Source organism: Rugosimonospora acidiphila, from assembly GCF_039543385.1.
Taxonomy (GTDB): domain Bacteria; phylum Actinomycetota; class Actinomycetes; order Mycobacteriales; family Micromonosporaceae; genus Rugosimonospora; species Rugosimonospora acidiphila.
In genome coordinates this window covers 1-55,961 of the sequence record NZ_BAABJQ010000017.1, presented here as the reverse complement: position 1 = coordinate 55,961, position 55,961 = coordinate 1, and the positions used below count along the sequence as shown (strand labels likewise).

The window sequence follows — 55,961 nt, the reverse complement described above, 5'->3', positions numbered from 1 at the left end:
GCTACTCCGGCCCCGAACCGATCAAGGGACACGGCCTGCACCGGTACGTCTTCCAACTGTTCGCCCTGCCCACCGCCGTCACCTCAGCGGAAGGCGACGCAACGCTGGACACAGCCAAGCCCAGGGCGGTGCTCGCCACTGTAAGCGGCCCGGCCCTGGCCCGCGGCCGCCTCGACGGACTCTACACACGCTGAAAGCGCACCGACGCGCAACAGCACCGCTAGAACCCCCGTTACGTCGGGTTCAAGCCCGACAGCCCGGGCCTTGGAGGCAATCATCTAGCCGTTTGACCGCGCGCGGCCGTCACGACATAGCCGCTGGCGCTGGCGCCCCACCTGGCCTCCTGGCCCGACTCCGGTCGAGCGTGAACTCGCGCTCGTCGCGCAGCGGGCGATCAGACCAGGCGGGACAGCAGTGCGGCGGCCTCGTCGGCGAGCGCGGCGTCGGGGGCACCCGGCCGGGAAAACGCCAGCTCGACGGTTGCCGACAGCAACCGCGCCCGGTCCTCGCGCGGACCCGTCCCGCCGGCCGTGCGCTCGGCGTAGATGAAGCCCTCGAACACGGACTGGAAGGCGTAGCTCAGCTCCGGCGGCGCCAGGTCCGCGCGCACCAGGCCCCGTGCGGCCAGAACGTCGATATAGGACGCCATCACCGCATCGTGCCGGGCGCCGTCGTGGCCGGGCTCGGAGCCGACCAGCTTGCCCCACATCTCCACGTCGCCGATCACCATGCCGTACAGCAGTGGGCGGCGCAGGATCGCCAGGAAGAACTCGGCGGCGAACCGGTGCAGCAGCGCGACGGTGGGGTCGGCGCGCAGGGCGGCCACCATATCGGCGACCGCGCCGCGTACCTCGCGGGCGAACACGGCGCCGAACAGCTCCTCGCGCGTCTTGAAATGCAGGTAGACGGTGCCCTTGCCGACACCGGCGGCGCCGGCGACGTCGTCGATGCTGACCCGGCGGTAGCCGTGCCGGACCAGCAGTTCGGCGGCGACATCGAGGATCTTCGTCTCGCGATCGGTGCGTGCTGTCACCCGGAGATATTAACACTTGACCAAATTTCAAATTTGGTCATACAGTCAAGACATGACCGCGAATACCGTACTCATCTCCGGCGCCGGCGTGGCCGGCCCGACCCTCGCCTACTGGCTCGCCCGCAACGGGTTCGCGCCGACGATCGTCGAGCGCGCCGCCGCCCAGCGCTCCAGCGGCAACCCCGTCGACGTACGCGGACCCGCGTTTCCCATCGCCGAGAGGATGGGCCTGCTCCCCGGGCTGCGCGCCGCCGCGACGGCGACCACCGGCCTCGCCTTGTTGGACGCCCGGGGGCGGCACAAGAGTCGCGTGAACCTGTCGGTCAACCGGACCAACGAGGTCGAGGTGCCCCGGGCCGACCTGGCCTCAATCATCGGCGATGCCCTGGCCGGCAGCGCCGAACTCATCTACGGCGACTCCATCTCGACCCTCACCCAGGACGGTGGCGGCGTCGACGTCACCTTCGAGCGCGGCGCACCGCGCCGGTTCGACCTGGTCATCGGCACCGACGGCCAGCATTCGACGGTCCGGAGGCTCGCCTGGGGACCGGAGACGGACTTCGTGGAGCACCGGGGGCTCTACGTGGCCACTCTGCCCGTCGAGCGCGAGCTCAATCCAACGACCGACGTGCTGCTCTACGGCACGCCCGGCCGCCTCGCCTCCCTCCATCCGGTGCACGGCGACGGCGGCATCGCGGCGTTCATCTGGCGCGGCGGGCCCGTACCCGGCTACGACCACCGGCGGGCCGACCAGCACAAGCGCATCGTCGAGCAGGCGTACGCGGGCGCCGGCTGGCTCGTGCCCGAGCTGCTCGAGCGCGTGCGCGACGCCCCGGACCTCTACTTCGATGCCGTCAGCCAGGTGCGCCTCGACACCTGGTCGCAGGGGCGCATAGGGCTGCTCGGCGACGCCGCGTCGTCGGTATCGCTGTTCGGCGAGGGGTCGAGCCTGGCGATGGCGGGGGCGTACACGCTCGCCCACACGCTGGCCGAACACCGCGACCGCCCCGAACAGGGGCTGAAGGCCTACGAGTACGAGCACCGCAAGCTTGTCGCGCCGAAGCAGAACGGATTCGGCGCGGCCGCGAGGCTGATGGTGCCGGCCACCCGGTTCGGGTTGGCCGTGCGAAACAACGGCGCCCGCCTGATGACGGGCTGGCAGCGGCTGAGGACCGGCGCGGCGCGACGCCGCCGGGGATAGGTGCTACTGCCGTGTCAGGCAGTGATCATGGCTCGTTGACTGCCAGCGTCTTGCCCTTGACCTGCGACAAGCTACCTGGGGAACAGGGTAACGGCTCCGCGTCGCCGGGTGCGAGGCATTCGTGGGTTGGGGTAGTGGGCCGACCTGTTTCCCGTGCGCGAACAGCTGGCGGTACGCGAAATGGGCCCCAGCGATCTCGTTCAAGGTCGACGCAGCGGAATTCCGCGCTAATCTCGGTCTGTTCCAATGGTTGTTCGGTACGGAGCGTTCGTGACAGACAGCGGCCGGCAGGCAGACAAGTCCGGTGACTGGTCGCTGATCGAGGCGCTCGGCCGGGACATCGAGATCAATCCTTCCGTGCTGATCAAGCCGATCGTCGACGAGGCACGCGCGGCCCACGCCGAGGCCTACGCCAGGACGTCCTGGGCCGAACACGAAGCCTCCGTCCGTCGGCAGTTCCGCTTGCTGCTGAAGCAGTTGGCGCAGCGGCACCCGCCGACCCTCGACGACCTCGATTGGGCGCGAGCGCTCGGGCGGACCCGGGCGCGGCAGGGACTTCCGCTCGAAGCGGTGCTCGGCGCCTTTCACCATGGTTATCGCGGATTCTGGGAACTGGTGGCGAGCCGCGCCGAATCCGGGGCGCTGTCTCGTGAGACGGTCGACCTGCTCATGGCGTCGTTGCAGATGACGAGCGCGGCGATCGCCAACGGCTACACCGATGTCGCCCGGGCTCGAGACGAACTCCAGATCGATCTTGGTCACCAACTCCTGGACGCGCTCTACGGTGGGCGAACGGTCGCCGAGGAGACCACAATGCTGGCGCGCGCGTTGGGCTTCGATAACGACGGGATGTTCCAGGCGGCCAGTTGCCTGGTTGCCCTGATGGCACCCGAGCTCATCGATCAGCTTCGTTGGCGCCTGCGCGACCACGGCGGCGCGCAGTGCGTGGTGGTTCGCGGTCCGATGCTGGTGGTCCTGTCCCAGGGCATTCCGGAGCGCCGCATCGTCCAGTTGCTGGACAGCGGCGATGGCCGACTGGCCGTCGGGCTCGGTCTCCCCCGATCCGGGCTGGGCGGTGCCACCGAGAGCCTGCTTGACGCCGAACGCGCCCTGGCCGTCGCGCAGCAATCGCCAGAGGGCGGGATCGTCAGCTTCCGCTCGTCGTGGTTGCTGGCCACGCTGTTGCCGCACGCCGAACGGCTCGGCCCGCTGCTCGACGCGGGGAAGGCGACCAACCAACCGCATCTGTACGAGGCGGTACGCGCGTACGCCGACCACGGCTTCTCCATCGCCGCGACCGCTGAGGCCCTTCACCTCCACCCCAACAGCGTCAAGTACCGACTCGACCGCTGGCAGCAGCTGACCGGTTGGGATCCGCGAACTCTCGAAGGCGCGCAGCGGTCCCTGCTGAGCATCGCGCTCGCCGAGCGGCAACCGCCGCCAGCGAGCGCGACGACCTGACCGGGTCAGGCGGGAACCGCCTCGATGACCGCGTAGGGGCTGTCATCCACCTGCGTCACGCGGGTGCGCCGCAGGCCGGCCTGCGCCAGCAGGGCGTCAAACTCGGCCAGGGTCCGTTCCCGGGCGCTGAGCATGGTCAGCATGGCGATGTCCATCAGTGGAGCGATGCCGCCAGCGTCCTCGTCCATGACGATTTCGACGATCGCGATCCGTCCGCCCGGGCGCATGGCCGCACGGCAGTTGCGCAGGATGCGCACACACTCTTCGTCCTGCCAGTCGTGCAGGATGTGTTTCAGCAGGAACAGGTCACCCTCCGGGACCTGCTCGAAGAAGTCGCCGGGCCGCACGGTGCACCGGTCGTCGAGGCCACGCGCCTTGGCCGCCGAGGTCGCGCCGGGCACGGCGTGCGGCAAGTCCAGGACGACGCCCTTGAGATGCGCGCGCCTGGCCAGCAACTCCAGCACGAAGGCGCCGTCGGCACCGCCCACATCCACGACGGTGTCGATGGTCGAGACGTCGAGCGAGCCGACGGCACCGAGGATGACCGGCGTCGACAGATTGGTCATCGCGGTGCCGAAGAGCGCCGCCTCGTCCGGGTGTTCGGCGAGGTAGTCGAAGATCGACATGCCGAGCACTTCGTGCGATTGTGTCCGGCCCGCGCGTACCGCCGCGGGCGTCTGCCCCCAAGTGAGCCAGTGCCCGGGCGCGGTCTGCGCGAGTGCGTAGCTTCTCAACGACAATGGGGAGTCCTTGTGCAGGAACGCGAGCAGAGGCGTGCCCGCGAAAGCGCCATTGGCGTGCGAGGCCAGGCCGAGGCTCGCACACGCTCGCATCAGCCGGTGCGTGGCGTCCGGGTCCGAGCCTTCGATGGTCGCGATGTCGGCTGCCGTCCGCGGACCGTCCGCGAGGTGCTCCGCCAGCGACAGGTCGGCGGCGGTGCGGACGATCTGTGATACCCAGAAGCCATGGACCATCTGGAGCAGCGATTCATAACCGTTTGCCATGTGAAGTCCCCCTGGTAGCTACATCAACTCGTAGTCGGCTGTGACTCGCCGCGATTCGACGCTATCCACCGATGACCAGCGGTTTTACGGCTGCGCCCTCGAAATTTGCGGGGTCGCTCTTGTGGGAATCCACGAAACTCCTGCGGCCAGGCAGATCGCCATGGGGGAACGCCTGAGCCTCCGCGGTAGCGTGGGTCACGGCGTCTGGCTGGCGGGTTTGTGCCGCGAACATGGCACACGCGACGTTTGCCGTACCGGCCGATCGGGAACCTCGGCCGCCACGCCGTCGCTGGTCTCCCCCCAGGACGCCCGAGGAGGGCGGTGAATCATGGACCAGTCCCAACCGAAGGTGCCCGATCGGAGCGAGCAGGTGGACCAGATCCCGACCGTTCTCATCCCGGGCCTGCTGTGCTCGCCCCTCCTGTATGCCGAGCAGCTTCCCGACCTGTGGCGGCTCGGACCGGTCACCCTGGCGAATCACTGCCACGCCGGTGACCTCACCGAATTGGCCCGGTCGATCCTGGCCGGGTCGCCGCCGCGCTTCACGCTCGTCGGGCTGTCGATGGGCGGCTATCTGGCCTTCGAAATCATGCGGCAGGCCGCGCACCGGGTGGACCGCCTCGCCCTGCTGGACACCACCGCCCGCGCCGACTCCCCCGAACGCCGAGCGCGCCGGCACGACCAGCTGCGACGGGTGGGCACCGGCCAGTTCCACGCGGTGGTCGACGAGCTGTACGACGGCTGGGTCCACCCCGCCCGGGTCGCCGACGCCCAGCTGCGGCAGCTGGTCCGCCAGATGGCGGATGAGACCGGTCCCGACGCGTTCGGCCGCCAACAGGCCGCCATCATGAACCGTCCCGACTCCCGCGACGGCCTGGCCGCCATCGACTGTCCCACCCTCGTTCTGGTCGGGGCGCAGGACACCGTCACCCCCGTCGAGCAGGCACGGGAGCTTGCCGACGCGATACCCGACGCCCGGTTGGCCGTGATCCCCGACTGCGGCCATCTGTCCACTTTGGAACGGCCGGCCGCGGCCACCCGGGCGCTGATCGACTGGCTTACCCCATGACGCCCCGCGGTCCAGGCACCGCGACGCCGCCAGAAAAACCGGTTGCCCCTTCGGCCCCACTACTGCACCGTGACGGGCGTGATCGATTCTGCTCACCTTCTCGCGGCCTATGACGAGCAACTACGCACCGACGCCGAGACGCCGAGCGCGATCTCGGTCACCAGACACGGACCGCTGCGACTCGTGACCTTCGCGGGTGGCCGTGGCTTCGTCACCTACCGCGACCTCGACGGGGCGGACGCCGGCACGATCCGGCGGCTCGTTGCGGAGGTGCTCGCCCACTACCGGGCCGACCCCGAAATCAACCGGGTGGAGTGGAAGACCCGCGGGCACGATCACGCGCCGGGGTTGCACGAGACGTTGCTGGACAACGGGTTCACCGCGGACGACACCGAGTCGATCATGGTCGGCGAGGCGCGGCTGCTGGCCGTCGACGTTCCGCTGCCCGAGGGTGTGACCCTGCGCCGGGTCACCGAGGAGCCAGACGTCCGCGCGATGGTCGCGATGCAGGACGAGGTCTTCGGCACCCCGGCCAGCGATGACATGGCGAACGCGATGCTGCGCCGCCTGGCTCTCGGCGACGGCATGGAGATGTGGGTGGCCGAGGCCGAGGGGCAGATCGTCAGCGCCGGCCGGCTGGAGCCGGTGAGCGGGACCAACTTCGCGGGAATCTGGGGCGGCGCCACGCGCGAACAGTGGCGCGGTCGTGGGATCTACCGCGCGTTGACGGCCGCGCGGGCCCGTTCGGCACTCCATAACGGCAAGACACTGATCAACAGCGACTCGACGGAGTACTCGCGCCCGATCCTCGAACGCTCCGGTCTGGTCAAGGTCTCCACGACGACGCCCTACATGTGGAAGCGGTGAGCGCCGGGTCGGCCTCGACCGCGACCGCGTTCGTCACCCGGTCCTCCACCAACCCAGCGCCTCGCCGTCGTCGTCGTAGACGTTCCCGTACTCCCACGGGCAGCCGCGCGCCGCGGTCCACCCGTTGACGGCATCCTCCACGGCCTCGAACCCGGCGGTGACCGGCACGGTGATCACGACGAATCGCCGGTGCGGCGGCAACTCGACCAGCCCGTCGAGCCGTTGGAACGCCGCGACGAGCACGGCGACCTCGTCGTCGGCCGGTGGTGGCGACGGGTACAGCAGGAGGCACAGGTTTCCCCCGCGGCGCAGTACCTCGAATTTCCCATCGTCGCCGACGCGGATCCGGTCCCCCGCGGCGCAACCCGCGGCCAGTCCGGGGGTGCCGAGAACGTCGTAGACGCCGGGCTCGACCGGCAGCGCCGGCACCGCCTCGTAGACCGGGCGCCCGCTGGAGGCATTGCCGGCGAGCAAACGGACGTGGGAAGGATCCTGCCCGGCAACGGTCATTCCCGGATTCTCCACCCGCCGTCACCGCCCCACGGGCGAGGCCCGGCGCTGAAGACGGCCGGCCCCGATCGGCGTCACTCGGTGCGCAGGACCCGGCGGAGTTGGGCGGCGTACGCGGCGGGGTGGGTGGTGTTGCCGTTGTGGCCACCCGGGAACTCGACGAGTTCGGTGTCGAGGAGGAGCGCCAACTCCTGGGCGCAGCGGTGGTCGAAGACGGAACGCGGGGTGGTACGCCCGGCGGCGGGCACGACGCGGATGCCGGTCGACCCGGCGTGGTCGCTGGCACCGGCGATACCGGCGGCGTCGTTGGCACCGGCGATGCCCGAGACCCGCACGGGATCCAGTGCGTCCCGCACGACGGCGGTGAAGTCGTGCCGGATGAACCGGTCGAAGTTGGCCACCCGCTGTGGCGTCATCGGCTGCGGCATCAGGTCCGGTTCGACCTCCTGATTGACCGGATCGATGCCGAGCACCTGTGCGATCTGCGCGAACGCGGCGGGTAGACCGCCCGCGCGATAGGTCTGCTGGATCGCGCGAAGTTCGGCCTCATGGTGGGCGCGTTCGGCCGGTGGCAGCAGCCACGGCGCGACGGGTTCGTGCGCGACGAGAGTGGCGATTCGACCGGGGTGCCGGACCGCCAGGTGCAGCCCGATGACGGCGCCGATGCTGCAACCGAGCATCGCGACCGGCTCGTCGGCGAGGTCGGCGACCAGCCGGTACACGTCGTCGGCGTGCTCGGGCAGCGTGGCCGGGCGCGCCGGGTCGTCGAGAGTACTGCGGGACAGCCCCCGGCGGTCGTAGGTCAACACCGTGAAGTCGGCGGCGAGGTGGTCGACCAGGTCGGTGCTGCGCTCGGCGTCGCCCTCGCCGCTCTGGCTGATCAGCAGCAGCGGCCCCGTGCCGCGCACCTCGTAGTAGAGCCTCGCGCCCGGCACCGGCAACACGCCGGCTCCGACGATCGGGGTAACCGTGGCTGTCGCGGTGCTGTTCATCGGGGTCCTCCACGCAATCGGCTCATCGGTCGCCGGGCCACCGTAACCCATCAGATTAGATGCATCAAGTGAGATGTATCTGAACTGATGTATCATCGCCGACGTGAACGGCATCGAACTGTTTCTGCTCGGGCGGACGCTGATGAAGATTGGCGAGGAGGCCATCCCGACCGACGGCGTCGGCCAGTACTCCACCAGCCACCGTTCGGTGCTCATCGTCGCCAGCGACATCCGCGCGCACCCCGACAGCGCGGTGGGCGAGATCGCCGAGCGGACCGGCTTCCCGCAGAGCAAGGTGTCCGCGTGCGTCGCGCGGCTGCGCGAGGCCGGCGCCGTCGACACCTCGACCGATCCCCAGGACCGACGCCGCCTGCTGGTACGGCCGGCATCGCAGGTCTCCGAGCGCGTCGCCCAGGTGCGCGCCGCCCCGATCGACAGCGCCCTCGGCGCGGCGCTGGGCAGCCGGGATCCTCAAGTCCTCACCGAGGTGCGGGCCGCGCTGGACGCCCTCGCCCGGCACCTGACCCCACAGGCGATCGCCCGCCTGCGCACCGCACCGGGAGACTTACCCGCAGCCGACTGAGCCGCCGCCGACCGAGCCGCCGCCGAGGTCCCGGGACCCGGCCGGACGAACCGGCGTCAGACGCGCGCGGGCTGGCCCTGCAGATGCTGGGCGAGGACCGCGCGGTGGGTCTTGCTGGCCTCGGCGTGCCGCCGCACGCCGGCCTCGGTGGGATTCACGTACACGCCACGGCGGTCGTCCTCGCACAGCGTCCGCTGCACCAGGCCACCCTTCTCCAGCCGGGCGACGGTGCGGGACAGTGCGCTCTGGCTGAGGTACATGTCGGCCGCGAGCTCCTGCATGCGGCGCTTCTCACAGTCGACGCCGATCAGGCGGTCGAGCGTCTCGTACTCGCTCATCGTCAGGCCGTGCGCGTCCTGCAGTTCCCGCTCAAGCTGGCTCGCGACCACGTTGTAGCTGCTCAACAGTGAGCGCCAGCGGTCGACCAGACCCGTGTCGGATCCCATGAGCCGCATCCTACACCTGCGTGGGCATCTAATGCAGCCACATTAGCTGCTTATGCAAATGATGCGTGGACAACCAATGCGCGTGCATCTAATGTGTTCGACGTGACCAGCACCGACACCATTCCGGTCTCCACGGTCCCCGCGACCGCGACCGCCACAGCCCTTCCCGACTCAGCGACGGAGCAGCGCTGGACCCCGCGCCTCTGGGGGGTTCTCGCGGTGCTCTGCACCGTTCTGTTCCTAGACGGGCTCGATGTCTCGATGGTCGGAGTGGCCCTGCCGTCCATCGGCACCGACCTGCACCTGTCCACCACCTCCCTGCAATGGATCGTCAACGGCTACGTCCTCGGATACGGCGGGCTGCTGCTGCTCGGCGGGCGCACCGCCGACCTGCTGGGCCGCCGCAACACCTTCCTGATCGCGCTCGCCGTCTTCGCCGCGGCCTCGCTGACCGGCGGCCTGATCAACAGCGGCTCGCTGCTGATCGCCACCCGGTTCGTCAAGGGCCTGGCCGCGGCGTTCACCGCACCGACCGCCCTGTCCATCCTGACCACCACCTTCCACGAGGGTCGGGCCCGCAACCGGGCACTGTCGGTGTTCTCGGTCTTCGGGGCCAGCGGCTACTCCAGCGGACTGATCCTCGGTGGGCTGCTCACCAGCCTGGGCTGGCGGTGGACCTTCCTGATCCCGGCGCCCGTGGCGGTGATCGCGCTGATCGCCGGCATCGCCCTGATCCGCAAGGACGGGCGGGCGACCGAGGGCGGGCACGATCTGGTCGGTGCCCTCACCCTCACCACCGGCATGCTGCTGGCCGTCTACACGGTGGTCTCGGCGCCCCAGCGCGGCTGGCTCGACCCGCTCACCCTGGGTTCGTTCGCGCTCGCGGCCGCCCTGCTGATCACCTTCGTACTGACCGAGCAGCGGGTCAGGCACCCGCTGATCCGGTTGGCGATCCTGAGGATCGGCTCGATCGTGCGGGCCAACCTGAGCATGGCGGCACTGTTCGGCTCGTACCTGAGCTTCCAGTTCATGATGACGCTGTACCTGCAGGACGTTCTGCACTGGTCGCCGCTGAAGATGGCCTTCGCCCTGCTGCCGGCCGGGCTCGTGGTCGCGTTCGGCTCACCGCTGACGGGCCGGCTCATCGACCGGTACGGGTCGCAGCGGCTCATCGTCGCCTCGATGCTCTCCCTCAGCCTGGGATACGTCTGGTTCCTGGCCACCGCGGGCAACACCCCGCACTACACGGTGACCATCCTGCCCACCATGGTGCTGCTGGGCGCCGGATTCGCCTTCGGGTTCAGCTCGGCCATGTCGCAGGCGACGGACGGCATCGCCGACTCGGAGCAGGGGCTGGCCTCCGGCCTGGTGCAGAGCTCGGGTCAGGTCGGCGCCGCGCTGGTACTGGCCGTGGTCACCGCACTGGTCGCCAGCGGCGCGTCGAGCGCCGGGACGGCCGACTTCCGCCAGTACAACCCAGGCGTCAACCTGGTCACCGCGGTGGCCGTGGTCGGCCTGCTGCTCAACCTGGTAGCACTGATCAAGCGACCCCGCGCGCGGCACGCCGGCTGAGCGGCTGGCGCGCGAACTCGACGGGGTGTTGACCGGTGCGCATGACGCCGGTCAGCACCCCGCTGGCGGTCGCGATACCGTCCCCGTTACGGCAGCACGACGAGCCGGCGCCCTCGTAGGTCGGTGCGCTGCCAGGCGGTTTCGATGTCGCGCAGTGGCACCGTCTCCACGTCGAAGGTGAGTTTGCCGGACCGCGCCCACGTCACGACCTGCCCGTACACCTCGCCCATGGTCTGGGGGTCAAGTCCCTTGGCCGCACCGCAGATCTCGACCCCGGAGGTGCGCAGGCTCTCCGCGGCAAGGGTGAGCGCGCCGCCGGCCGACTCACCGATCTGGATCACCCGGGTCCGCTTCGGGAACGCGAACGACTTCGGGACCAGCGCCCGCAGCAGAATCTCGGTGGGCCGGCCCCAGAGGTAGTCCAGCACCACGTCGTAGCCGTCCCCCCGGGCGTCGAGGTACGCCTGCGCCAGTGCCTCGTCTGAAACCGCGGTATTGATCACCGTATCGGCGCCGAGGGCGCGCACCTCACCCAACTGGTCGTCGTCGCGGCCGGTCGCGACGATCCGTCCGGCGCCCAGCAGCCGGGCCACCTTCACCGCCAGCCGCCCGGCGACCCCGGTCGCGCCCTGTACCAGCACCGTTTCGCCGGGCACGAAGCCACCGGCGGTCTTGATGGACATGCCGGTGATGGCCGTGCCCAGCACGGTCGCGATGGCCGGATCGATCACCTCCACGATCGGAGCGAACGAACCCTTCGCCACCACCGTCTTCTCGGCGAGCGCACCGTAGGGCGGGCGCGGGTTGCCGAACCCGACGACGGTGCCGTCGGGCAGTGTGCCGATGCCGTCGAAGGCGGGGATCGCCGGCAACTGGGCGACGTACCGCTGGCTCGCGTAGTGCGTGCCGGCCGCGACGGCCTTGTCGACGTTCTCGACGGCGACCGCCCGCACGTCGATGACCACCTCATCCTCGCCGGGCACGGGGTCCGGGAACTCCTCATAGCGCGGGATGCCGCCGATCTCGTGCAACACCGCCGCCTTCATCACAGCTCCCGACCGAAGAACGCCGCGATCCGCCGCTGCCAGGCCACCATCACCCGAGGGGGGCGGGCGGGCGAATGGTTGCGCGAGAGGCGAGGGGCGACGAGGCGGCGGCGCGCCCGGCCGTGGCGCGCCCGGCCCTGGTGCCCGGCCGAACGCTCGGCGTGCGCGGGAAGCCCGGAAATGCGATGCGTCGCGCGGTGCGCCAGGCCGCGGAGCGAGCGCTCGGCTGTCATCTCGATCTCCTTCTCTCTATCAGTGATAGAGAGAATCTATCACTGATAGAGTGGGAACGGAGGTGCCGAATTTGACGTTGGACCGACAGCGGATCGTCGCCGAGGCTGTCGCCCTGCTGGACGCCGAGGGCCTCGACGCCGTGACAACGCGCAAACTCGCCGCACGGCTGGGCGTGCGATCCCCGACCTTGTACTGGCACCTGCCCAACAAGGCGGCCCTGGTCACCGCCATCGCGGAGGCGATTCTCGGCGAGCAGTTCGACGAGCTGTCGCCGCCCGAGCCGGATGAACGCTGGCAGGACTGGCTGACCGGCCTCGCCGAGCGGCTGCGCCGGGCGCTGCTCGCTCACCCCGACGGGGCCCGGATCATCTCGGCCTCCCAGCTCTCCCTCAAGATGGCGGCCATCTCCGAACTGGCGATGAGCACCCTGGTGGCGCGCGGCGTCCCGCTGCGGCAGGCCCGCGTGATCGTGCTGACCGTCGAGCGCTTCACGGTCGGCCACGTCCTCGAAGAGCAGGCCCCCCGCCCGGACGCGGAGGCGTTGAGAGACTTCGACATGGCCACCTTCGCCGAGGGGCACCCGACCGTGGTCGCCGCGATCACCGAGTACTTCGAGCCCGGCCGCACCGTCGACGAGCTGTTTCGCGAGTGCCTGGAGGTGGTCATCGAGGGCGCCGTGGCCAAGGCCGGTCCGGCATCCTGACCGCTAGCCGGGATGGCGAACGTACGCGCGCCGCCGCCAGGGGATGATCTGGGCATGGAGCCGCCCGTCGCCGACCTCGACATCGATCCGGACCTGGTTGCGCGGCTGATCCGCTCCCAGCACCCCGACCTGGCCGGCCCGCTGACGCGTACCGCGCACGGCTGGGACAACGACATCTACCGGTTGGGCGACGACCTGTGCGTGCGGCTGCCCCGCCGGCACGTGGCCGCCGAACTCATCGCCAACGAGCAGCGATGGCTGCCGGAGTTGGCCGGCCGGCTCGGTACCCGCGTGCCCGTGCCGGTACGCGTCGGGCGGCCCGACCGCGACTACCCGTACCCCTGGAGCATCGTCCGCTGGTTCGACGGTCTGCCGGCCGGCCAGCTGCCGCCCGCCGGGCGGGCGGGCATCGCCGAGGATCTGGCGCGGTTCATGGCGGCCATGCACGTCCCGGCGCCCGACCACGCACCGCGCAACCCCGTGCGCGGCGTGCCGCTGGCCCACCGTACCCCGGCCGTGCGCGAGCGGCTGGCCAGCGGCCTGATCCCGCACGCCGCGCGGCTCCTGGCGATCTGGGACGAGCTGACCGAGGTACCCGCCTGGGCCGGGCCGCCGCTGTGGCTGCACGGCGATCCGCACCCGGCAAACCTGCTGGTCCGCCCCGACCCCGACCCCGGGCTCGACCCAGACGACGGCAGCGGCGGCGGCACGGCACGGCTGTGCGCGGTACTCGACTTCGGCGACCTGACCAGCGGCGACCCCGCCACCGACCTGGCCGCCGCCTGGCTGGTCTTCGATCCGCCCGGCCGCCGCGCGTTCCGCGCCCACGTCGACCGGCTCACCGGAACCGACGCCCCCACCTGGGCACGCGCCCGCGGCTGGGCGCTGGGCATGGGCACCGCGATGGCGGTCAACGCCGACTCGCACCCGCGCACGGCCGCCGCCGGCCGGCACGCGCTCGATCAGGTCCTGCTGGACTCCTGACTGCCCGGCCGTCAGCCTCTTCCGTCGGCCGCCGTCGAGGAGCTCACGACCGTCCTCTCAGGACGGTCAGGGCTTGGCGCGCTTGCGCGGCCGTACCGTCACCTCGACCGGGGTGCCCTCGAAGTCAAACTCCTCGCGCAGCTTGCGCTCCACAAACCGCACGTACCCGGCGTCCAGCGGCCCGGTGGAGAACAGCACGAACCTCGGCGGACTGGTACCCGCCTGGGTCGCGAACAGCACCTTCGGCGCCCGCCCCCCGCGGATCGGGTGCGGAGTCGCCTGTACCAGCGCGGTCAGCCACTGGTTGAACTGGCCGGTCGGTACCCGCTTCTCCCAGTTGGCCAGCGCCTGGTGCAGGGCGGGAGCCAGCCGCTCCACCGCGCGACCGGTCTTCGCCGACACGTTGACCCGCAGCGCCCACGGGATGCGGCGCAGTTCCCGCTCCACCTCCCGTTCCAGGAAGTACCGGCGGTCCTCGTCGACCAGGTCCCACTTGTTGAAGGCCAGCACCAGCGCCCGGCCGGACTCGGTGACCATCGACAGGATCCGCTGGTCCTGCTCGCTGATCGGTTCGCTCGCGTCCAGCAGCACGATGGCCACCTCGGCCGCGTCGATCGCCGCCTTGGTGCGCAGCGACGCGAAGTACTCGGTGCCGCTGGCCTGCCCGACCCGCTTGCGCAGCCCGGCCGTGTCCACCAGCTGCCAGGTCTCGCCGCCGATCTGCGCCAGGCTGTCCACCGGGTCCACCGTGGTACCGGCGACCGCGTCGACCACCGCCCGGTCCTCCTGGGAGAGCCGGTTGAGCAGGCTCGACTTGCCCACGTTCGGCCGGCCCACCAGCGCCACCCGGCGCGGGCCGCGCGGACGCGGCGCCTCGGCGGGCGCCGGCACCGGAAGGGCCTCCAGCACCGCGTCGAGCAGGTCGCCCGAGCCCCGGCCGTGCAGCGCCGAGACCGGGTACGGCTGGCCCAGGCCCAGCGACCACAGCGACATGGACTCGATTTCCTGGGCCGCGTTGTCGACCTTGTTGGCCACCAGCAGCACCGGCTTGGCGCTGCGCCGCAGCATCTTGACGGCGGCCTCGTCCACGTCCGTGGCGCCCACCCGGGCGTCCACCACGAACAGCACCGCGTCCGCCGTGGCCACCGCGGCCTCCGCCTGCGCGGCGATAGCGGCCGCGCGGTCGCGGGCGTCCGGCTCCCAGCCACCGGTGTCCACAATGGTGAACCGGCGGCCGGTCCACAGCGCGTCGTAGGCCACCCGGTCCCGGGTCACCCCGGGCACGTCCTCAACCACCGCCTGGCGGCGGCCGATGATCCTATTGACCAGGGTCGACTTGCCGACATTCGGCCGCCCGACCACGGCCACCACCGGCGCGGGTCCCTGCGGCTCGCCGTCCCCGAGGTCCGCCCGCTCGGCGTCAAGGTCGACGTCGTCGAGGAACTCGGGCACAGCTGCCTCGAATGAGTCAGCCACAGACACTCCCTACCAGGTCGAGAAGCCGGCCGACAACCTCGTCGATGCCCAGTTCGGTGGTGTCGAGCACCACCGCGTCCGACGCCTGGGCCAGCGGATCCGCGGCGCGGCTGGAGTCCAGCTTGTCCCGGCGGGCCATCGCCTCGGCGGTGGTCGACAGGTCGGTGTCGTGCTCGGCGCTGCGCCGCCGGGCCCGGGTGTGCGCGGCGGCGGTCAGGTACACCTTCAGGTTGGCGTCCGGGGCCACCACCGAACCGATGTCACGCCCCTCCACCACGATCCGGGCGGTGTCGGCGATGATCTCGCGCTGGCGGGCCACCAGCAGGGCCCGCACGGCCGGCACCGCGGAGACCGCGGACACCGCCCCGGTCACCGCTGGACCGCGGATCTCGCCGTCGACCGGGTCGCCGTTGAGCCGGATGTACGGCGCGTCCGGGTCGGTACCGCTGTCCAGCGTCACCTCACCGGCGATCTTGGCGACCGCCTCGGAGTCGGCCGGATCGGCCCCGGCGGTCAGCACGGCCAGGGTCACCGCCCGGTACATCGCCCCGGTGTCCAGGTAGCCCGCGTGTAGCTCGGCGGCGAGCCGGCGGGACACCGTCGATTTCCCAGAACCCGACGGACCGTCAACGGCCACCACACACGCGTCCACGCCACTACTCCCTACTTGTCGGCCACCCACACCAATCATGCCGGGTCGGCCAGATCCGGCACGCGGCACGGACCAACCCCTGAGGGAGGCTAGTCCCCTACCGCCTTGAACAGCGCGGCAACCTCGGTCTGGTTGAGCCGGCGGTGGCGGCCCGGCCGCAGGTCGCCCAGCTTGACCGGCCCGATCGCGGTGCGCACCAGCCGGGTCACCGGGTATCCGACCTCGTCCATCAACCGTCGCACGATGTGCTTGCGCCCCTCGTGCAACACCAGTTCCACGAGTACCCGGCCCGGCATCGAGTCGACCAGCCGGAAATCGTCGACCCGCGCCGGGCCGTCCTCGAGCTCGATCCCGGCGGCCAACTGCCGGCCCACGCCACGGCGCATCGGACCCGGCACCTCGACCAGGTACGTCTTGGACACCCCGTACGACGGGTGCATCAGCTTGTGCGCCAGCCCCCCGTCGTTGGTCAGCAGCAGCAGGCCCTCGCTGTCCGCATCGAGCCGTCCGACGTGGAAAATCCGCTCTGGGATGTTTTTCAGGAAGTCGGCGATCGCCTCGCGCCCGCGCTCGTCGGCCATCGTGGCGACCACTCCGCGCGGCTTGTTCATCGCCAGGTACACCAGGTTGGCGTCGACGACGATCCGCTCGCCGTCCACGTGGATCTCGGCGGTGGTCGGGTCGACCTTGTCGCCGAGCGTGGCCACCCGGCCGTCGACGGTCACCCGACCCGCGGCGATCAGCTCCTCGCTGGCTCGGCGGGAGCCGACACCGGCGGCGGCGAGGACCTTCTGGAGCCGGTCAGCGTTGGGCATCAGCGATCTCATCCACATCATCGGGCAGGAATGGGGCCAGGGGCGGCAGCTGATCCACCGAATCCAGCCCGAGCTTCTCAAGGAAGAGGCTGGTCGTGCGATAGAGGTGGGCACCGGTCTCCGGCTCGGTACCGCAATCCTCGATCAAGCCGCGAGTTACCAGGGTACGCATGACCCCATCACAGTTGACACCGCGGATGGCCGAAATCCGAGAACGGGTCACCGGCTGCTTGTACGCGACCACGGCGAGGGTCTCCAGGGCCGCCTGGGTCAGCCGTACCGACTGGCCGTCCAGCACGAACCGCTCCACGTAGGGGGCGTACCGGGTCCTCGTGTACAGCCGCCAGCCGCCGGCCGCCCGGCGCAGGTCGAAGCCGCGATCCTGCCGCTCGTACTCCCCGGCCAGCGTGGACAGTTCGGCGGTGATCCGCTCGACCGGCTGCTCCAGCACCTGGGCCAGCAGCGACTCCGCGACCGGCTCGTCGACCACCAGCAGGATGGCCTCGATCGCGGCGCGCAGCTCCGCGGCGGGCAGCTCCGCGAGGGGCGGCAACTCGTCGGCCGCGGCGGGGCCCGGAAGGACCGGCACGGGCGCGGCCGCGCCGGCGCTCAGCTCCGCGCCACCATCGCCGACCACGGACACCGGCTCGACCACGGACTCCGGCTCAGCCACGGACTCCGGCTCAGCCACGGACACCGGCTCGACCACGGACACCGGCTCCACGCCCGACTCCGGCTCCGGCTCCGCGACCGACTCCGGCTCGACCACGGACTCCGGCTCAGCCGGTGGGACGGCGGGCTCGGGAGCGTCGGTCGGCTCGGCGGGGGGCTCGGGGATGAGGGCGGGCTCGGTGACCGGCTCCGGCACCGGCTGGGCCGCCGGCCCCGGCTGCTCCACCGGATCCACGCTCGGCGAAGCCGTGCGCTCCGGCTCGCGCTCCGGCTCGGACACCGCGGCGGGCTCACGCTCCACAGCAGGATGCTCAGGCTCGGCAGCAGGGGGCTCGGGCTCGGCAGCAGCCGGCTCGGGCTCGAAAGCAGCCGGCTCAGGCTCGAAAGCAGCCGGCTCAGGCTCGAAAGCAGCCGGCTCAGGCTCGAAGGCAGGCTCCGACACCGCGCCGGGATCGGGCTCCGCGGCGGGATCGGGCTCCGCGGCGGACTCGGGCTCCGGCTCGCGCGCCCATGGCGGCACCCACGCCGCCGCCTGGCTGGCGAGCGAATCGTCCCCCCAGTTGTCACTCATCCCGTTTCTCCCCGTCCGACGGCTCCGGTCCGGACTCGGCTGCCGAGTCGGGGTCCGCGTCCGCCCGCTCCCGCTGCGGCGCCGGCTCGGTGGGGGCGCCCGCGTACTCGTCCACCTGCACCTCGACTGCCTCCGCGCCGTCCGCGGCGATCCAGCGTACGGTCAGCTCCCCGAGCGCCTCCACCTGGTCGAAGCCGATCAGCCCCTCCCGGTACATCTCCAGCAGCGCCAGGAACCGCGCCACCACCTCCAGGGTCGACTGGCAGTCCGCGCACAGCACCCGGAACGTCGCCATGCGCAGTTTGACCAATTTTTCGCGTAGCACCGCCAGGTGCTCCCGCACGCTGACCCGCACCATGTGCACGTGGGCGATGGAGACCTCGGGCGGCCGCTTCGGCGCCAGTGCGCGCGCCGCCAGTTGGGCCAGCCGGGTCGCCCCGATGCCCAGGATCAGGTCCGGTAGCGCCTCCGCGTACTGCGGCTCCAGCCCGACGGCCCGGGGCCAGCGCCGCGCGCCGGTCTCCGACAGCATCGCCAGGTGCGCCGCGGCCTCCTTGAACGCCTTGTACTGCAGCAGCCGCGCGAACAGCAGGTCGCGCGCCTCCAGCAGGGCCAGGTCTTCCTCGTCCTCGACCGCGGCGGCCGGCAGCAGCCGGGCCGCCTTCAGGTCCAGGAGGGTGGCGGCGACCACCAGGAACTCGCTCGCCTCGTCGAGGTCCCAATCGTCCCCCATCGCCCGGATATAGGCGATGAACTCGTCCGTGACCTTGTGCAGCGCCACCTCGGTGACGTCCAGCTTGTGCTTGCTGATCAGCTGCAGCAGCAGGTCGAACGGCCCGGTGAAGTTGGTGAGGGTGACCTGGAACCGACCCGAGGCTCCCGCCTCGACCGCCGAGTCCACGGTCGGGTCCGCCGCCGCCTCCGCGGCCAGTTCCGCCGGGGCGTCGGGGACGTCCACCGATGTGGCACCCTCAGGCGCGGCGTCCGGGGTGGCTTCGGGCAGGGTCACGACACGAACCCTACCCACGGGCGTCGATCAGCGATGGTTGGCGTGCGCGGCGATGACCTCACGGGCCAACTGCCGGTAGTTGCGGGCACCCGAGGAGGCCGGGTCCAGCGACGTGATCGGGGTACCGGCGACGGTCGACTCGGGGAACTTCACCGTCTTGGTAATCACCGTTTGGTACACCTTGTCCCCGAATGCCTCGACTACCCGCTGAAGCACCTGCCGGCAGTGCGTGGTCCGCGAGTCGTACATGGTGGCCAGGATGCCCTCGAGCTCCAGGTCGAAGTTGAGCCGCTCGCGCACCTTGTCGATCGTGTCCAGCAGCAGGGCCACGCCGCGCAGGCTGAAGAACTCGCACTCCAGCGGGATGAGCACCCCATGCGCGCAGGTCAGCGCGTTGATGGCGAGCAGGCCCAGGGACGGCTGGCAGTCGATCAGGATGAAGTCGTACTCCTTGAGCACCGGGCGCAGCAGCCGGGACAGGGCCATCTCCCGGGCCACCTCGGTGACCAGCTGAATCTCGGCGGCGGACAGGTCGATGTTGGCCGGCAGCAGGTGCAGCCCGTCAACGTCGGTCTTGATCCGGATGTCGTCGAGCGTGCAGTCGTCGTGCATCAGCAGGTTGTAGATGGACAGATCCAGGTTGTGGGGGTTGACCCCCAGCCCGACCGACAGCGCGCCCTGCGGGTCGAAGTCGACCAGCAGCACGCGTCGGCCGTACTCGGCCAGTGCCGCGCCGAGGTTGATGGTGGTCGTCGTCTTTCCGACGCCACCCTTCTGGTTGGCCATCGCGATGATGCGGGCGGGGCCGTGCTCGTCCAGCGGCAGCGGCTGCGGGATCGGCCGGCGCTGGGTGAACGCGGTCGGATCGGCCGGCCCGAGCTCAGCGCCGAGATCGAGTCCGGACTGCTCCGCACGCATCTGCGAGGTCCACGATTCGGCCTGGTGCTCGATGCCTGTCATCTCTTGTACGCCCTTCCCGACGACGGGTCGGCGCCGCCGCTCGCGGACTTCCACGGACTGTCCAGGAGTACGCGTCGTGGCCCGACTGTACGCCACGGAATGGGCGTAACCCCGCAGCCCAATCGGCGTGTTGCGAGGGGGGTGCGCGGCGGGCGCGCGACCTGCCGCGCGATGCCGCCTCCGGCACCCGTCGGGCCGCGTCGCTCCGCCTCGCTCACGCCGCCCAAACCCGTCCGAGGGCGGTCAGATCAGTCGCGGTCGCGCCGCGCCGTCAGGTCACGCCGAGGCCGCGCAGCGCCGCCACCACCGCCTCGGCCGGCTGGCCGCACGGATTTTTCGGAATGTGCGGCTGGTACGCCTCGTCGTCGCGATCGACCAACCAGAAGGTGGGCAGGGCTATCAAATAGGCGGGGCACACGCCGGTCGAGCGCGGGGCGTCGGGCTGGCGTAGCCCGGCGACCAGCGGGCCCAGGTCGCCGTGGGTGATGGTGACCGGGCGCGGCGAGGCGCTCGGCGCGGGCGCGCCGGAGGCCAGGTGCGGCGCGCCGATCGGGCACGACGCCACCTCGGCCCAGTCCTGGTCGGGCAGCGGCCCGCCGGTGATGGCCGGCGACGTGCCGCAGGTCAGCGAGGACACCGGCACGGCGGCGGTCACGCCGCCGCTGGGCAGCGTCGGGTCGGCCGGGCCGTTGGTCGAGCTGGTCTGGGCGCAGCCGGTCGCGAGGGCCACCGTCGCGACGGTCATCGCGGCGAGGGCCACCGCGATGCCGGCCGGGCGGGCACGGCGTGGGGTGGCGGGCGGACGATCCCGGACAGTGTTCATCGGCGAACTCCTTCTCGTGCGGCCTCGGGTAATTCGACGCGCGCCGCGCCACACCGGTTCCCCTGGCCCTGTTCTGTGCGCTTGGGTCCGTCCTCGCACCGGTCGCCAACCGGCCGGCTCGGTGATGTCGAGGCGCGCGGCTCGGCTCCGACCGCAGGCTGGAGGACGGTCCACGGCCAGGCGGGTAGGACGGTCCACGACCAATAGGAACGGAGTCGCAGCCCCATGAAGATCCGCGCGCGTACCAGCATCAGCGTCGACGGCTACGTGGCCACCCCGAGCGGCTGGCCCGCGCTGACCGCCGACCCGTCGTTCGTCTCCGGCGCGAGCCACGGCTTCCCGGAGTTCCTCGCGGACTGCGAGGCGGCGCTGATGGGCCGCACGACGTTCGTGCCGGCACTGACCAACGATCGGTGGCCCTGGCCGAACCTGGACGTGTTCGTTCTGAGCGGGAAGCGCCCGTCGGGCACCCCGGACCACGTGGTCGTCGACGCCGATCCGGCGCGGCTGCTGTACCGGATGCGGGCCGCCAACCGGGGCCGGGACGTGCACCTGGTCGGCGGGCCGCGCACGATCGAGACGTTCCGAGCCCTCGGCGCGCTGGACACCCTCGAAATCATCGTGCTTCCCGTCCTGCTCGGCGGCGGGATGCGGCTGACCGAGTCGTTGAGCACCGGGGCCGGCCTGGCGTTCGAGCGCGAACGCGCGCTGCCCGGCGGCTCCGTGGAGATCGTGTACCGGGTGGACGCGCGGGCGAGCGAGGTACCGGGGCGGGCGGACGGGTGGGTGCCGGCCTCCCAGCGCTGAACCCGCCCGCCCGCTCCAGGTCAGGCCGCCGGCCCGGTGAACTCCGTCATCCAGTGGCGGATCCACTCCGCATAGGAGTAGGCGGGCCGGCCGGTCACCTCCTCGACGGTCGGCAGGACCTCCGCGGTCGCGCCCTCCATCGAGGCCAGCAGGTCGAGCATGAACTCGGCCGCGGGCTCGGGCATCCGCTGCCGCAGCTGCGCGGCGAACTGCTCCCGGGGCTGCTCCTCGAAGCGCACCGGGCGGCCGATGACCTCGCCGATGGTGCGTACCCGGTCGAGCTGGGTCAGCGACTGCGGACCGGTCAGCTCGTACGCCCGGCCGGCGTGCCCGCCGTCCAGCAGCGCCCGCACCGCGACGGCGGCGATGTCCCGCGGATCGACCGGGGCACTGGCGGACCGGCCGTACACGCCCCGGACCACTCCCTCGTTGATGATCTGCCGCGTCCACGCCAGGTCGTTGGTCATGAACCCGCCGGGGCGCACGTGCGTCCACGGCAGGCCGGAGGCGGCGACCGCCTCCTCGAGCGCCCGGTGCTGATCGCCTATCCAGTTGGCGGTGGGGTAGCTGACCGCCGACGAGGACAGCAGCACCACGTGGGCGAGCTTGACGCGCCGGGCCGCGTCGAGGAACCCCTCGAGCCCGGCGAACACGGGGAACAGGAATGCCCGGTCGGTGCCCTCCAGCGCGGCGGGCAGCGTCTCGGGTCGGGTCAGGTCGCCGGGTACGACCTCGGCCGGCTCCGGCAGCGCGGCCCGGCTCGGGTCGCGGGCGATGACCCGTACCCGCTCACCGGCGTCCAGCAGTTGCCGGACGACCTCCCGACCCACGTTTCCGGTGCCGCCCGTTACCAGGATCATCGCTGTGGCATCCCTTCTGTCGCAGTGTCAGCGCAGCTTTTCGAAGAACGCCCGCACGTCGGAGGCGAGCAGGTCGGGTGCCTCCATCGCGGCGAAGTGCCCGCCCCGGTCGAACTCCGACCAATGCACGATCGAGTATGCCCGCTCGGCGAGGCTCCGCACGGCCAACGTGATGTCGTGCGGGAAGACGGCCACGCCCACCGGTACCGGGCAGGGCAACGGGCCGACCGCGCTCTCCCGGTGCAGCCGGGCCGCGGAGCCGCCGGTGCGGGTCAGCCAGTACAGGCTCGCGGTGGTCAGCAGCCGGTCGGCGGTGATCGGGGCGTCCGGGGCGGCCCACTCGTTGAACGCCTCGGTGAGCCAGGCCAGCTCCGCGACCGGTGAGTCGGTCAGCGCGTACGCCAGGGTCTGCGGCCGGGTCGATTGCAGCACCCGGAACGCGGGCTGGGCGCCCTGGTACGCCCGCAGTTGCGCCACCCGGTCACGGTCGTCGTCGGACAGCCCCTCCTCGTTCGCTGGCGGCGGCGTCGGCAGATAGTTGAGGTGCACGCCGACGACCCGGTCGGGGGCGAGGTTGCCCAGCGACCGGGAGATGGGCGAACCCCAGTCGCCGCCCTGGGCGCCGTACCGGTCGTAGCCGAGCCGGGACATCAGCTCGGCCCAGGCGCGGGCGACCCGGTGCACGTCCCAGCCGCGCTGGCCGGTCGGGCCGGACAGGGTGAAGCCCGGGATCGACGGGATCACCACGTGGAAGTCCCGCGACAGCGGTTCGATCACGTCGAGCAGTTCGACGAACGCGCCGGGCCAGCCATGGGTGAGGATCAGCGGCAGGGCGTGCGGGTCCGCGCTGCGCACGTGCAGGAAATGCACCCGCTGGCCGTCGATGTCGGTGGTGTACTGCGGGATCTCGTTGAGCGCCGCCTCCTGGCGCCGCCAGTCGTACCCGTCGCGCCAGTAGTCGGCCAGCTGGCGGACCCGGGACAGCGGTACCCCGTAGTCCCAGCCCGAGCCGGGCAGTTCGTCGGGCCAGCGGATGCCCGCCAGCCTGCGGTTCAGCTCGTCGAGGTCTTCCTGGGGGATCTCGATGCGGAACGGCTCGATCACGGCCTTCTCCAATCATTGGTACGACTAACGTTAGTCTCAATAACGTTAGTCACACCAATGATTCAGTTCACAGCGCCGGGCGCGCACCGCGCAGCCGGGCGATGTACCGGTCGGCCGAGCGGCGAATGGCGGCCGGCCCGTCCGCCACGACCACCCTCCCCCACCAGCCGCCATACACGCGGTCGAAGGCGAACCGCTCGATTCGACTCGCGATACCCTCCACGGTCGCCTCGTCCAGCGGGATCAGGTTCGGGTACGACCACATGAAGCTGACCCAGTCGCGGTCGGCCACCACGGTGATGGTGTCGCCGGTCAGCAGCGCGCCCCGACCCTGCGCGCCGGCCGGCCAGTGCAGCACGGCGGCCCCGTCGAAGTGCCCGCCGATGCGGGCGACCGTGACCCCCGGCACCGGGGACACCTCGTCGTCCCACAGCTCCACCCGCGGCGAGGGGCGCTGGACCCACTGGCGGTCCGCGGCCGGGATGAGGATCCGGGCGTCAAACGCGTCGGCCCACTCCACGCACACGCCGTAGAAGTGCGGATGGGACATGCAGATGGCGTCGACGCCGCCGAGCCGGTTCACCTCTTCCCGGGCCGCGTCGTCAATCAGCGACGTGCAGTCCCACAGCACGTTGCCGCCCGGAGTGCGCACCAGCAGGGCCCGCTGCCCGATCGCGTACGCGGGCGTCATGCCGATGCCGACCAGGTCCGGCTCCTCCTCGCGCAGCTCGTTGCTGTGCTCGCGGGCGATGTCGGCCATGGTGGTCCAGCGCTGCCCCTCCCAGCCGACGTACTGCCGCTCGTCGAGGCAGATCGGGCAGCCGGCCGGCGGCTCGGCGGAATCGGGCTGTTGCACACCACACGTGACGCAGACCCAGGCGGGCATGGGGCAGGCCTCCTCTTTCCGGTTCCGGCTCCTTACCCCACGAGTTTGGTCGTTGAAGAGGGTCGGAACTGTTCTCGAATGAGTGTGTACTGCGTATTCAAGGTTATGTTAGTGGTGTCATGGTCTTCGCGTGAGTTTGGCCGAGTGGGCGCGAGCGTGGGGGGCCGATCCTCACGAGGTGTCGCTGGTTTCGTGCGGGACGCTTCCCGTGCCCGTCGGCTCTGGGGTGGTAGCCGGCGGGTGCCGATGATGTGGGGTCGCCTGTCAGTCCGACCAGAGGCGGCGTTGCCGATGATAGCTACGCCGTGTTGCGGATGAATGCGTCTGCCCTGCCCGTGGCGCTTGCCCCCCCGGTCGCGGCGGCATGACATCGAGATGTGTAGCGGGACGGTTGCGTGTACATAACCAGGGCAAGACCGGAACACGACGCAGTTCCCGGCCCGGTGTGAGTGCGGGACGATGGTCACTGCCGGTAGCCGGTGTGGAGCGAGGATGCCGGCCGTCAGCAGCCACGACGCCAAGCCGGCTCGGGAATGCTGCAGTGGTGGAGCACAAATGATCACCGTCGGTGGATGAACGTGGAGAGGTGGTGCGGGACATCGTGGAGGTGCTGATCTGGTCCTGCGCTGGCGGGTACGGCTGCGGCTCGGCTCGTGACCGGCCGCGCAAGGCGTTGGTGGCCGCCGAGTATGGCTGACTTGCGGCCGATCGATGCGCCGTTCGTGGCGCTCGGCCCGTCTGGTGTTTCCATCCGCGACCGGCTTAAAGGATTGATTGGTGCGGATGAGGAGGTTCTGCGGCTGGTCGGTGAGCATCTCGGCCAGCTTGCCGCCAGGGATCTCAAGGACCGTTGCGCGGCCGGCCTGGACCATGACACGGACGCCTGGGCCGATCGGAAACGTGTCCTGACGGGGGAGTCGTCGTCGCGGTGGGCGGGGTCGATCACGAGGGCTATGCACGACCAGTGGGCGTTGTCGCGCCGCGCTCAGCTTGCTCACATCCAGGGCCTGGAAGCCGGTATCAGGACGATCGCGTATCGACTGTCGCTGCCGCTGGGCGAGAAGGGCAGCAAGCGGGCGCCGGGCGGTTACCGCACCGTCCAGGAGTGGTTCGCGAAGTCCCGGCGCTTGCAGGTGCTGCGGGATCGGCTTGAGCGTGAGCGCAGCGACTGGCAGGTGGGTCGGGTCCGGGTTGTGCGGGGCGGGAAGCGGCTGCTGCGCCACCGTCACCACCTCGAGGTCGCCGGGCTGACCGAGGCGGAGTGGCGGCGGCGGTGGGAGGCGCAGCGGCGGTTCCTGCAGGCCGACGGGGAGTCGGGTAAGCGGTACGGCAACGAGACGATCCGGGTCACCCCCGACGGTGAGGTGTCCGTGAAACTCCCGGCCCCGCTGGCACACCTGGCCAACGCCCAGCACGGCCGGTACGTACTCGCCGCGAAGGTATCGTTCCCCCACCGTCGCGACGCCTGGCGGCAGCGCATCACGGCGAACCGGGCGGTGGCGTACCGCATCCACGAGGACGTGGACCGGTGCCGCTGGTACCTGACCGCCTCGTGGACGATTCCTGCCGCCCAAACTGTGCCGCTTCGCGCCGCGAGGGTGAACGGGATCATCGGTGTGGATACCAACGCTGATCATTTCGCCGCGTGGCGCCTGGACGAGCACGGCAATCCGATGGGTGGGCCGCGCCGTTTCTTCTACGACCTGTCGGGCAACGCCGAGCACCGTGACGCACAGGTGCGCCACGCCCTGATCCGGCTGCTGCACTGGGCCAAGCGGCACGAGCGCAACCTCGCAATCGAAAACCTCAACTTCGAGGCGGACAAGACCCGGGAGAAACACGGCCGCCGCAAACGGTTCCGCAAGCTCATCTGCGGCATGCCGGTGGCCAAGCTGCGGTCCCGGCTGGTGGGCATGGCAGCCGAGTTGGGGATCACCGTCGTGGGCGTGGATCCCGCCTACACCTCGAAGTGGGGTGTTCAGCATTGGCAGCGCCCACTGACCAGCACCAACCGCAAGATCACCCGTCACGACGCGGCCAGCGTCGCGATTGGCAGACGCGCCCTCGGACACCGGATCCGGCGACGGACGACACCGCCCCCCGACGACCAGAGTGATCGTCGTGGGCATCGGATCGCCCAGGCCGAACCCGGTGCCCGGAGGCGTGAGGGAACCCGCCCCCGCATTCCCGGACCACGGACACGATCCGATGGAGCTGGACGCGGAGAGAACGCGGGGAACCAGTGTGCCCAACACCGTTCGGGGCACGCGGCTGAGCCTGCACAACCCATGCTCAGTCTTTAGGAACGGTTCAGGTCAAGTCCGGGTACCCGCGGTGGGTCGCCCACTCGTCGGACAGGATCGCCATCACGTGCGCGTCGACCCAGGCGCCGTCCCACCGCAGCGCGTGGCGCTTGACGCCCTCGTGGACGAAGCCCACCTTCTCGTACACGTGCCGGGCCCGGGGATTGAACGCGTAGACCTCCAGCTCGACGCGGTGCAGGCCGACCGTGTCGAACGCGTGTGCCAGCATCAGTCGGGCCGCCTCGGTGCCCAGCCCCCGACCGAAATACTGCGGGCCGATCAGCAGAATCCGGAACCCGCAGGAACCGCTGTCCGGGTCCAGTTCGTTGAGCACGGCCTCACCGGCGTACCGGTCGTCGCCCGGCTCCACGATCGCCAGGTCCAACCGGTCGTCGTGCTCGGCCAGGCCGCCGTACCAGCGCCGCAACTCCTCCACCTCGGGCACCCGGCGGGTACCGGTCAGGCGCAGCGTCTCCGGGTGCAGCGCGGCCACCTGGGGCGCGTCGTCGGCGCGTACCGGCCGCAGCCGCACCCGTTTACCGATCAGAGTCGGCTTGTCGGCTAGGGAGATCCTGGTCGGCATGGCAAGGATCATGCCCGGTGCCCGGCCATCCCGCTATCGGGTTGCTTGCCGACACGCCTAACGAGCCCCTCCCGTTGGGCGGACCCCCGGGCGGGATCGGCGAACCCGCACCCACCGCCGGGCCGGGCAAGAAAAATGGGGCGATGAGGCGCCTGCTGCGGTCCCGACCGACGTTGACCCAGGAGCGCCACCGGGCCACCGACTTCGAGATCTTCTTCGATCTCGTGTTCGTCTTCGCGCTGACCCGGATCATCGCGTTCATGTCGAGCCCGCTCACGTTCCTGGCCCTGGCCCAGGGGCTGCTGCTGCTGTTCCTGCTGTGGTATTCGTGGTCGCCGTACGTGTGGCTGGGCAACCAGGCCCGCGCCGACCGGGGCGTGGTCCGCGCCGGTACCGCCGTGGCCATGGCCGCCATCTTCGTGACCGCGTTGGTGATCCCGCACGCGTTTCGCCGCGGCGGTGGGGTCGTGGACGCGCCGCTGGCGCTGGCGATCTCCTACCTCGTGGTGCGGGCGCTGCAGCTGGGGCTCTACTACCTGGTCACCGCCGACGACCGGCGCCAGCGCACGACCCTGCTGCGCTTCTGTGTTCCCACGGCCATGACCGACGCGGTACTCGTGCTGGGCGCGCTACCCGGACCGATCCTGCAGACCGTGCTGTGGGGGGCGGCCTTCCTGATCGACGCCGTCGGTGGGCGGATCGCGACCAACGCCACCGGCTGGCTGCTGCGCAGCCCGAGCCACTTCGCCGAGCGGCACGGCCTGGTGCTGATCATCGCGCTCGGCGAGTCGCTGATCTCGGTCGGGGCCGGCGCCGGCACGGCCGCCACCCGAGGGTCGGTGCTGGTCGCGGCGCTGCTCGGCCTGAGCATCGCCTTCTGCCTGTGGTGGCTGTACTTCGAGCGGGTCGCGCCGGCCGCCGGGCAGGCCCTGGGCCGGGCGGCCGGCCTGCGCCGAGGCCAGCTCGCCGCCGACGCCTACACCCTGTCGCACTTCGGCGCGGTCAGCGGCGTCATCTTCATCGCGCTGGGCATCGAACAGGCGCTGGAACACGTCGCCCGGCGCGGGCACCCGGCCGGGGCGCCGCTGAGCTGGCCCTCGACGCTGGCCCTGTTCGGCGGCGCAGCCCTGTACCTGGCCGGCCGGGCCACGCTGCTGCGGCTGACCCTGCGCTCGCTCCCGCCGGCGCAGCTGGTCGCCATCGCCGTGGCGGCGGCGCTGGTCCCCGCCGCCCAGGCGCTGCCACCACTGGCCGCGCTGGGTCTGCTCACCGGGTTCCTGGTCGCCCTGTGCCTCTTCGAGTGGGTGGGCCCCGGCCAGCCGGTACCCGCCACGTCGGCGGGCTCGAACGTCGCGCTACCCGGCCGGTAGCGCGACGCCCAGTACCCGCTGCGCGGCGGTCACTCCGACCCGCGCTCGGCGAAGACCGCGAGCGCGACCTGGTAGGAGTCGAACGCGCGGGCGGCGCCGGCGTAGGCCTCGAGGTGGATGAACAGCTCGACGATCTCGTCCTTGGTGACGCCGCTGTTCAGCGCGATCCGGAGCTGGCCGCGCAGCGGTTCGTGAGTGCCCAGGGCGGCGGCGATGGTCACCGAGACCAGTGCCCGGCTGCGATCGTCGAGGCCGCCGCGACTCCAGGAGTCGCCGAAGGTGTGTTCGGTGGCCAGGCGCCGGAAGTCGGCGCCCGAGGCCGGTTCACCGGGCCCGAGCGGAAGGGTCAGGGGCTGGCCGAGCAGTCGCGCGGCGGTGTCGAGTGCGTGCTGATGGTCATTACTGCCGTTCATTGAGGTCCTCCTTCGTGATGAGAACTCACCCGGCGCGTGGGCGGTCACGACGCCGCCGGGAAGTCCGTGGATCGGCTGACCCCGGCCCACTGCCTGGCCTCCGCGAGTCGCGCCTGCTCCGCTTCCAGGGCGATCTCCAGCGCGTCGGCGCCCAGCAGCAACCGGCTCGGGGGCTGCGGCGCGCCGACCGCATCGATGATCGCCCTGGCCATCCGTGTCGGGTCGCCGGGCTCGTTCCCGCTGTACGCCGCGAACCTGTCCCGCCACTGCCCGACGGTCTGCTGGTAGTCGTCGCCGATCGGACCGGACGCGACCGCGGCGCCGGCGGCCCAGCCGGTGCGGATACCACCCGGCTCGACGATCATCACCGTGATGCCCAGCGGGGCCACCTCGCTGGCCAGGACCATGGAGAAACCCTCGACCCCGAACTTCGCGGTCTGGTAGGCGCCGAGTCCGGGCGTGCCGCCCACCCGGCCACCGATGGACGAGACCTGCACGAAGTGCCCGGAGCGCTGGCGGCGCATGACGGGCAGCGCCGCCCTGGTCACGTTGATCACCCCGTAGAGGTTCGTCTCGAGCTGCGCCCGCAGTTCGTCCTCGGGGAAATCCTCCACCGAGCTGGTGGTGGCGTAGCCGGCGTTGTTGACCACGACGTCGAGGCGACCGAACCGCTCGACCGCCGCCGCCACCGTCTCCCGGGCCGAGGTGGGCGAGGTGACGTCCAGCGGCAGGGTCAGCAGCCGCGCGGCGTGCCCCTCTGCCAGCTCGGCGAGCGCGTCCGGCCGGCGAGAGGTCACCGCCACCTGGTCACCCGCCTCCAGGGCGGCAACCGCCAGAGCCCGGCCGAGGCCCTGGGAACCACCAGTGATCAGCCACGCTCGCGCCATGGCACATCCCTCCGATCTGGAACAAACCGCCCCCGGCCCTCGTGACGCCGGCGCGGGCTTCGCGTCATCGCGAAGCGCAACACGACTGTAGCAGTATTGTTTTCTAACGCCACATCAATGATGAGAATCACAGGGTAAGTACGACTTAGGTGATATGATCGGCGGCATCATGAGAGCTGACGCCTCACGCAACCTCGCCGCGGTGCTGCGCACCGGCGCGCGGCTGCTGGCCGAGGACCCGAGCACCTCGATCTCGGCCATCGCCAGCGAGGCCGGCGTGGACCGCACCACCGTCCACCGCCGGTTCGCCACCCGCGAGGCCCTACTCAGTGCCGTCTTCCAGGCGAAGCTCGACTCCGCCGAGCGGGTCCTCGACGAGGCACGGCTCACGGAGGCACCAGTAGCGGTCGCGCTGCACCGCTACGTCGAAGGGATCATCCCGGTCAGCCGGGAGTGGCCCGTCGACACGCGCCGCATGATGCGCGACCACCCGGGCACCAGGCACCGGCGCGAAGAGCAGAGCCAGCGACTGAATGCCTTCGTCCAACGCGCGGCCGACGAGGGCTACCTGCAGCCCGGCGTCCCGCTGGCGTGGGTGCGGGCGGTCCTCGATCACCTGGTGGACAGCATCGCTCACCAATTTCCCGAGGTCGATCCCCCGCAGGCCGCCGACCTGGTCGTGGACACCCTGCTCAGGGGCGTCGGCAAGCCCTGAAGACCCGGCCGCGGCGGTGACCCCGCTCAGCCACGGGCCCGCGGGTGCGCCGTGGCGTACACCTCGCGCAGCCTGTCCACCGTCACCAGCGTGTAGATCTGGGTGGTGGTCACCGACGCGTGGCCCAGCAGTTCCTGCACCACCCGCACGTCGGCGCCCCCGTCGAGCAGGTGGGTGGCGTACGAGTGGCGCAGCGTGTGCGGGGAGATCTTCGACGGGTCCAGCCCCGCCGCGCCGGCCGCCCGGCGCAGAATCGTCCAGGCGCTCTGCCGCGACAGCGGACCACCACGGGCGTTCAGCAGGATCCGGGGGGTACCGCGGCCCGCCGCCGCCAGCGCCGGACGCGCCCGGACCAGGTACGCCTCCAGCGCCTCGACCGCGTACCCGCCGACCGGTACCAGCCGGGACCGGCCGCCCTTGCCGTGCAGCACCACGTCGCCGGAGGGCAGGTCGAGATCGTCGATGTCCGCGCCGACCGCCTCGGAGATGCGCGCGCCCGTGCCGTACAGGAACTCCAGCAGCGCCCGGTCGCGCAGGCCCAGCGGCGAGTCGGTGGGCACCGCGCGCAGCAACGCCTCGACCTGCACGAAGTCCAGGGCCTTGGGCAGCCGGCGCGGCGGCGTGGGCGGAGTGATCGCGCGGGCCGGATCGTCGGCGGCCAACCCCTCGCGGACCGCGAAGCGGTGCAGCCCGCGTACCGCGCTGACCGCCCGGGCGGCGCTGGCCGCCGACAGCGGCGGGTGCTCGGCGTCGCCCTCGCGCAGCCGGGCCAGATAGTCCGCGACCCGAGCCGGGGTGACCTCACCCAGCGCGGCGCCGTCCAGCGCCTCGACGTAGCGGGTGAGGTCGCGCCGGTAGGAGCTCAGCGTGTTGGCCGCCAGGGCCCGCTCGACGGTCAGGTGGTCCAGGTACGCCTGGACCACCCGCCGCGCCGAATTCACGCCTGGATTATCCCAGGACTTCGTCCAGCTTCACGTAGGGCAGCCCGTGCGCCTGCGCGACCGGGCCGTAGGTGATCTGCCCGTCGTGCGTGTTCAGGCCGAGCGCGAGCGCCTTGTCCGACTGCAGCGCGTCGCGCCAGCCCCGGTTGGCCAACTCCAGCACGTAGGGCAGGGTCACGTTGGTCAGCGCGTACGTGCTGGTGTGCGGCACCGCGCCGGGCATGTTCGCCACGCAGTAGAACACCGAGTCGTGGACCCGGTAGACCGGATTGTCGTGCGTGGTCGGCCGCGAGTCCTCGAAGCAGCCACCCTGGTCGATCGCGATGTCGACCAGCACGCTGCCCGGCTTCATCCGGGACACCAGGTCGTTGGAGATCAGCGTCGGGGCCTTCGTGCCGGGCACGAGTACGGCGCCGATGACCAGGTCGGCCTCCAGCACCGCGCGCTCGATCTCGTACGAGTTGGACGCCACGGTCTGCAGCCGTCCCTGGTAGATCCCGTCGGACTGGCGCAGCTTGTTGATGTTCTTGTCCAGCAGCAGCACCTGGGCCTGCATGCCGAGCGCGATGTCGGCGGCGGACACCCCGGAGACCCCGGCGCCGATGACCACCACCCGGGTCGCGTACACCCCGGTGACCCCGCCGAGCAGCGCACCGCGCCCGCCGGCCGGCGCCATCAGGTGGTACGCGCCGACCAACGGCGCCAGTCGACCGGCCACCTCGGACATCGGTGCCAACAGCGGCAGCGAACCGTCGGCGCTCTCCACCGTCTCGTACGCGATGCCCGTGACCTTGCGCTCCAGCAGCGCGTCCGTGCACTCCTTGGACGCGGCCAGGTGCAGGTAGGTGAACAGCACCTGCCCGGCGCGCATGCGCGGGTACTCCTCGGCGATGGGCTCCTTGACCTTGAGGATCAACTCCCCGGTGCCCCAGATGTCGTCGGCACTGGGCAGGATGGTGGCGCCGGCATTTGTGTACTCGGCGTCGGGAATCGACGATCCGTCCCCCGCACCCGCCTCGATGTAGACCTCATGGCCGTTGTGGGTGAGTTCCTTCACCCCGGCCGGTGTGATCGCGACGCGGTACTCCTGGTTTTTGACCTCGCGTGGGATGGCGATCTTCACATTGCCCCCTTTGGGACGCGGCTTGACCGGCCTCGTTGCCGGCCAACGCCCGGAGTTTAGAACTACCCGGCAGCCCCGCGCCGCAGCGGTGCGGGGGCTGTCGGATGCTGCATACCCCGCCAATCGGGGGTTGCACCTCCGGAACGCGAATGGAACCGGGAACCCGGTGCGGACCCGGGCCCCGACCGCGTCGAGTCAGGCGGTGGCCCCGTCGCGCAGGCGGGCGGACAGCCCGTCGAGCAGCACGCGGAGCCCGAAGTCGAAGCGCTGCTGCAGCAGGCACTCCCGGTCGTGGCACCGGATGTGCTCGCGGTATCCGCGCAGCGCCGGGTACGGGTTGGCGGCATCCTGCAGGGATGCCTCCAGCGTCATCCGGTCGCTGACCCGGCCCGAGCGGGAGTGCGGGCGCGATCGCTGGGGCCCGGCCGCGTCCACCGAGCCACGCACATAGTCGACGACCATGTTGAACGCACCATCCAGTTCGTCGCCGGCGAAGCCGGCCGAGCGCAGCAGGCACAGCTGAGCCTCGGCGTAGCGCAGCGCGTGCTGCCCGAACAGGGGCCGGCTGTGGTAGAGCCGCGTGGTCCACGGGTGCGCGGACATCATCGCCCGCAGCCCGCCCAGCAGCGCGCGCAGGTCGGCCCGCCAGTCGCCGGTCGGCTCCGGTATGGCCACCTCGGCCAGCGCCTCGTCCATGGCCAGGTCGAGCAGTTCCTCCTTGTTGGCCACGTACCAGTAGACCGACGTGGCGCCCGACTCCAGTCGGGCGCCCAACCGGCGCATTGACAGCCCCTCTAGGCCTTCCTCATCAAGGAGCTTCCGGGCTGTTCGGACAATCTGTTCTCGGCTCAAGACCGGCTGTTCGGGGCGACCGCCCCGGAACCGGCGGGACCACGCGACTGGGACATTCCGCTCTTGCTCGGGCACCGGGCCATCGTAGTCAATGGAACACCGTGCGTTCGAGGACGGATTCAAACAGTGATCACAGGAGCGATCGGCGGGCGCGGCAGCGGGGTGTCCAGCGGCTGCCCCGCCGGCCAACCCTGGTCCCGCAGCCGGGCCGTGGCCAGCAGGCCGACCAGGGCCGCCGCGTTGGTGATTTCGCCGTTCAGCGCCATCGAGACCGCCTCGTCCAGCGGGACCATCCGGGTGACCAGTTCGGCCTCCTCGTGCTCCCGCCGGAAGCGCAGCTCGGTGGCCAGCGGGGAAAGCTCCCGCGCCAGGAACAGCCGGATCACCTCGGTGGACGCCCCCGGCGTGGTGTGCACGTCGACCAGCATCTCCCAGCGCCGCGCGCTGAGGTCGGCCTCCTCGGCCAACTCCCGCGCGGCGGCGGCGACCAGATCCTCGCCCTCGACGTCCATCAGCCCCGCCGGCAGCTCCCACAGCCGCTGACCGACCGGGTGCCGGTACTGCTGCACCAGCACCACCCGCTCGTCGTCGTCGATGGCCACCACGCCGACCGCGCCGACGTGCACCACGTAGTCGCGCGAGACGTACTCGCCGCCCGGCATCCGCACCTCGTCGGTGACCACCGAGAACACGTGCCCACGGAAGCGATCGTGCCGGGCCCGCACCGGGTGATCGGACTGGGCCTCGGTGGCCCGGATCGGCGCGTCGCTCACCGGGCCACCCCGCTCCAATGGCCGCGACGGGCCCGCGCGAGCGTCACCGGGACGCCTCGGTCAGCTCGACCGGCAGCCGGTCGGCGTCGGCGTACGTCAGGGCCGCGCCGACGAACCCGGCGAACAGCGGGTGCGGCCGGGTCGGGCGGCTCTTGAGCTCCGGGTGCGCCTGGGTGGCGACGAAGAACGGGTGCAGCTCGGGGTCCAGCTCGACGAACTCCACCAGCCGGCCGTCCGGCGAGGTGCCGCTGATGCGCAGGCCGGCCTTTGCCAGCACGTCCCGGTACGCGTTGTTGACCTCGAACCGGTGCCGGTGACGCTCCTCCACCTCGGTCTCGCCGTACGCCTGGGCCACCAGCGAGCCCTCCAGCAGCCGGGCCGGGTACGAGCCCAGCCGCATGGTGCCGCCCAGGTCACCCCGGCCGGCCACGATGTCCGCCTGCTCGGCCATGGTGGCGATCACCGGGTGCGCGGCCTGCTCGTCGAACTCGCGGGAGTTCGCGCCGTCCAGGCCGGCCAGGTGCCGGGCCACCTCAATCGTCATGCACTGCAGTCCCAGGCACAGGCCCAGCGTCGGGATGCCGTTCTCCCGCGCGTACCGGACCGCACCGATCTTGCCTTCGATGCCCCGCACGCCGAAGCCGCCGGGGATCACCACGCCGTCCACGCCGGCCAGGGCGCTGGCCGCCCCCGACGGGCTCACACACTCGTCGCTGGGTACCCAGCGCAGCTCGACCCGGGCGCGGTGGCCGAAGCCGGCCGCCCGGATCGCCTCGGACACCGACAGGTACGCGTCGGGCAGGTCCACGTACTTGCCGACCAGCGCCACGGTGACCGTGTGCTTCGGGTGGTGTACCCGCTCCAGCAGGTCGTCCCAGCGGCTCCAGTCCACGTCCCGGAAGGACAGCCCGAGCCGGCGCACCACGTAGGCGTCCAGCCCCTCGCGGTGCAGCACCTTCGGGATGTCGTAGATGCTCGGCGCGTCCGACGCGGACACCACCGCCTCGCGGTCCACGTCGCAGTACAGCGCCAGCTTGTGCTTGAGCTTCTCGGGGATGTCCCGGTCCGACCGGCACACGATGGCGTCGGGCTGGATGCCGATGCTGCGCAGCGCGGCCACCGAGTGCTGGGTCGGCTTGGTCTTGAGCTCGCCGGAGGGCGCCAGGTAGGGCACCAGCGACACGTGCAGGTAGAAGCAGTTGTCCCGGCCGATGTCATGGCGGATCTGCCGGATCGCCTCCAGGAACGGCAGCGACTCGATGTCGCCGACCGTGCCACCGACCTCGGTGATCACCACGTCGGGGGTGCGGCCGTCCTCGTCCGGGGAGGCCATGGCCCGCACCCGGGCCTTGATCTCGTTGGTCACGTGCGGGATGACCTGGACGGTGTCGCCGAGGTACTCCCCGCGCCGCTCCTTGGCGATCACCTCGGAGTAGATCTGCCCGGTGGTCACGTTGGCCCGGCGGGACAGGTCCCGGTCGAGGAACCGCTCGTAGTGACCGACGTCCAGGTCGGTCTCCGCACCGTCCTCGGTGACGAACACCTCTCCGTGCTGGAACGGGTTCATCGTGCCGGGGTCGACGTTCAGGTATGGGTCGAGCTTCTGCATGACCACGCGCAGCCCGCGGGCGGTCAGCAAGTTGCCGAGGCTGGAGGCAGTGAGGCCCTTACCCAGCGAGGAGGCGACGCCCCCGGTGACGAAGATGTGCCTGGTCGTTCGTGCCGAAGGGGCCAACGCCTGCTCCCGTGGTCGATTCCGTCACGCGCGATTACCGCGCGGTCCACGGGATTTCACGGTAACACGTCACCGACGGGCGCTGTCGGCGCACTCACCGGGGTGTCCGGTTCCGGTTCACCGGTGTTCGCCCCGTTGTCGCCTGCTGGCCGCTTTCCGCCGTTGTGCGCCGGCGAAACACCCGCGATCGGCGGCTCCGGCCCGCTCGCCGGCACGGCCGAGACCGGCGGCCCGACCCCGGCTCCCGGCTCGATCACGATCTCGGCCTCAATCGCGATCTCGACCTCAATCGCGGCCTCGGGCTCGGCCCCGGGTGGCGGCGGCGGTGGCGGCTCGGTGGTCACCGGGCCGGGCGGGGCGGCCGGTGCCGAGGACGGGAGCGCGGCGGCCGACACGCCGGCGACCGTGGGCCGCACCCATGCGGGCAGCCCCTCCCCCAGCGGAGGCACCACGATGGTGCGATCGTCCGCGTGGTCGAGTACCCGCAGCGCCGCCAGCGTGGCCAGCGGCACGGCGGTGGCCGCCGCGGCGCCCGCCACGTTGAAGCCAACCCCGTCCAGGAACCCGGCCAGCGAGGAGGCCACCCCGATCCCGATCAGCGCGGCACGCATCGTCGGGTAGATGCCGAACAGCCGCTTGAGGCCGCCCGTCGGGCGCTGCAGCACGAACACGATCAGGACCACCGAGCCGAGCACGATCAGCGTCAGCGGGCTGGTGAACACCGTCGTGCCGTTCTGGGCGCTGGTCGAGTGCAGCAGGGAGTCGCCGGTACCGTCGCGGGCCGCCGACACGAGCCGCCCGAGGCTGCCCCGGTCGTCGCCGGGGCGCAGCAGGTCCAGCAGCGCGAAGCCGGTGGTCACCACCAGGCCGGTGAGGGTCGCCCAGGCCAACCGGGCAAAGGTGAGGAACCCGCCGGTACAGATGGCGGCCGCCACGCAGACCCCGGAGGTCAGCGCTATCGCGCCGGCCGCTTCGGAGCCCAGGTACGGGCTGCCGACCAGCACCACCCCCACCGCGCCCAGCGCGGCGACCGCCACCGGACGCCAGCGCCGGCTCATCCGCTGCGCCAGCCAGCCGGAGGCCAGCAGGATGCCGGCGATGAACAGGCCGAGCCCGATGGTGCCGAGGCCGGCGTAGCGCGCCCCCTCGACCGCGGAGTAGCCAGCCACCCCGTTGAGCTGCAGCCGGGAGCCGGTCAGCACGTCGATCCCGACGATCGCGGCGGTGATCCCGCCGACCGCGCCCAGCGGCGCCAGGGCGCCCCGCCGACCGGTACCGAAGAACACCAGCGCGGTCAGCGCCCCGACCACGCCGACCGTCACGGCGGCGAAGATCAGTCCCGGGGCACCGCTGCGCCACCAGGGCACCGCGTCGGCCACCAGCGCACCCGGCACCGTCAGCGAGGCGGCGACCAACAGCACCTCGACGACCCGCACCAGCACCACCGGGGCGGGGCGCAGCCGGCGCCCGGCGTGCCGGCGGGCCCGCCGAGCCCGGCGCAGCAGCGGCACGGCGGCCACGAACAACGCCAGTACCCCGATGGTCAGCGCGGCGAAGAACCCACCCGCGACCGAGCGCTGCGCCTCGGCCTCCCGGTCCGCGTCGGACAGGTGCGACACCGCGCTGGCCACGTTCGTGGGCCGGCCCGGGGTGCTGTCCACCGGGTCGCCGCTGAACAGCTCGGTCGGCGCCGGCTTGTCCAGCGCGCTCAGGGCGGTCGGGGCGAGGTCGGTCAGCTGCAGGTACCCCTGGCGGGCGGTGCTGGGTGAGGTCAGCCAGCCGGCCCGGAACCCGGGGCCGTCCGCGATCGCCACGTGCAGCCGGGAGCTCAGGTCGGTGTCGGACAGGCCGGCCACCATCACCAGCGACGACTTCGGCCGGCCGGCCAGCACGGCGCCCAGCTGGGCGTCGATCTGGTGCGCCTGCGCCCGCCGCGAGGTCGGGTCGGTCGCCGAGATGGTGCCGAGGTCGACGACGGCCAGCGGGCAGGACCCCAGCAGCCGGCTCGGGTCGGCCGGCAGCGCCGGCTCGTACCGGTCGATGCGCCCGTACGGCCGGGCCGCCGCGACGGCCGCTCCCGGGCCGACCGCCACCGTGCAGTCCAGCGCGTCGGCCAGCGCCCCGGGTTGGGTGCGGTAGGGCAGCTCCCGGTTCCAGTCGGCGATGTCGGTCTCCTGCTGCGGCAGGTTGGCGCTCTGCCCGGTGACCTGAACGCCCACCTGCATCGGCGGGCACTGGTCGGTGATCGACATCGAGGGGTCGGTACCCACCGCGTAGTTTCCCGCGCCCAGGGTCAGCCACCCGTCGCCAGGGCAGGTCGGGGAGTGCGCGGAGCGCACCGACAGGGCGCCGATCGAGCCCTGCTGGGCCAGCCGCCACAGGTTCGGCGTGTCCGTGGGGTTCACGTCGTCCCAGCGCAGCCCCGCCGCGCCGGCCACCACCACGTGCTGGACGTGCACGCTGGGGGCGCCGGTGGCCGGTACCGCCACCAAGCCGAGAACGCTGGCCAGCACGATCGCGGCGGCGGCCAGGTACGGGACGATGGTGGCGCGGCGCATCAACCGGCTACCGGTAACCCGGTCAACTCGGCGTACACCGCCATGACCTGCTCGACGGTCTGCTCCTCGGTCGGCCACTGCCGCACCTGGTCCCGGGCGCGCTCGGCGTAGGCGGCGGCCAGCGCGGGATCGTCGAGCATGCGCCCCACCCCGGCGTCCAGCGCGTCCACGTCGCCCGGAGCCACCAGCAGCGCGGCGTCCCCGACCAGCTCGGGCAGGCCGCCGACCTGGGTGGCCACCAGCGGCAGCCCGGCCCGCAGCGCCTCCTGGGCGAACAGCTGCCGGGCCTCCCACACGCTGCTGACCACCGCGAGGTCGGCGGCACCCAGCAGGTCGGCCACGTCGTTGCGGTGCCCGAGCAGCAGCACCGGCGACCGGGAGCTGGAGATCTGCGAGGCCAGCGCCATGTACAGCGGCCCAGTGCCGGCGATGGCCACCACCGGCGCCGGTTCGCGCCGCCGCCACCGTACGGCCGCCTCGATCAGGATCGCGTAGCCCTTCTGCGGGTGCAGCCGGCCCACCGACAGGATCAGCGGCGCCTCCGGCGGGATGCCCAGCTCGCCGCGCACCTTCGCCCGGTCCTTGGTGGCCACCAGCTCGGGTGCCGCCACCGGACCCAGGCGCACGTCCGTGCCGCCGAGCGCCAACGCGCGCGCCACCAGGTCGGCGGACGCGCCCAGGGTGATCTGCGCGCTGCGGGCCACCCGGGCGGCCATCGTCTCGGCGAGCCGGCCGCGCAGCCCACCGGCGACGGGCACCGGGTTGTGCCAGGTCACCACGAGCGGCACCCGGACCGGGCGGGCCCAGCCGGCGACCAGGCCGGCGCGCAGCCCATGGGCGTGGACCACGTCGGGCCGCCGCACGGCGAGCGCCCGGCGCAGGGCGGCCACCGCCGAGGCGTCGCGCAGGCGGGGGCTGGCCGGAATCTCCACGGGTACGAACTCGCCGGCGAAGCCGAACCGCTCGGCAGTGGCGGCCGGGCCGTATACCGTGACCCGCAACCCCCGGCTGACCAGGCCGCCGGCCAGCGAGGCGACGTGGCGCCCGATGCCGCCGGTGGCGGAGGCCAGGACCAGAGCCACCCGTGCCGTCATCGGTCACCCTCCGTCTTCTCGGGCGGCGCCCCCGCGCCCCCGGACAGTCGTGCCGCCCCGGCCCGCCGGGCCGGGCGAACCCGGTTGAGCAGCCGGGTCAGCATCGGCCCCGCATCGTGCCGGTCGACCAGCATCACGACGCCGACGAAGACGACAACCACGGCGACACCGGACAGCATGCCGCTCAACGCGACGCGCAAGTATCCCGGGGTCCCGTCGGCGCCCGTCAGCGGCCAGCGCACCGCGATGCCCGCCGCCGCGGCCAGCGTACCGGCCAGCACGGCGGTGCCCGCCGCCCGGCGTACCCCGGCCAGCGCCCCGGCGCCGACCCGGCGGCGGACGAACGTCGCGATCACCCCACCGAGCAGCAGCATGCCCGTGGAGTTCGACGCGGTCAGCGCCGGTACCCGATCCACGGCCGGCAGCACCACCGACGCCACGACCGCCACGGCGGCCGCCCCGCCCCAGCCGATCACCATGGCCAGCGCCGCCCACCGGTTGTCCCGTCGCGCGTACAGCGCGCGGGAGTGCAGCGCGAACACCCCGTACCCGAGCAGCCCGGGGGCGAACCCGATGATCCCACCGGACAGCGAGCCGACGTGCGGTGCCGAGCCCGCCGACCTGCCCAGGTGCGCCAGGATCCAGGCCATCGGCCAGGCCAGCGCGACCAGGGCCGCCGCGCCCAGCGCGGACAGCAGCAGCACGCTGCGGGTGGCCGAGGCCAGGGTGTCCCGGAACCGCTGCGCCGCCCCGTTGGCCACGGCGGTCGCCAGCGCCGGGTACGCCGAGGTGGCCACCGGCACCGCCAGCACCGCCCAGGGCACCAGGTACACCGTCTGCGCCTGGGTGAAGTGCACCAGCGAGCCCTTGGGGGTGTCCCAGTTGGCCAGGGCGATCAGCAGCGCCAGGGTCAGCTGCTGGGCGGCGGCGGTGATCACGGCCACCCAGGCCAGCTCGCGCACCGACTTGCGTACCTGGTCGTTGAGCCGCAGCGTCGGGCGCAGCCGCAGGCCCAGCCGCCGCAGCGGGATGGTCATCGACATCGACAGCACGACCACGCCCAGCGTGGTGCCCACCGACAGGATCAGCTGCCCGGCCCGCCCGACGTGCGGGATGTCCACCCGCCCCGGCTCCACGGCGGCGAAGGTCAGGTACACCCCGATCACGGTGAGGCTGGACAGCAGCGGCGCCAGTACCGGCCAGGCGAACCGGCGGTGGGCCTGCAGCACGCCGCTGATCACGATGCCCACGCCGTACAGCGGCAACTGGGGGGCGAAGACCCGCAGCATCTCGGTGCCCACCCGCATGGCGTCCGGGGTGTGGCGCGGATACAGCAGCCAGATGAGCGGGTGCGCGATCGCCTCGACGACCAGCGCCGCCGGCACCAGCAGCAGCAGGATCCAGGTCAGCAGGCCCGAGGCGGTCTGGCTGACCTCCTGGCGGTCGTGGCGGCTGGCCGCGCCGGCCACCAGCGGCACCACCAGCGCGGCCAGCGCCCCGTTGGCGACGATCTCGAAGATGATGTTGGGGGTGGTGTTGGCGGCCTGGTAGATGTCGCCCAGCGTGGTCGCCCCGAGCGCGTAGGTGAAGACCAGGATCCGCCCGAACCCGACCATTCGGCTGAGCGCGGTGAGACTGGCGATTAACGCCGCCGACCTGGCGATCCTCGGGGGCGCCGGCTCGCCGGACGCGGTACGCGGGGAAGCGCCGCTCGGCGGCCCGGCCCCGTTGCCCGCGGCGGCCCCTAGGGCGCTTCCGTTGCCCGCGGCCGCCCCGTTGCCCGCGGCGCTCTGCGCGGCGGCCTCGCTTCCGGCGGTGACGCCGTTCGGCACGGCCGCGTCGACCGGTGAGGCGGCGACCGCCGGGGCGGGCGGCTCCGACCCGGGTGGGGCGCCGGGTACCGGGGGCGTCACGGTCATCCGCGGCGCCGGCCCAGCGCGTCCAGCTCGCGCAGCCCCGGCGTCGCCTCGATGACCTTGGTGAAGCTGACCTTCTCGCTGGCCGCGGTCAGCCCGGCCAGGGCGGCCAGCAGCGCGGCCCGGCCCACCGGACCGGTACGGGCGGCCAGCGCCACACCCAGCAGCGCGCCGAGCGCGTTGGCGCCCGCGTCGCCCAGCATGATCTCCTCGCCGAGGTCCTCGGGCAGCAGCCCGCCGACCGCGCCGACCGGGCCGGTGACCAGCCCGCCGGCCGCTCCCGGCAGCAGCGGCCCGCTCAGGATCAGGCCCGCCTTCAGTGCCCGCCCCGGCCGCAGGTCCAGCAGGTTGACCAGGTTGGCGGTGCCGGCGATCACGCCGGCACCGAGCAGGATCTCGGTCGCCGCGGCGGCGCGCCCCGATCCGCCGGCGGCACCGCGCCGCCCGGGCCGGCGCCGCGATCGGATCCGCCCGGAGCGGCCCGAGCCGCCGCGGTCGTCGGCGAACAGCAGCGCGGAGGCGGCCAGCCCGGCGGCGCCCACTCCGGCGATCTTGACCAGGCCGCTGGTGACCCGACCCTCGCGCAGGGCGCCCAGGTGGCCGCGGAAGCCCTTGGCCGACTTCTGCTCCGGCCGGGAGCCGACCAGGTCGTCGTAGAACCCGACCCCGCCGGCGCCCAACCCCGCCGTCAGCGCGGCCGCGGCGGCCGGCACGCTCGGCGCGCCCAGCGCCGCCGTGGTGGAGGCCGCGACCGCCAGCGCGGGGCCGCCGGCCAGGCTGACCGTGCGGCCGTGGAAGTTGGTGCGCTCCAGCTCCTGGGCGCGCGGTGCCCGGCGCAGCGCCCGCAGGGTGGTCTGGGCGGCCAGGGCACCGGCGGCGGCCAGCGCGATGCGTCGAAGCACCTCAGCTCCCTTGCACGAGTTTGGGCAGCATCGACGTCGCACCGCCGCCGAGCCCGTAGTGGCCGGCCCGGTTGAGCGTGAGCTGCTCGTCGACGGCCAGCGCGAGCGCGACCTGTCCCTGCGGGGTGGCCAGGTTGTCGACGGTGGAGACGGTCTTCTGCAGGTTCGGGTCGGCGCGCAGCTCGGAGACCAGGTTGTCGGCGCCGGTCGCGCCGTTGGTCGCCACCGCCTCGACCCCGGCCTTGTCGAACTGGGTGGCCATGGTCAGCATGCTCTTGTTCTTGACGTCGGCCTGCTGGTCGATGTACGGCTGGGCGCCCAGCACCACCACCGCCTCGGCGGGGCCGGTCGGCTGCCCGGTCGACTCGATGTAGTTGGCCTCCTTGAACTTGGCCACCACGTCGGGCATGTTGTCGGCCGGCAGCGCCGGGTTGTGGTCCAGCAGTACCGAGGCCAGCAGGTCGCTGGCCGTCTTGACACCGTCGCTGTCGGTCGAGTTGCTGGTCAGCCCGGCCGGCACCGTGGTGTCGGCCAGGTCCAGCAGTCCCTCGTTGGAGGCCGGGTCGAAGAACTTGTCCTCGACCTCGATCTGACCGGTCACCTTCGCGCCGGCCAGCCCGAGCATCTTGACCACGTCGTCAACGTATGCGCTGGTGGTCGGCATCGACAGCACCAGCACCCGGCGACCGGCGAGCCGGTCCTGCAGCAGCATCGGCGCCGAGTCGGTGGCGAAGGTCTCCTGCTTGCCCGCCCCGGCCTCCAGTTGGCTGACCTGGTCGCGGTACTGCTGGTTCTGCTTGCCTAGCGAAGTGACCTGGTCCTTGAGTGTGTCCACGAACGTGCCGTTCAGCGCGGCCGTGCCAACGACCAGCCCAATGGCCAGCGCGAGGAAGACGGCCGTCAGCGAGACGACGTGGTACCTGAAATTAATCACTAGAGCAGCCTTTGTACCGAATAGATGAAGTTATCCCACCACTCGGCGGCCAGGCCGAGGTATGCCTTACCGACCGTCGACACCGCCAGCGCCGAGGCCATCGCCGCGATGGCCGACAGGATCAGCAGCAGCAGGGACGAGCCGGAAATGTTCTGCCGGTAGAGCCGGCTCACGCCCTTGGCGTCGACCAGCTTGCCACCGACCTTGAGCCGGGTCAGGAACGTCGAGGCCATCCCGCCTCGACCCTTGTCCAGGAACTCTTCCAGGTTGTTGTGCGTGCCGACGGCGACGATCAGCGAGGCGCCCTTCTCGTCGGACAGCAACATTGCCAGGTCTTCGCTGGTCGCGGCGGCCGGGAAGGTCAGCGCCGCGACCCCGAGCTGGTGCACGCGGGCCAGGCCGGGGGCGCGGCCGTCCGGGTACGCGTGAACGATGACCTCCGCGCCGCAGCGCAGCGCGTCGTCGGTCACCGAGTCCATGTCCCCGATGATCATGTCGGGGCTGTAACCGGCTTCGACCAGGGCGTCCGCGCCCCCGTCCACCCCGATCAGGACCGGCTTGAACTCCCGGATGTAGGGCCGCAGCACGTCCAGGTCGGCCTGGTAGTCGTAGCCGCGCACCACCATCAGCACGTGCCGCCCGGCGATTCTGGTCTCGATGTCCGGAACGCCGACCCCCTCGAGCAGCAGCTGACGCTCCTGCTTGAGGTACTCCATGGTGTTCTCGGCGAACGCCTCGAGCTGGATCGACAGGCCCTCGCGGGCGCGGGCCATGGCGGCCGCCACCGATTCGGCGTCCTGGCGCTGGCCCCGCGCGACGATGTCGGTACGCCTGCGGACACAGCCGTCCTCCACGAACACCAGGTCGCCCTCGCGCAGCAGCTCGAACAGCTCGTCGCCCAGGTCGTCGACCAGCGGGATGCCCGCCCGGACGAGCACCTCGGGCCCGAGGTTCGGGTACCGGCCGGAAATCGAGGGCTTGGCGTTGAGCACGGCGGCGACGCCGACAGCGACGAGCGAGTCGGCGGCCACGCGATCCAGGTCGACGTGGTCGATCACGGCTATGTCACCGGGACGTAGTCGACCGACGAGTCGCTTGGTTCGCCGGTCGAGCCGCGCGACACCGGTGATCACGCCCGGATCGGCGCTCCGGGACCGGCGCAACGTAGGTAGACGCATCGTGACCCATCCTGACACGTGCATACCCGTTAGTCCGTCCCGACATACGCGAAGTCACTCTTCGTGTTGATCTTGAAGGACTTTTCGGCCGTCGCTCGCCCGTTGAACCGTTCCCCGTCAGCCCCGCTTCTCGCGATCGGCCACGGCGAGTAATTCCTCGGCATGAGCGATACCCAGGTCAGAATCGGGCAATCCGGCCAACATCCGGGCCAACTCGCGGGCCCGCTCGGTGGACTCCACCGCGCGCACCCCGCTGGTGGTCACCGCCCCACCGGTGTCCTTGGCCACTACCAGATGCTGGTCGGCGAACGCCGCCACCTGCGGCAGGTGGGTCACCACCAGCACCTGGTGCACCCGGGCCAGCCGGGCCAGCCGACGCCCGATCTCCACCGCGGCCTGGCCGCCGACGCCCGAGTCCACCTCGTCGAACACGAGCGTGGGCGGGCCGCCCGCGCCGGCGAACACCACCTCGATGGCGAGCATCACCCGGGACAGCTCACCGCCCGACGCACCCTTCTGCAGCGGCAGCGCGGGCGCCCCCGGATGCGCCAGCAGGCGCAGCTCGATCTCGTCGGCGCCGTCGGGCCCCACCCCGCACTCGGTGCCGGCCACCGTCAACGTGGGCTCCCCGCGTCCGGCCGCACGCGGCGCCACCACCACCTCGACCCGCGCGTGCGGCATCGCCAGGCCGGCCAGCTCCACGGTCACCGCGTCGGCGAACCGGCCCGCCGCCTCCTTGCGCCCGGTCGAGACCCGCGCCGCGATCTCGGCCACCTCGCCGGCCAGCCTCAGCCGCTCCCGGTCCAGCTCCTCCAGCAACTCGTCGGAGGAGTCCAGCTCGCCGAGGCGCTCGCGGGCGTGCTCCGCCCAGGCGATCACCCCGTCGACGTCCTCCGCGTACTTGCGGGTCAGCGCGCGCAGGGCGGCCCGGCGCTCGTACAGCTCCTGCAGGCGGGCCGGGTCGGCGTCCAACGCGTCGAGGTAGCCGCCGAGCTCCACCGACACGTCGGCGACCAGCGTGGCCGCCTCCTCCAGCCGGGCGGCCAGCTCGCCGAGCCTACGGTCCACACTGGACTGTCCCTCCAGCGTGCGCCGCGCGAGCCCCAGCAGGCTGGTCGCGTCGGGGGTTTCGTCGGCGCCGTCGGACGCGCCGGCCACCGCCTGGTGGGCCAGCTGAGCCGCGGCGCGCAGCCCCTCGGCGTGCTCCAGCCGCTGCGCCTCCTCGCGGAGCGCCTCGTCCTCGCCCGGCTGCGGGTCGACCCGGGTGATCTCGTCGAGCCCCAGCCGCAGCAGGTCGGCCTCCTGGTTGCGCTCGCGGGCATGGCGCCTGCGGTCGGCCAGGTCGTCCTCGACCGCACGCCACTGGTGGTGGCGCTCGCGCAGCTCGGCGAGGAGCTTGTCGTGGTCGAAGCCGGCGAACCGGTCCAGCGCCGCGCGCTGCTCGCCGGGGCGCAGCAGCCGCAGCTGGTCGGACTGGCCGTGCACGGCCACGACCTGCTCGCCGACCTCGCCGAGCAGGGCCACCGGCACCGTGCGCCCGCCGATGTGCGCCCGCGAACGCCCCTCCGCGGTCATCGTGCGCGACAGCAGCAGGCTGCCGTCCTCGTCCGCCTCGGCACCGGCGTCGACGACCCGCTCGGTGACCGCCGCGGCGGTCCGGCCGGTCAGCCGCAACCGCCCCTCGATCATCGCCCGGCCCGGCTGCGCACGCACCCGGGCGGCGTCGGCACGCCCACCGAAGAGCAGGCCGAGGCCGGTGACCACCATGGTCTTGCCGGCGCCGGTCTCCCCGGTGATGACATTCATCCCGCGGGTCAAGGGAAGGGTGGTGTCCTCGATGACCCCGAGCCCGGTGATACGCAGCTCCTCCAGCACGGCCCTGACAGTAGCCGTGCCGGAGGACACCCCGCCAGGGCGGCACGCTTCCCCGGCCGTCGCACCAGCCCGCTGACCTGGGACGAAAGAAAGTGCTGTGGATAACGCGACGCTCGGTTATCCACAGTCCGTAGGCTTGGCCGGCGGCCGGCCCAGCCGGCGCGCGCCCTCCGCCTCGATCCCGTCGAGCAGGAATTTCAGCCCGAGCTCGAACAGCGCGTCGAGATCGAGGTCATACCCGGTACGGGCGAAGTGGCGCAGGATCGAGCCGAAGGTCGGGTAGCGCCCGGACGAGACGATCGCCTCCATCGCCGGCCCCTGCCGGTCCATCCACTCCTGTTCGGACAGCCCGCTCGCGTCCGCCGCCCGCGCCTCGCTCTCCAGGTGCGTGGCCAGGCCCTGAATGTGGGCGTACAGCAGGATGTGCAGGTCGAGCATCTCGGTCTCGTCGAACCCGAGGCCGTCCAGGGCCCGCAGCGCCCAGTCGGCATGGGTGGCCAGATTCGGCAGCGGCAGCGGCCGGGTCAACGGGCTCAGCCCGGCCAGCCACGGGTGCCTGCGGTGCAGCCCCCAGAGCACCCGCCCGGTCAGCTCCAGGCTCGCCCGCCAGCCCGGTGGCGGCATCCGCGGGTACCCCTGCTCGCCGAAGGCCGCGTCGGCCATCAGCAGCACCAGGTGCTCCCGGCCGTCGACGTACCGGTACGGCGACATGGCGCTGACTCCGAGCCGGGCCGCGACGCCCCGCATGGACAGCGCGTCCAGCCCCTCCGCGTCGGCGATCTCGATGCCGGCGCGCACGATGCGCTCGCGGGTCAGCTCGGCCTCCCCGCCGCCCCGCTGCCGGCCGGCGCTGGGCCGCTGCCCAGCCGGCGGCGGTTCCCGGCCCGGTACGCGGTCGGCCACCACGGTGCCGACCCGTGGCCGGGCCCGCACCAGTCCCTCGGAGTGCAGCAGGGCCAGCACCTTGGTGGCGGTGGCCAGCGCAACGTTCCAGTCGCGGGCGAGCTGCCGGGTGGACGGCACCCGATCGCCCGGGGCCAGCTCGCCGTCGGCGATGCGCCGGCGCAGGTCGGCGGCGATCCGCCGGTACGGCGCTTCCGAATCGGTCATGACCCCTCCCCTGTACTAGTACAGAAGGCTAGCAGAACCGCTGGACTGCGCTCACCTGTGCTGTTCTTACGCCGTACATTCAGTCGCATACGCCGTACGAAGGAGGCAACCATGCCCACCGCACTCATCTCCGGGGCCGGCATCGCCGGCACCGCGCTGGCCTACTGGCTGCACCACCACGGGTTCGCCGTCACGACCGTCGAGCGGGCACCCGCGCTGCGCCCGGGCGGCCAGGCCGTCGACATCCGCGGGGTCGCCCTCGACGTCGCCGACCGGATGGGCATCCTGCCCCAGGCGCAAAAGCTGCGCACCCGCATGCGCGGCATGTCGGTGCTCGACGGCGACGGCAACGAGATCATGCGCTCGACCGAGGCGACCTACAGCGCCGGCCGGCTCGACAGCCCAGACCTCGAGATCCTGCGCGAGGACCTCGCCGGGCTCGTCCACGAGCGCACCCGCGAGCACGTCGAGTACGTGTTCGACGACGCGATCACCGCGGTAGCCCAACGCGCCGACGGTGTGCGGGTCGAATTCCAGCGCGGTGAGCCCCGCGACTTCGACCTCGTGGTCGGCGCCGACGGCCTGCACTCGGGCGTGCGGCGGCTGGTCTTCGGGCCGGAGCGCCAGTTCCTACGCCCGATGGGCACCTACCTCGCGGTGTTCAGCATGGACAACGTCCTCGACCTGGACAACTGGCAGCTGTGGCTGCGGGACGGACACGCGGGCTTCGCCATCTACCCGGTGCGCGACAACACCCAACTGCGGGTCACCCTGGGCTTCGGCGGCGAGCCGATCGAGTACGACCACCGCGACGTCGAGCAGCACAAGCGCATCGTCGCGCAGCGGCTGTCCGGCCTGGGCTGGGAGACTCCGCGGCTGCTGAAGGCCATGGCGACCGCACCCGACTTCTACTTCGACGAGATGGCCCAGGTCAGCATGGACCGCTGGTCCTCGGGCCGGGTCACGCTGCTCGGCGACGCCGCCTACTGCCCGTCGCCGATGTCCGGCCAGGGCACCAGCCTGGCACTGGTCGGCGCGTACCTGCTGGCCCGGGAGCTGGCCGCGGCCGGCGGCGACCACCCGGCCGCGTTCGACCGGTACGAGCGGCGGATGCGCCCGTTCGTCGCCGTCAACCAGGCGCTGGCCACCGAGAATCCGGGCGGTCCGCCAGCGGAGGAGTCCGTCGAGCGGGCCAAGAACGCGATCGCGCTGGACTGAGCCGAACTGGTCGCGACGCGGCGGGGGCAACCGCTAGCGCCCGCCGCGCCAGCCGTCCACCGGCAGGGCGAACTTGGCCACCAGCCGATCGGTGAACGGCCGCGGGTGCAGCCGCACGACCCGGACCGGCAGCTCACCCCGGCGCACCGTGACCACGCTGCCCGGGCTCAGGTCGAACACCCGCCGGCCGTCGCAGCTGAGCACCGCCGAGGTGGTGTACGGATCCACCGTGATCCGGATGGTCGAGGTCGGTGCGGTCACCAGCGGGCGGCTGAACAGCGCGTGCGCGCTGATCGGCACCAGCAGCACCGCCTCCACCTCCGGCCACACCACCGGGCCGCCCGCCGAGAACGCGTACGCGGTGGAGCCGGTCGGCGTCGCGCAGACCACCCCGTCGCAGCCGTACCGCGACAGCGAACGCCCGTCCACGTCGACCAGCAGCTCGAGCATCCGCTCGCGCTCGCCCTTCTCCACGCTCATCTCGTTCAGCGCCCAGGAGCGGATCACCGGCGCGCCCGGCCGTTCGGCCACCACGTCGATGGTCAGCCGCTCGTCGACCGTGTACGAGCGGTTCACCACGTCCTGCACGGCCTTGTCGATGTCCTCGATCTCGGCCTCGGCCAGGAAGCCCACCTTGCCGAGGTTGATGCCCAGCAGCGGTGCCCCGGCCGGGCGGGCCAGCTCGGCGGCGCGCAGCAGGGTGCCGTCGCCGCCCAGCGCGAACACGATCTCCACGCCCTCGGCGGCCTCCGGGCCGGACGCCGGCACCACGCCCGGCATGTCCAGGTCGGGTACCTCCTCGGCGATCACCCGAACCGTGAACCCAGCCTCGTGCAGATCGGCCGCCACCGTACGGGCGTGTTCGGTGCTGTCGCGCCGGCCGGTGTGGGTGACGAGCAACGCATTCCTGCTCACTGCTGCACCTCCCCGGCAACGATGTCACGTACCAGCGATTCGTCCACGGCCGGCGCGTCTCTGCGCAGCCAGAGGAAGAACTCCACGTTGCCTGACGGACCCGGTAGCGGGCTCGTCGCCACGCCGGACACGCCGAACCCCAGTCCGGCCGCGTGCGCGGCCACCTCCAGTACCGCGTCCGCGCGCAGTTGCGGGTCGCGCACCACGCCGCCGGGACCGACCCGCCCCTTGCCCACCTCGAACTGGGGCTTGACCATCGGCACCAGGTCGCCATCGGGCGCGGTGCAGTCCGCCAGCGCGGCCAGGACCAGGCGCAGCGAGATGAACGACAGGTCGGCCACGGTCAGCTCGGCCGGCCCGCCGATCTGGTCCGGGGTCAGCGCCCGCACGTTGGTACGGTCGTGCACCACCACCCGGTCATCGGTACGCAGCGACCACGCCAGCTGCCCGTAACCCACGTCCACCGCCACCACCTGGGCGGCGCCGGCGCGCAGCAGCACATCGGTGAAGCCGCCGGTGGACGCTCCGGCGTCCAGGCAACGCCGGCCCGCCACGGTCAGCCCGCGCGGCCCGAACTCGGCCAGCGCCCCGACCAGCTTGTGGCCGCCGCGCGAGACGTACTCGTCGCCGACGTCCGCGCCCAGCACCCGCAGCGGGTCGGCCGGGTCGACCATGGCGGCGGCCTTGCTCGCCGCCGTGCCGCGCACCTCGACGCGCCCGGCGTCGATCAGCGCCACCGCCTGCTCTCGGGACCGCGCCAGACCACGACGAACCAGCTCGGCGTCCAGCCGGGTACGTTTCGCCATCAGGCCTGATCGATAGTTGCCAGCGTCTGCTGGAGCACCCGGTGGGTCTCCTCGTACGCGGCAACCTGCGCGGCAATGGGCCGATCGGCGGCCCGATCCAGCTGATCCAGGGCAGCGTCGACCAACGGATGCCCGGTCGGACCAGTCGCACCAACCGGCCCGCTCACGCCAACCGGCCCGGTCACACCGCTCGGACCGGCACCCGCCTCACCCGCGGCGCCAGTCACACCAGCCCCCACCGAACCACTTCCCACACCGGCCACCGCCGGACCCGGTCGCACAGCGGCCCCGGACGGGCCCGCACCCAGATCGCTCACGCCTCGCCCTGCGTCATTCCGCCAGGGGCGCTGGGCGTGGTCCTCTTGATGGCGGCCTTCTTGGCCACCGCCTTCTTCACGACCGCGTTACTGGCCGGCGTCGCCGGCGCGGCGGCCGATCCGGTCTTCTTCGCTACCACCCGAGCCGGAGTCACCTTCACCACGGTATCGGCCACGCCTGCCTTCCGCGCCCCCGCGCGCGGCGTGGTCTTCGACACCGAGACCGCCGTCGGCTCCGCGGCCCCCGGGACGGCCTTCTTCGCGGGCGCCTTCTTGGCCACCGCCTTCTTCGCGACCTTGCGTACCGCCTTGACCGGCCCGGCCGATGCCACGGGCGTGCCGACCGGCACCGGAGGCACCGCGGCGGCGCTCGCGGACGCGGACGCCCGGGCCGTGCTCAGCTCCTCCTCCAACTCGCGCACCCGGGTGGTCAGCTCGGTGACCTCCTCCTGGGTGGCCAGGCCCACCTTGGCCAGCGTGCGATCAAGCTCAAACCGGACTAACCGGGTGATCGCCTCCCGGTTCGCCGCACTGGTGCTGATCAGGTCCTCGGCCATCGTCTGAAGCTGCTCCGCCGTCGCGCCGCCCTTGCCGACCAGCTTCTTGGCGACCTTCGTGGCGCGCTTGCGGGACGTCTCGGTCAGCCCGAGTGCCAGGTCCAGATATGCCCGCCACGCGTCCTGCATTGAGCGGAGATCTTCGCGTCCTGCCATGACCACACCTCGTCATTTCCGCGCCGACACCTGTTTACTGCTGTCACGCTACAAGGGACGCGGTCGCCGCGGTGCGGTACCGTGCCGACGGATACCGTGACTCGCGGGTAAAGCCGGTACAGGAGGCGAAATGGCGACGGTGGACGAGTGCCGAACGGCTCTACTTGAGCTGTCCGACCGGATGGCGGAGCACGCGGCGGAGGTGGGAGCGAAGATCGAGCTGGACCGTCCGCTCGCCTGCACCATCAAGGACCTCGGTGTCGCATTTCATGCCCGGCTGAACGGCGGCCGGCTGGAGAACCTGACCGACGGCGACGACCCCAAGGCGAAGATCAGGCTCACCGCCACTAGCGACGACCTGGTCGCCATGGTGGCCGGCCAGCTCGACCTGGCCAAGGCCTGGGCCGCCGGCCGCATCTCGATCAGCGCCAACCCGTTCGACCTGCTCAAGCTGCGCAAGCTGATGTGAGCCGCTCAGCCGGTCAGCCGCAGCGCCCGCAGCGCCTCTTCCGCCCCGGGGTCGCCCGCGCCGACCGTCTCCGGGCGCCCGCCGTCCCACGCGTACGCGCTCAGCAGCCGTAGCGCCTCAACGGGGGTACCGTCGCCGGACAGTTCCAGTCCGCTGTCTTCGCGACGTACCCGCCAACCCCCGGTCGACCCGTCCATTGTGAACAGTCCGGTCAGGTCAGCCGCGATGAACGTCGGGCGGCGGTGCGGGGGCGCGGCGAGGACATCCTGCGCGGTGCTCACCCCGGTGAGCACCAGCACGCTGTCCATCCCGGCCCGCACAGCGCCCTCGATGTCGGTGTCCAGCCGATCGCCGACGACCAGCGGCAGCTGCGCCCCGATCCGCTTGGCGGCCTGGTGGAACAGGGCCGGTTCGGGCTTGCCCACGATCGCGTCGGGCGCCCGGTCCAGCGCGGTCGCCAGGGCTGCCACCAGCGCACCGTTCCCGGGCAGCGGGCCACGCGGCGACGGCAGGGTGCGGTCGCCGTTGGTGGCCACCCACAGCGCGCCGGCCCGGATCGCCACGCTCGCCTCGGCCAGCATCCGCCAGCCGACGTCCGGCCCGTACCCTTGAACGACCGCGGCCGGCGCGGCCTCCGCCGAGTCGACCGGGGTGAGCCCCACGCCCCGGATCTCCGAGCGCAGCGCGTCGGTGCCGACCACCAGTACCCCGGCGCCGGCCGGCAGGCGCTCCGCGAGCAGCCGGGCGGCCGCCTGCGGCGAGGTGATCACCTCGTCCGAGGCGGCCGGGATGCCCAGCGACACGAGCAGCTCGGCCACCTCCTCCGGGCGCCGGCCGGCGTTGTTGGTCGCGTACGCCAGCGCCCGGTGCTCGGCGTGTAGCCGGTTGATGGCGTCGGCCGCACCCGGGATCGGTTCGGTACCCAGGTAGACAACGCCGTCAAGGTCGAAGATGACCAGGTCGTACCGGTCGATGACCGCAACCCGTTCGGTCACGCCGGCGTGCCGTTCTCGGGTTCGCTTTCGGCGCCGTCGGTGTCGAGTTCGTGGTCGAGGTCCTTGACGTCGGCATCGTCAACGTCGATTTCCACGCGCTCGTCGTCCTCGCGCCGATCCTCGGGTCCGCGCGAGGCCGGCCCGTCGCCGGGCTCCTCGTCGTCCAGGTCGTCCTCGTCGTCCTCGTCGTCCAGGTCGTCGTCGTCCTCGTCGTCTTCGTCCTCGAAGCCGTCCTCGTCGTCGCGGTAGCCGTCGTCTTCGTCGTCGTCCTCGTCGTCCTCGTCGTCTTCGTCCTCTTCGAGGTCCGTGTCGACGTCGGCGTCGTAGCCATCCTCGTTCGAGCGAGGCCGAGGGGTGTACCGATCCTCGAGGTCGACCCGATCCTCGGGGTTCAGCCGATCCTCGGGATCGAGGCGATCCTGGTCGTCAGCGTCCTCGTCATCGAGGTCCTCGTCCTCGTCGAGGTCCTCATCCTCAAGGTCCTCGTCGTCCTCGTCCTCGTCGCGCTCGTCGTCGTCGCGCTCGGCCTCGTCGCGCTCGTCGTCGTCCTCGGACTCGGCCTCGTCGAGGGTGACGCCGTCCAGGTCCAACAGCCGCTCGGCGGCGTCGGTGGTGGCTTCATCGTCGGCCTCAACCGCCCGAGCGAACCACTCGCGCGCCTCCTCGCGCCGGCCCGCCGCCAGCAGCCCGTCCGCGTACGCGTACCGCAGCCGAGCCGCCCACGGCGCGTCGACGCCGAGCTCGCGCACCTGGAGCATCGCCAGGGCCGCCTCGTCCTGCCCAAGATCCCGCCGCGCTCCGGCGGCGACGATGAGCAGCTCGATCGCCTCGCCCTGCTCCAGCTGCGCACTGTCGGCGGAGCGGTAGATGTCGATCGCCTTCTCCGGCCGGCCGAGCGCGCGCTCGCAGTCGGCCAGCACGGCAAGGTGCGTCTGCTGGCCGGTCATCCGGTGGTACGTCCGCAGCTCCGCCACAGCGGTCTGCCACTGCCCCGCGTGGTACGCGGCGATGCCGACGGCCTCCCGCACCACGGGGATCCGCGACGCGAGCCGCCGGGCCACGAGCGCGTGCTCCAACGCGGTCTCGGGGTCCTCGTCGACGATCTGGCCGGTGGCCACCAGCCGGCGGGCCACCGCCTCGGCTACCGGCCGGGACAACGAGCGCAGCTCGGCGCGGACCTCCGCGTCGAGCGCGTCGGGGGTGATGGCCTCGTCCAGCGCCGGGCCGGCGTCGGCCTCACGGGTGCGGTCGTCACGCTGAAAGTCGCCACGTGACGACTCGCCACGCCGGTAGTCGTCGCGCACGGGTCGGTCGTACCCGCGGTCCGGCCGATCCGTACGGTCACCACGGTTCGGGCGGTCTTGAGACCGCTCGGGCCGGGCCGTGCGCTCGGACGGGCGACTCTCAGAGGGGCGTCCCTCCGAGGGGCCACGGTCGAACGTCCGATCACGCGCGGGGCGGTCGCGGTCGAAGCCACCAGTGCGCTGGGGACGATCCTGCGAGTACGGCCGCTCCGGCCGGTCCTCCCGCCGGTACCCGCCTCGCTCCTCGCGCGGCCGGTCATCCCGGGCCCGGAAACCGCCACGGTCGTCTCGGGACCCGCCGCGATCTTCACGCGGGCGGAACCCACCGCGATCCTCGCGAGGACGATCCTCACGGGGACGGAACCCACCGCGGTCATCGCGGGGACGGAACCCACCACGGTCATCGCGGGGACGATCCTCACGCGGCCGGAAACCACCACGGTCATCACGCGGACGATCCTCACGCGGCCGGAACCCACCACGGTCATCACGCGGACGATCCTCACGGGGACGGAAACCACCCCGGTCATCGCGCGGGCGGAAACCGCCGCGGTCTTCACGGGGACGGAACCCACCACGGTCATCACGCGGACGATCCTCACGGGGACGGAACCCACCGCGGTCATCGCGCGGCCGGAAACCACCACGGTCATCACGCGGACGATCCTCACGCGGGCGGAACCCACCACGGTCATCACGCGGACGATCCTCACGCGGGCGGAACCCACCGCGATCCTCACGCGGGCGGAACCCACCGCGGTCATCGCGGGGACGATCCTCACGGGGACGGAAACCACCCCGGTCATCGCGCGGCCGGAACCCACCACGGTCATCACGCGGACGATCCTCACGCGGGCGGAACCCACCACGGTCATCGCGCGGCCGGAACCCACCGCGATCATCGCGGGGACGATCATCGCGCGGGCGGAACCCACCGCGGTCATCGCGCGGGCGGAACCCACCGCGATCCTCGCGGGGACGATCATCGCGCGGGCGGAACCCACCGCGGTCATCGCGGGGACGATCCTCACGGGGACGGAACCCACCGCGGTCATCGCGCGGCCGGAACCCACCGCGGTCATCGCGCGGACGATCCTCACGGGGACGGAAACCACCCCGGTCATCGCGGGCCCGGTCATCCCGTGGGCGATCCGGACGGGCCCGGTCGTCACGGGGACGGTAGCCGCCCCGGTCGTCCCGGGAGCCGCCGCGATCCTCACGGGGGCGGTAACCACCACGCTCGTCCGACGGGCGGCCGCCCTGGGAGCGACCGGAACCACCCGACCGGTATCCACCCGAGCCAGCACGGTCCGATCCCCCGGTCGGCCGGTACCCGCCGCGACGCGCGTCATCGCGGCCACCACCCCGGTTCTTGTCCCGGGGGTCGTCGTTGGGCGATGATGCGCTCACGGATACATCCTTCCTTGTGCGGCATTCCGCCGCCGGATCAAACACAGCTAAGGGCCGCCCGTCGGGGCGGCCCTAGCTGAAGGTTGTCCGGCGGCGTCCTACTCTCCCACACCCTCACAAGTGCAGTACCATCGGCGCAGGTGAGCTTAGCTACCGGGTTCGGAATGTAACCGGGCGTTTCCCCACCGCTAAAACCGCCGTAACACTATGAA

At 71.9% G+C, this 55,961-nt stretch carries 56 protein-coding genes and 1 rRNA gene (1 of these 57 running past the window's edge); 17 read left to right on the top strand and 40 right to left on the bottom strand.

Features of this window, described 5'->3' with window-relative positions; translation table 11 throughout:
- Window positions 1–194: the 3' end of a YbhB/YbcL family Raf kinase inhibitor-like protein gene (locus ABEA87_RS25730; protein WP_345633786.1), read on the top strand. The gene continues 379 nt to the left of window position 1, outside the view; 194 of the gene's 573 nt are visible here — the last part of the coding sequence; its start codon lies off the left edge, out of view; it ends in the stop codon at window positions 192–194.
- Between the two features lie 200 nt (window positions 195–394).
- Here the strand turns inward: ABEA87_RS25730 and ABEA87_RS25725 are convergent, their stop codons facing one another.
- Complete coding sequence (locus tag ABEA87_RS25725) at window positions 395–1,033, bottom strand: TetR/AcrR family transcriptional regulator (RefSeq protein ID WP_345633783.1); 639 nt, start codon at window positions 1,031–1,033, stop codon at window positions 395–397.
- A 52-nt stretch (window positions 1,034–1,085) separates the two neighbouring features.
- Here ABEA87_RS25725 and ABEA87_RS25720 point away from each other — a divergent pair, with 52 nt between their 5' ends.
- Both ABEA87_RS25720 and ABEA87_RS25715 read left to right on the top strand, forming a co-directional pair.
- On the top strand, window positions 1,086–2,234 hold the full coding sequence (locus ABEA87_RS25720) for an FAD-dependent monooxygenase (protein WP_345633780.1): 1,149 nt from the start codon (window positions 1,086–1,088) through the stop codon (window positions 2,232–2,234).
- Between the two features lie 357 nt (window positions 2,235–2,591).
- Window positions 2,592–3,695, top strand: a complete 1,104-nt coding sequence (locus tag ABEA87_RS25715; RefSeq protein WP_345633777.1) for a PucR family transcriptional regulator — start codon at window positions 2,592–2,594, stop codon at window positions 3,693–3,695.
- 5 nt (window positions 3,696–3,700) lie between these two features.
- Here ABEA87_RS25715 and ABEA87_RS25710 read toward each other — a convergent pair whose 3' ends face one another.
- Window positions 3,701–4,699, bottom strand: coding sequence for a methyltransferase (locus ABEA87_RS25710; protein ID WP_425570954.1), 999 nt, complete (start codon window positions 4,697–4,699; stop codon window positions 3,701–3,703).
- 328 nt (window positions 4,700–5,027) lie between these two features.
- Between ABEA87_RS25710 and ABEA87_RS25705 the strand changes: the two genes are divergently transcribed.
- Both ABEA87_RS25705 and ABEA87_RS25700 read left to right on the top strand, forming a co-directional pair.
- Window positions 5,028–5,768: an alpha/beta fold hydrolase gene (locus ABEA87_RS25705; protein ID WP_345633771.1), complete on the top strand. Its 741-nt coding sequence runs from the start codon at window positions 5,028–5,030 to the stop codon at window positions 5,766–5,768.
- Between the two features lie 78 nt (window positions 5,769–5,846).
- On the top strand, window positions 5,847–6,635 hold the full coding sequence (locus tag ABEA87_RS25700) for a GNAT family N-acetyltransferase (RefSeq protein ID WP_345633768.1): 789 nt from the start codon (window positions 5,847–5,849) through the stop codon (window positions 6,633–6,635).
- Window positions 6,636–6,668: 33 nt separating this feature from the next.
- Here the strand turns inward: ABEA87_RS25700 and ABEA87_RS25695 are convergent, their stop codons facing one another.
- The gene (locus ABEA87_RS25695; protein WP_345633765.1) at window positions 6,669–7,145 is read right to left on the bottom strand and encodes a DUF4265 domain-containing protein; all 477 of its coding nucleotides are present in this window, start codon (window positions 7,143–7,145) and stop codon (window positions 6,669–6,671) included.
- A gap of 74 nt (window positions 7,146–7,219) precedes the next feature.
- Complete coding sequence (locus ABEA87_RS25690; protein ID WP_345633762.1) at window positions 7,220–8,137, bottom strand: alpha/beta fold hydrolase; 918 nt, start codon at window positions 8,135–8,137, stop codon at window positions 7,220–7,222.
- A 103-nt stretch (window positions 8,138–8,240) separates the two neighbouring features.
- Here ABEA87_RS25690 and ABEA87_RS25685 point away from each other — a divergent pair, with 103 nt between their 5' ends.
- Entirely contained in the window at window positions 8,241–8,720 is a 480-nt protein-coding gene (locus tag ABEA87_RS25685) for a MarR family transcriptional regulator (protein WP_345633760.1), read from the top strand.
- Between the two features lie 56 nt (window positions 8,721–8,776).
- Here ABEA87_RS25685 and ABEA87_RS25680 read toward each other — a convergent pair whose 3' ends face one another.
- Window positions 8,777–9,166: a MarR family winged helix-turn-helix transcriptional regulator gene (locus tag ABEA87_RS25680; protein WP_345633757.1), complete on the bottom strand. Its 390-nt coding sequence runs from the start codon at window positions 9,164–9,166 to the stop codon at window positions 8,777–8,779.
- Window positions 9,167–9,268: 102 nt separating this feature from the next.
- Between ABEA87_RS25680 and ABEA87_RS25675 the strand changes: the two genes are divergently transcribed.
- Window positions 9,269–10,738 carry an MFS transporter gene (locus ABEA87_RS25675; protein WP_345633754.1) on the top strand — a complete coding sequence of 490 codons (1,470 nt, stop codon included), beginning with the start codon at window positions 9,269–9,271 and terminating at the stop codon, window positions 10,736–10,738.
- A gap of 86 nt (window positions 10,739–10,824) precedes the next feature.
- Here ABEA87_RS25675 and ABEA87_RS25670 read toward each other — a convergent pair whose 3' ends face one another.
- Together ABEA87_RS25670 and ABEA87_RS25665 are read right to left on the bottom strand one after the other, a co-directional pair.
- Window positions 10,825–11,784: a quinone oxidoreductase family protein gene (locus ABEA87_RS25670; protein WP_345633751.1), complete on the bottom strand. Its 960-nt coding sequence runs from the start codon at window positions 11,782–11,784 to the stop codon at window positions 10,825–10,827.
- Entirely contained in the window at window positions 11,784–12,017 is a 234-nt protein-coding gene (locus ABEA87_RS25665; protein WP_345633748.1) for a hypothetical protein, read from the bottom strand. Before ABEA87_RS25665 ends, ABEA87_RS25670 begins: the two co-directional genes overlap by 1 nt.
- A 71-nt stretch (window positions 12,018–12,088) precedes the next feature.
- Here ABEA87_RS25665 and ABEA87_RS25660 point away from each other — a divergent pair, with 71 nt between their 5' ends.
- Window positions 12,089–12,721, top strand: a complete 633-nt coding sequence (locus ABEA87_RS25660; RefSeq protein WP_345633746.1) for a TetR/AcrR family transcriptional regulator C-terminal domain-containing protein — start codon at window positions 12,089–12,091, stop codon at window positions 12,719–12,721.
- Window positions 12,722–12,775: 54 nt separating this feature from the next.
- A complete protein-coding gene (locus ABEA87_RS25655) occupies window positions 12,776–13,705 on the top strand; it encodes an aminoglycoside phosphotransferase family protein (protein WP_345633743.1) in 930 nt (309 codons plus the stop codon).
- A 66-nt stretch (window positions 13,706–13,771) separates the two neighbouring features.
- On the opposite strand, the gene der is transcribed toward ABEA87_RS25655, so the two are convergent.
- From der to ABEA87_RS25620, 7 genes are all read right to left on the bottom strand, one after another.
- Complete coding sequence (der, locus tag ABEA87_RS25650; RefSeq protein ID WP_345634001.1) at window positions 13,772–15,157, bottom strand: ribosome biogenesis GTPase Der; 1,386 nt, start codon at window positions 15,155–15,157, stop codon at window positions 13,772–13,774.
- 16 nt (window positions 15,158–15,173) lie between these two features.
- A complete protein-coding gene (gene cmk, locus ABEA87_RS25645; protein ID WP_345633740.1) occupies window positions 15,174–15,833 on the bottom strand; it encodes a (d)CMP kinase in 660 nt (219 codons plus the stop codon).
- A gap of 89 nt (window positions 15,834–15,922) precedes the next feature.
- Complete coding sequence (locus ABEA87_RS25640; protein WP_425570957.1) at window positions 15,923–16,666, bottom strand: pseudouridine synthase; 744 nt, start codon at window positions 16,664–16,666, stop codon at window positions 15,923–15,925.
- A complete protein-coding gene (scpB, locus tag ABEA87_RS25635; RefSeq protein ID WP_345633735.1) occupies window positions 16,635–17,621 on the bottom strand; it encodes an SMC-Scp complex subunit ScpB in 987 nt (328 codons plus the stop codon). The genes ABEA87_RS25640 and scpB overlap by 32 nt, the downstream gene beginning before the upstream one ends.
- A gap of 262 nt (window positions 17,622–17,883) precedes the next feature.
- On the bottom strand, window positions 17,884–18,900 hold the full coding sequence (locus ABEA87_RS25630; RefSeq protein ID WP_425570953.1) for a segregation and condensation protein A: 1,017 nt from the start codon (window positions 18,898–18,900) through the stop codon (window positions 17,884–17,886).
- A gap of 27 nt (window positions 18,901–18,927) precedes the next feature.
- Window positions 18,928–19,860 (bottom strand): AAA family ATPase, encoded by a 933-nt coding sequence (locus tag ABEA87_RS25625; protein WP_345633733.1) that lies wholly within the window; start codon window positions 19,858–19,860, stop codon window positions 18,928–18,930.
- Window positions 19,861–20,131: 271 nt separating this feature from the next.
- Window positions 20,132–20,683, bottom strand: coding sequence for a hypothetical protein (locus ABEA87_RS25620; RefSeq protein WP_345633730.1), 552 nt, complete (start codon window positions 20,681–20,683; stop codon window positions 20,132–20,134).
- Between the two features lie 225 nt (window positions 20,684–20,908).
- Between ABEA87_RS25620 and ABEA87_RS25615 the strand changes: the two genes are divergently transcribed.
- Window positions 20,909–21,490, top strand: a complete 582-nt coding sequence (locus ABEA87_RS25615) for a dihydrofolate reductase family protein (protein ID WP_345633728.1) — start codon at window positions 20,909–20,911, stop codon at window positions 21,488–21,490.
- Window positions 21,491–21,510: 20 nt separating this feature from the next.
- Here ABEA87_RS25615 and ABEA87_RS25610 read toward each other — a convergent pair whose 3' ends face one another.
- The 3 genes from ABEA87_RS25610 to ABEA87_RS25600 form a co-directional block, all read right to left on the bottom strand.
- On the bottom strand, window positions 21,511–22,350 hold the full coding sequence (locus ABEA87_RS25610; RefSeq protein ID WP_345633725.1) for an SDR family oxidoreductase: 840 nt from the start codon (window positions 22,348–22,350) through the stop codon (window positions 21,511–21,513).
- 27 nt (window positions 22,351–22,377) lie between these two features.
- Window positions 22,378–23,451, bottom strand: a complete 1,074-nt coding sequence (locus tag ABEA87_RS25605; RefSeq protein WP_345633997.1) for an epoxide hydrolase family protein — start codon at window positions 23,449–23,451, stop codon at window positions 22,378–22,380.
- A gap of 70 nt (window positions 23,452–23,521) precedes the next feature.
- Window positions 23,522–24,340 (bottom strand): MBL fold metallo-hydrolase, encoded by an 819-nt coding sequence (locus tag ABEA87_RS25600; RefSeq protein ID WP_345633723.1) that lies wholly within the window; start codon window positions 24,338–24,340, stop codon window positions 23,522–23,524.
- 568 nt (window positions 24,341–24,908) lie between these two features.
- Here ABEA87_RS25600 and ABEA87_RS25595 point away from each other — a divergent pair.
- Both ABEA87_RS25595 and ABEA87_RS25590 read left to right on the top strand, forming a co-directional pair.
- Window positions 24,909–25,037 (top strand): hypothetical protein, encoded by a 129-nt coding sequence (locus tag ABEA87_RS25595; protein ID WP_345633720.1) that lies wholly within the window; start codon window positions 24,909–24,911, stop codon window positions 25,035–25,037.
- A gap of 25 nt (window positions 25,038–25,062) precedes the next feature.
- Window positions 25,063–26,643, top strand: coding sequence for a hypothetical protein (locus tag ABEA87_RS25590; RefSeq protein WP_345633717.1), 1,581 nt, complete (start codon window positions 25,063–25,065; stop codon window positions 26,641–26,643).
- A 7-nt stretch (window positions 26,644–26,650) separates the two neighbouring features.
- Here the strand turns inward: ABEA87_RS25590 and ABEA87_RS25585 are convergent, their stop codons facing one another.
- Entirely contained in the window at window positions 26,651–27,238 is a 588-nt protein-coding gene (locus tag ABEA87_RS25585; RefSeq protein ID WP_425570952.1) for a GNAT family N-acetyltransferase, read from the bottom strand.
- A 131-nt stretch (window positions 27,239–27,369) separates the two neighbouring features.
- On the opposite strand from ABEA87_RS25585, the gene ABEA87_RS25580 reads away from it, so the two are divergent.
- A complete protein-coding gene (locus ABEA87_RS25580) occupies window positions 27,370–28,596 on the top strand; it encodes a low temperature requirement protein A (protein ID WP_345633711.1) in 1,227 nt (408 codons plus the stop codon).
- 29 nt (window positions 28,597–28,625) lie between these two features.
- On the opposite strand, the gene ABEA87_RS25575 is transcribed toward ABEA87_RS25580, so the two are convergent.
- Both ABEA87_RS25575 and ABEA87_RS25570 read right to left on the bottom strand, forming a co-directional pair.
- A complete protein-coding gene (locus ABEA87_RS25575; RefSeq protein WP_345633708.1) occupies window positions 28,626–29,009 on the bottom strand; it encodes a carboxymuconolactone decarboxylase family protein in 384 nt (127 codons plus the stop codon).
- Between the two features lie 44 nt (window positions 29,010–29,053).
- Entirely contained in the window at window positions 29,054–29,896 is an 843-nt protein-coding gene (locus ABEA87_RS25570; RefSeq protein ID WP_345633705.1) for an oxidoreductase, read from the bottom strand.
- Between the two features lie 169 nt (window positions 29,897–30,065).
- On the opposite strand from ABEA87_RS25570, the gene ABEA87_RS25565 reads away from it, so the two are divergent.
- Window positions 30,066–30,611 (top strand): TetR/AcrR family transcriptional regulator, encoded by a 546-nt coding sequence (locus tag ABEA87_RS25565; protein ID WP_345633702.1) that lies wholly within the window; start codon window positions 30,066–30,068, stop codon window positions 30,609–30,611.
- Between the two features lie 26 nt (window positions 30,612–30,637).
- On the opposite strand, the gene ABEA87_RS25560 is transcribed toward ABEA87_RS25565, so the two are convergent.
- From ABEA87_RS25560 to ABEA87_RS25500, 13 genes are all read right to left on the bottom strand, one after another.
- Complete coding sequence (locus ABEA87_RS25560; RefSeq protein WP_345633699.1) at window positions 30,638–31,552, bottom strand: site-specific tyrosine recombinase XerD; 915 nt, start codon at window positions 31,550–31,552, stop codon at window positions 30,638–30,640.
- 7 nt (window positions 31,553–31,559) lie between these two features.
- The gene (gene ald / locus ABEA87_RS25555; RefSeq protein WP_345633695.1) at window positions 31,560–32,675 is read right to left on the bottom strand and encodes an alanine dehydrogenase; all 1,116 of its coding nucleotides are present in this window, start codon (window positions 32,673–32,675) and stop codon (window positions 31,560–31,562) included.
- A 195-nt stretch (window positions 32,676–32,870) separates the two neighbouring features.
- Window positions 32,871–33,602 carry a TetR/AcrR family transcriptional regulator gene (locus tag ABEA87_RS25550; RefSeq protein WP_345633692.1) on the bottom strand — a complete coding sequence of 244 codons (732 nt, stop codon included), beginning with the start codon at window positions 33,600–33,602 and terminating at the stop codon, window positions 32,871–32,873.
- 44 nt (window positions 33,603–33,646) lie between these two features.
- Window positions 33,647–34,300 (bottom strand): NUDIX hydrolase, encoded by a 654-nt coding sequence (locus ABEA87_RS25545; protein WP_345633689.1) that lies wholly within the window; start codon window positions 34,298–34,300, stop codon window positions 33,647–33,649.
- Window positions 34,301–34,343: 43 nt separating this feature from the next.
- Window positions 34,344–36,035, bottom strand: a complete 1,692-nt coding sequence (locus ABEA87_RS25540) for a CTP synthase (RefSeq protein WP_345633686.1) — start codon at window positions 36,033–36,035, stop codon at window positions 34,344–34,346.
- Between the two features lie 56 nt (window positions 36,036–36,091).
- Window positions 36,092–38,593 (bottom strand): hypothetical protein, encoded by a 2,502-nt coding sequence (locus ABEA87_RS25535; protein WP_345633683.1) that lies wholly within the window; start codon window positions 38,591–38,593, stop codon window positions 36,092–36,094.
- Entirely contained in the window at window positions 38,593–39,687 is a 1,095-nt protein-coding gene (locus ABEA87_RS25530; RefSeq protein ID WP_345633680.1) for a glycosyltransferase family 4 protein, read from the bottom strand. The genes ABEA87_RS25535 and ABEA87_RS25530 overlap by 1 nt, the downstream gene beginning before the upstream one ends.
- Window positions 39,684–41,606 carry a murein biosynthesis integral membrane protein MurJ gene (murJ, locus tag ABEA87_RS25525; protein ID WP_345633677.1) on the bottom strand — a complete coding sequence of 641 codons (1,923 nt, stop codon included), beginning with the start codon at window positions 41,604–41,606 and terminating at the stop codon, window positions 39,684–39,686. The genes ABEA87_RS25530 and murJ overlap by 4 nt, the downstream gene beginning before the upstream one ends.
- Window positions 41,603–42,505, bottom strand: a complete 903-nt coding sequence (locus ABEA87_RS25520; protein ID WP_345633674.1) for a hypothetical protein — start codon at window positions 42,503–42,505, stop codon at window positions 41,603–41,605. The genes murJ and ABEA87_RS25520 overlap by 4 nt, the downstream gene beginning before the upstream one ends.
- 1 nt (window position 42,506) lies before the next feature.
- Window positions 42,507–43,439, bottom strand: coding sequence for a copper transporter (locus tag ABEA87_RS25515; protein ID WP_345633671.1), 933 nt, complete (start codon window positions 43,437–43,439; stop codon window positions 42,507–42,509).
- Complete coding sequence (gene steA, locus ABEA87_RS25510; protein WP_345633668.1) at window positions 43,439–44,617, bottom strand: putative cytokinetic ring protein SteA; 1,179 nt, start codon at window positions 44,615–44,617, stop codon at window positions 43,439–43,441. The genes ABEA87_RS25515 and steA overlap by 1 nt, the downstream gene beginning before the upstream one ends.
- A 117-nt stretch (window positions 44,618–44,734) precedes the next feature.
- On the bottom strand, window positions 44,735–46,492 hold the full coding sequence (gene recN / locus ABEA87_RS25505; protein WP_345633665.1) for a DNA repair protein RecN: 1,758 nt from the start codon (window positions 46,490–46,492) through the stop codon (window positions 44,735–44,737).
- A 117-nt stretch (window positions 46,493–46,609) separates the two neighbouring features.
- Window positions 46,610–47,602, bottom strand: a complete 993-nt coding sequence (locus tag ABEA87_RS25500) for a TetR/AcrR family transcriptional regulator (protein WP_345633661.1) — start codon at window positions 47,600–47,602, stop codon at window positions 46,610–46,612.
- 111 nt (window positions 47,603–47,713) lie between these two features.
- Here ABEA87_RS25500 and ABEA87_RS25495 point away from each other — a divergent pair, with 111 nt between their 5' ends.
- On the top strand, window positions 47,714–48,820 hold the full coding sequence (locus tag ABEA87_RS25495) for an FAD-dependent monooxygenase (protein WP_345633658.1): 1,107 nt from the start codon (window positions 47,714–47,716) through the stop codon (window positions 48,818–48,820).
- A 33-nt stretch (window positions 48,821–48,853) separates the two neighbouring features.
- Here the strand turns inward: ABEA87_RS25495 and ABEA87_RS25490 are convergent, their stop codons facing one another.
- The 4 genes from ABEA87_RS25490 to ABEA87_RS25475 all read right to left on the bottom strand — a co-directional run bounded on the left by ABEA87_RS25490 (window position 48,854) and on the right by ABEA87_RS25475 (window position 51,571).
- Complete coding sequence (locus ABEA87_RS25490) at window positions 48,854–49,735, bottom strand: NAD kinase (RefSeq protein WP_345633655.1); 882 nt, start codon at window positions 49,733–49,735, stop codon at window positions 48,854–48,856.
- Complete coding sequence (locus ABEA87_RS25485) at window positions 49,732–50,541, bottom strand: TlyA family RNA methyltransferase (RefSeq protein ID WP_345633652.1); 810 nt, start codon at window positions 50,539–50,541, stop codon at window positions 49,732–49,734. The genes ABEA87_RS25490 and ABEA87_RS25485 overlap by 4 nt, the downstream gene beginning before the upstream one ends.
- On the bottom strand, window positions 50,541–50,666 hold the full coding sequence (locus ABEA87_RS25480; RefSeq protein WP_345633649.1) for a hypothetical protein: 126 nt from the start codon (window positions 50,664–50,666) through the stop codon (window positions 50,541–50,543). Before ABEA87_RS25480 ends, ABEA87_RS25485 begins: the two co-directional genes overlap by 1 nt.
- Before the next feature lie 188 nt (window positions 50,667–50,854).
- Window positions 50,855–51,571: a phasin family protein gene (locus tag ABEA87_RS25475; protein WP_345633646.1), complete on the bottom strand. Its 717-nt coding sequence runs from the start codon at window positions 51,569–51,571 to the stop codon at window positions 50,855–50,857.
- Window positions 51,572–51,701: 130 nt separating this feature from the next.
- Here ABEA87_RS25475 and ABEA87_RS25470 point away from each other — a divergent pair, with 130 nt between their 5' ends.
- The gene (locus tag ABEA87_RS25470; protein WP_345633643.1) at window positions 51,702–52,040 is read left to right on the top strand and encodes an SCP2 sterol-binding domain-containing protein; all 339 of its coding nucleotides are present in this window, start codon (window positions 51,702–51,704) and stop codon (window positions 52,038–52,040) included.
- A 5-nt stretch (window positions 52,041–52,045) separates the two neighbouring features.
- Here ABEA87_RS25470 and ABEA87_RS25465 read toward each other — a convergent pair whose 3' ends face one another.
- A complete protein-coding gene (locus tag ABEA87_RS25465) occupies window positions 52,046–53,035 on the bottom strand; it encodes an HAD-IIA family hydrolase (protein WP_345633640.1) in 990 nt (329 codons plus the stop codon).
- Window positions 53,032–54,339, bottom strand: a complete 1,308-nt coding sequence (locus ABEA87_RS25460; protein ID WP_345633636.1) for a tetratricopeptide repeat protein — start codon at window positions 54,337–54,339, stop codon at window positions 53,032–53,034. The genes ABEA87_RS25465 and ABEA87_RS25460 overlap by 4 nt, the downstream gene beginning before the upstream one ends.
- A gap of 57 nt (window positions 54,340–54,396) precedes the next feature.
- Here ABEA87_RS25460 and ABEA87_RS25455 point away from each other — a divergent pair, with 57 nt between their 5' ends.
- Window positions 54,397–55,740, top strand: coding sequence for a hypothetical protein (locus ABEA87_RS25455; RefSeq protein WP_345633633.1), 1,344 nt, complete (start codon window positions 54,397–54,399; stop codon window positions 55,738–55,740).
- A 94-nt stretch (window positions 55,741–55,834) separates the two neighbouring features.
- On the opposite strand, the gene rrf is transcribed toward ABEA87_RS25455, so the two are convergent.
- Window positions 55,835–55,951: ribosomal RNA gene (gene rrf / locus ABEA87_RS25450) — 5S ribosomal RNA — on the bottom strand.
- Window positions 55,952–55,961 lie beyond the last annotated feature (10 nt).

What these genes read in the sequence shown, in the direction of transcription:
- ABEA87_RS25530 (WP_345633680.1), bottom strand. Translation starts at nt 39,687, where the DNA reads ATGACGGCACGGGTGGCTCTGGTCCTGGCCTCCGCCACCGGCGGCATC.
- ABEA87_RS25695 (WP_345633765.1), bottom strand. Translation starts at nt 7,145, where the DNA reads ATGACCGTTGCCGGGCAGGATCCTTCCCACGTCCGTTTGCTCGCCGGC.
- ABEA87_RS25565 (WP_345633702.1), top strand. Translation starts at nt 30,066, where the DNA reads ATGAGAGCTGACGCCTCACGCAACCTCGCCGCGGTGCTGCGCACCGGC.
- ABEA87_RS25580 (WP_345633711.1), top strand. Translation starts at nt 27,370, where the DNA reads ATGAGGCGCCTGCTGCGGTCCCGACCGACGTTGACCCAGGAGCGCCAC.
- ABEA87_RS25705 (WP_345633771.1), top strand. Translation starts at nt 5,028, where the DNA reads ATGGACCAGTCCCAACCGAAGGTGCCCGATCGGAGCGAGCAGGTGGAC.
- ABEA87_RS25670 (WP_345633751.1), bottom strand. Translation starts at nt 11,784, where the DNA reads ATGAAGGCGGCGGTGTTGCACGAGATCGGCGGCATCCCGCGCTATGAG.
- ABEA87_RS25720 (WP_345633780.1), top strand. Translation starts at nt 1,086, where the DNA reads ATGACCGCGAATACCGTACTCATCTCCGGCGCCGGCGTGGCCGGCCCG.
- ABEA87_RS25620 (WP_345633730.1), bottom strand. Translation starts at nt 20,683, where the DNA reads ATGAACACTGTCCGGGATCGTCCGCCCGCCACCCCACGCCGTGCCCGC.
- ABEA87_RS25610 (WP_345633725.1), bottom strand. Translation starts at nt 22,350, where the DNA reads ATGATCCTGGTAACGGGCGGCACCGGAAACGTGGGTCGGGAGGTCGTC.
- ABEA87_RS25680 (WP_345633757.1), bottom strand. Translation starts at nt 9,166, where the DNA reads ATGGGATCCGACACGGGTCTGGTCGACCGCTGGCGCTCACTGTTGAGC.
- ABEA87_RS25570 (WP_345633705.1), bottom strand. Translation starts at nt 29,896, where the DNA reads ATGGCGCGAGCGTGGCTGATCACTGGTGGTTCCCAGGGCCTCGGCCGG.
- ABEA87_RS25690 (WP_345633762.1), bottom strand. Translation starts at nt 8,137, where the DNA reads ATGAACAGCACCGCGACAGCCACGGTTACCCCGATCGTCGGAGCCGGC.
- ABEA87_RS25470 (WP_345633643.1), top strand. Translation starts at nt 51,702, where the DNA reads ATGGCGACGGTGGACGAGTGCCGAACGGCTCTACTTGAGCTGTCCGAC.
- ABEA87_RS25615 (WP_345633728.1), top strand. Translation starts at nt 20,909, where the DNA reads ATGAAGATCCGCGCGCGTACCAGCATCAGCGTCGACGGCTACGTGGCC.
- ABEA87_RS25500 (WP_345633661.1), bottom strand. Translation starts at nt 47,602, where the DNA reads ATGACCGATTCGGAAGCGCCGTACCGGCGGATCGCCGCCGACCTGCGC.
- ABEA87_RS25625 (WP_345633733.1), bottom strand. Translation starts at nt 19,860, where the DNA reads ATGACAGGCATCGAGCACCAGGCCGAATCGTGGACCTCGCAGATGCGT.
- ABEA87_RS25575 (WP_345633708.1), bottom strand. Translation starts at nt 29,009, where the DNA reads ATGAACGGCAGTAATGACCATCAGCACGCACTCGACACCGCCGCGCGA.
- ABEA87_RS25535 (WP_345633683.1), bottom strand. Translation starts at nt 38,593, where the DNA reads ATGCGCCGCGCCACCATCGTCCCGTACCTGGCCGCCGCCGCGATCGTG.
- steA (WP_345633668.1), bottom strand. Translation starts at nt 44,617, where the DNA reads ATGCGTCTACCTACGTTGCGCCGGTCCCGGAGCGCCGATCCGGGCGTG.
- ABEA87_RS25600 (WP_345633723.1), bottom strand. Translation starts at nt 24,340, where the DNA reads ATGCCCGCCTGGGTCTGCGTCACGTGTGGTGTGCAACAGCCCGATTCC.
- ABEA87_RS25485 (WP_345633652.1), bottom strand. Translation starts at nt 50,541, where the DNA reads ATGGCGAAACGTACCCGGCTGGACGCCGAGCTGGTTCGTCGTGGTCTG.
- ABEA87_RS25655 (WP_345633743.1), top strand. Translation starts at nt 12,776, where the DNA reads ATGGAGCCGCCCGTCGCCGACCTCGACATCGATCCGGACCTGGTTGCG.
- ABEA87_RS25710 (WP_425570954.1), bottom strand. Translation starts at nt 4,699, where the DNA reads ATGGCAAACGGTTATGAATCGCTGCTCCAGATGGTCCATGGCTTCTGG.
- ABEA87_RS25475 (WP_345633646.1), bottom strand. Translation starts at nt 51,571, where the DNA reads ATGGCAGGACGCGAAGATCTCCGCTCAATGCAGGACGCGTGGCGGGCA.
- ABEA87_RS25665 (WP_345633748.1), bottom strand. Translation starts at nt 12,017, where the DNA reads ATGACAGCCGAGCGCTCGCTCCGCGGCCTGGCGCACCGCGCGACGCAT.
- murJ (WP_345633677.1), bottom strand. Translation starts at nt 41,606, where the DNA reads ATGACCGTGACGCCCCCGGTACCCGGCGCCCCACCCGGGTCGGAGCCG.
- ABEA87_RS25495 (WP_345633658.1), top strand. Translation starts at nt 47,714, where the DNA reads ATGCCCACCGCACTCATCTCCGGGGCCGGCATCGCCGGCACCGCGCTG.
- ABEA87_RS25585 (WP_425570952.1), bottom strand. Translation starts at nt 27,238, where the DNA reads ATGATCCTTGCCATGCCGACCAGGATCTCCCTAGCCGACAAGCCGACT.
- ABEA87_RS25640 (WP_425570957.1), bottom strand. Translation starts at nt 16,666, where the DNA reads ATGTGGATGAGATCGCTGATGCCCAACGCTGACCGGCTCCAGAAGGTC.